The organism is Parasutterella sp., from assembly GCF_057870745.1.
In genome coordinates this window covers 1-43788 of sequence record NZ_DBMALT010000024.1, presented here as the reverse complement: position 1 = coordinate 43788, position 43788 = coordinate 1, and the positions used below count along the sequence as shown (strand labels likewise).

At 48.5% G+C, this 43788-nt stretch carries 34 protein-coding genes, 1 tRNA gene and 2 CRISPR repeat arrays; of the genes, 24 read left to right on the top strand and 11 right to left on the bottom strand.

Annotation, left to right across the window (positions count from 1 at the left end):
• The first annotated feature begins 162 nt into the window (after nt 1-162).
• From dnaG to ACZND6_RS07805, 13 genes are all read left to right on the top strand, one after another.
• Nucleotides 163-2112 (top strand): DNA primase, encoded by a 1950-nt coding sequence (gene dnaG, locus ACZND6_RS07865; protein ID WP_155165740.1) that lies wholly within the window; start codon nt 163-165, stop codon nt 2110-2112.
• Nucleotides 2113-2114: 2 nt separating this feature from the next.
• Nucleotides 2115-3428 carry a Na+/H+ antiporter NhaC family protein gene (locus ACZND6_RS07860; protein WP_008811709.1) on the top strand — a complete coding sequence of 438 codons (1314 nt, stop codon included), beginning with the start codon at nt 2115-2117 and terminating at the stop codon, nt 3426-3428.
• A 351-nt stretch (nt 3429-3779) separates the two neighbouring features.
• Complete coding sequence (rpoD, locus tag ACZND6_RS07855; protein ID WP_155165741.1) at nt 3780-6224, top strand: RNA polymerase sigma factor RpoD; 2445 nt, start codon at nt 3780-3782, stop codon at nt 6222-6224.
• Between the two features lie 320 nt (nt 6225-6544).
• A tRNA-Ile gene (locus tag ACZND6_RS07850) sits at nt 6545-6621 on the top strand.
• Nucleotides 6622-6868: 247 nt separating this feature from the next.
• Nucleotides 6869-7264: a CRISPR direct-repeat array (repeat unit 29 nt; unit sequence GAGTTCCCCGCGTAAGCGGGGATGAACCG).
• A gap of 579 nt (nt 7265-7843) precedes the next feature.
• Nucleotides 7844-10564 (top strand): CRISPR-associated helicase Cas3', encoded by a 2721-nt coding sequence (gene cas3, locus ACZND6_RS07845; protein WP_155165742.1) that lies wholly within the window; start codon nt 7844-7846, stop codon nt 10562-10564.
• Nucleotides 10565-12076, top strand: a complete 1512-nt coding sequence (casA, locus tag ACZND6_RS07840) for a type I-E CRISPR-associated protein Cse1/CasA (RefSeq protein ID WP_021868373.1) — start codon at nt 10565-10567, stop codon at nt 12074-12076.
• Nucleotides 12073-12624: a type I-E CRISPR-associated protein Cse2/CasB gene (casB, locus tag ACZND6_RS07835; RefSeq protein WP_008864957.1), complete on the top strand. Its 552-nt coding sequence runs from the start codon at nt 12073-12075 to the stop codon at nt 12622-12624. Before casA ends, casB begins: the two co-directional genes overlap by 4 nt.
• Before the next feature lie 17 nt (nt 12625-12641).
• Nucleotides 12642-13694, top strand: a complete 1053-nt coding sequence (gene cas7e / locus ACZND6_RS07830; protein WP_008864958.1) for a type I-E CRISPR-associated protein Cas7/Cse4/CasC — start codon at nt 12642-12644, stop codon at nt 13692-13694.
• 7 nt (nt 13695-13701) lie between these two features.
• On the top strand, nt 13702-14451 hold the full coding sequence (gene cas5e / locus ACZND6_RS07825; RefSeq protein WP_155165751.1) for a type I-E CRISPR-associated protein Cas5/CasD: 750 nt from the start codon (nt 13702-13704) through the stop codon (nt 14449-14451).
• Nucleotides 14433-15077, top strand: coding sequence for a type I-E CRISPR-associated protein Cas6/Cse3/CasE (gene cas6e / locus ACZND6_RS07820; protein WP_008864960.1), 645 nt, complete (start codon nt 14433-14435; stop codon nt 15075-15077). Before cas5e ends, cas6e begins: the two co-directional genes overlap by 19 nt.
• Before the next feature lie 20 nt (nt 15078-15097).
• Entirely contained in the window at nt 15098-15991 is an 894-nt protein-coding gene (gene cas1e / locus ACZND6_RS07815; RefSeq protein WP_008864961.1) for a type I-E CRISPR-associated endonuclease Cas1e, read from the top strand.
• Complete coding sequence (gene cas2e / locus ACZND6_RS07810) at nt 15991-16278, top strand: type I-E CRISPR-associated endoribonuclease Cas2e (protein ID WP_118631376.1); 288 nt, start codon at nt 15991-15993, stop codon at nt 16276-16278. Before cas1e ends, cas2e begins: the two co-directional genes overlap by 1 nt.
• A 77-nt stretch (nt 16279-16355) precedes the next feature.
• Nucleotides 16356-17362: direct repeats of the CRISPR family, unit length 29 nt; unit sequence GAGTTCCCCGCGTAAGCGGGGATGAACCG.
• 636 nt (nt 17363-17998) lie between these two features.
• On the top strand, nt 17999-19375 hold the full coding sequence (locus ACZND6_RS07805) for a DEAD/DEAH box helicase (protein WP_008811711.1): 1377 nt from the start codon (nt 17999-18001) through the stop codon (nt 19373-19375).
• Here ACZND6_RS07805 and gluQRS read toward each other — a convergent pair.
• The 4 genes from gluQRS to yjgA form a co-directional block, all read right to left on the bottom strand.
• Nucleotides 19372-20238, bottom strand: coding sequence for a tRNA glutamyl-Q(34) synthetase GluQRS (gene gluQRS, locus ACZND6_RS07800; RefSeq protein WP_008811712.1), 867 nt, complete (start codon nt 20236-20238; stop codon nt 19372-19374). The genes ACZND6_RS07805 and gluQRS overlap by 4 nt on opposite strands.
• Before the next feature lie 58 nt (nt 20239-20296).
• Entirely contained in the window at nt 20297-21397 is a 1101-nt protein-coding gene (locus ACZND6_RS07795; protein ID WP_155165745.1) for a mechanosensitive ion channel family protein, read from the bottom strand.
• 93 nt (nt 21398-21490) lie between these two features.
• On the bottom strand, nt 21491-22759 hold the full coding sequence (mog, locus tag ACZND6_RS07790; protein ID WP_008811714.1) for a molybdopterin adenylyltransferase: 1269 nt from the start codon (nt 22757-22759) through the stop codon (nt 21491-21493).
• On the bottom strand, nt 22749-23300 hold the full coding sequence (gene yjgA / locus ACZND6_RS07785; RefSeq protein ID WP_489524523.1) for a ribosome biogenesis factor YjgA: 552 nt from the start codon (nt 23298-23300) through the stop codon (nt 22749-22751). Before yjgA ends, mog begins: the two co-directional genes overlap by 11 nt.
• A 76-nt stretch (nt 23301-23376) precedes the next feature.
• Between yjgA and ACZND6_RS07780 the strand changes: the two genes are divergently transcribed.
• Both ACZND6_RS07780 and ACZND6_RS07775 read left to right on the top strand, forming a co-directional pair.
• Nucleotides 23377-24732, top strand: coding sequence for a TldD/PmbA family protein (locus ACZND6_RS07780; protein WP_008811716.1), 1356 nt, complete (start codon nt 23377-23379; stop codon nt 24730-24732).
• A 107-nt stretch (nt 24733-24839) separates the two neighbouring features.
• The gene (locus tag ACZND6_RS07775; RefSeq protein ID WP_008864967.1) at nt 24840-25868 is read left to right on the top strand and encodes a branched-chain amino acid aminotransferase; all 1029 of its coding nucleotides are present in this window, start codon (nt 24840-24842) and stop codon (nt 25866-25868) included.
• Nucleotides 25869-25961: 93 nt separating this feature from the next.
• On the opposite strand, the gene argH is transcribed toward ACZND6_RS07775, so the two are convergent.
• Complete coding sequence (gene argH / locus ACZND6_RS07770) at nt 25962-27398, bottom strand: argininosuccinate lyase (RefSeq protein WP_008811719.1); 1437 nt, start codon at nt 27396-27398, stop codon at nt 25962-25964.
• Nucleotides 27399-27596: 198 nt separating this feature from the next.
• Here argH and hemC point away from each other — a divergent pair, with 198 nt between their 5' ends.
• The 5 genes from hemC (at nt 27597) to ACZND6_RS07745 (ending at nt 32015) form a co-directional block, all read left to right on the top strand.
• Nucleotides 27597-28529 (top strand): hydroxymethylbilane synthase, encoded by a 933-nt coding sequence (gene hemC, locus ACZND6_RS07765; protein ID WP_278384301.1) that lies wholly within the window; start codon nt 27597-27599, stop codon nt 28527-28529.
• Nucleotides 28529-29278, top strand: coding sequence for a uroporphyrinogen-III synthase (locus ACZND6_RS07760; RefSeq protein ID WP_278384302.1), 750 nt, complete (start codon nt 28529-28531; stop codon nt 29276-29278). The genes hemC and ACZND6_RS07760 overlap by 1 nt, the downstream gene beginning before the upstream one ends.
• A 59-nt stretch (nt 29279-29337) precedes the next feature.
• Nucleotides 29338-29871, top strand: a complete 534-nt coding sequence (ppa, locus tag ACZND6_RS07755) for an inorganic diphosphatase (RefSeq protein WP_008811722.1) — start codon at nt 29338-29340, stop codon at nt 29869-29871.
• Nucleotides 29872-30019: 148 nt separating this feature from the next.
• Nucleotides 30020-31642: an NAD+ synthase gene (locus ACZND6_RS07750; RefSeq protein ID WP_278747239.1), complete on the top strand. Its 1623-nt coding sequence runs from the start codon at nt 30020-30022 to the stop codon at nt 31640-31642.
• A gap of 34 nt (nt 31643-31676) precedes the next feature.
• Nucleotides 31677-32015 (top strand): P-II family nitrogen regulator, encoded by a 339-nt coding sequence (locus ACZND6_RS07745; protein WP_008811724.1) that lies wholly within the window; start codon nt 31677-31679, stop codon nt 32013-32015.
• A 52-nt stretch (nt 32016-32067) separates the two neighbouring features.
• Here ACZND6_RS07745 and ACZND6_RS07740 read toward each other — a convergent pair whose 3' ends face one another.
• Nucleotides 32068-32715 carry a Smr/MutS family protein gene (locus ACZND6_RS07740; RefSeq protein ID WP_008811725.1) on the bottom strand — a complete coding sequence of 216 codons (648 nt, stop codon included), beginning with the start codon at nt 32713-32715 and terminating at the stop codon, nt 32068-32070.
• 5 nt (nt 32716-32720) lie between these two features.
• Complete coding sequence (trxB, locus tag ACZND6_RS07735; RefSeq protein ID WP_008864969.1) at nt 32721-33686, bottom strand: thioredoxin-disulfide reductase; 966 nt, start codon at nt 33684-33686, stop codon at nt 32721-32723.
• A gap of 89 nt (nt 33687-33775) precedes the next feature.
• Between trxB and ACZND6_RS07730 the strand changes: the two genes are divergently transcribed.
• A complete protein-coding gene (locus ACZND6_RS07730; RefSeq protein ID WP_489524522.1) occupies nt 33776-36325 on the top strand; it encodes a DNA translocase FtsK in 2550 nt (849 codons plus the stop codon).
• Nucleotides 36326-36386: 61 nt separating this feature from the next.
• Here ACZND6_RS07730 and ACZND6_RS07725 read toward each other — a convergent pair whose 3' ends face one another.
• Nucleotides 36387-37061, bottom strand: coding sequence for an orotate phosphoribosyltransferase (locus ACZND6_RS07725; protein WP_008864971.1), 675 nt, complete (start codon nt 37059-37061; stop codon nt 36387-36389).
• Between the two features lie 11 nt (nt 37062-37072).
• Complete coding sequence (locus ACZND6_RS07720) at nt 37073-38095, bottom strand: amidohydrolase family protein (protein WP_008864973.1); 1023 nt, start codon at nt 38093-38095, stop codon at nt 37073-37075.
• A gap of 303 nt (nt 38096-38398) precedes the next feature.
• Between ACZND6_RS07720 and lolA the strand changes: the two genes are divergently transcribed.
• Together lolA and ACZND6_RS07710 are read left to right on the top strand one after the other, a co-directional pair.
• The gene (gene lolA / locus ACZND6_RS07715; RefSeq protein WP_157645889.1) at nt 38399-39016 is read left to right on the top strand and encodes an outer membrane lipoprotein periplasmic chaperone LolA; all 618 of its coding nucleotides are present in this window, start codon (nt 38399-38401) and stop codon (nt 39014-39016) included.
• A 338-nt stretch (nt 39017-39354) separates the two neighbouring features.
• A complete protein-coding gene (locus ACZND6_RS07710; RefSeq protein WP_008811731.1) occupies nt 39355-40191 on the top strand; it encodes a metallophosphoesterase family protein in 837 nt (278 codons plus the stop codon).
• Here the strand turns inward: ACZND6_RS07710 and moeA are convergent.
• Both moeA and mobA read right to left on the bottom strand, forming a co-directional pair.
• The gene (moeA, locus tag ACZND6_RS07705) at nt 40157-41368 is read right to left on the bottom strand and encodes a molybdopterin molybdotransferase MoeA (protein ID WP_118631375.1); all 1212 of its coding nucleotides are present in this window, start codon (nt 41366-41368) and stop codon (nt 40157-40159) included. The two genes, ACZND6_RS07710 and moeA, sit on opposite strands and share 35 nt — an antisense overlap.
• The gene (gene mobA / locus ACZND6_RS07700; RefSeq protein ID WP_008811733.1) at nt 41358-41981 is read right to left on the bottom strand and encodes a molybdenum cofactor guanylyltransferase MobA; all 624 of its coding nucleotides are present in this window, start codon (nt 41979-41981) and stop codon (nt 41358-41360) included. The genes moeA and mobA overlap by 11 nt, the downstream gene beginning before the upstream one ends.
• Before the next feature lie 142 nt (nt 41982-42123).
• On the opposite strand from mobA, the gene ACZND6_RS07695 reads away from it, so the two are divergent.
• Nucleotides 42124-43518: an RloB family protein gene (locus ACZND6_RS07695; RefSeq protein ID WP_279175261.1), complete on the top strand. Its 1395-nt coding sequence runs from the start codon at nt 42124-42126 to the stop codon at nt 43516-43518.
• Nucleotides 43519-43788: the final 270 nt, after the last annotated feature.

Here is a 43788-nt window from a genome sequence, read left to right as displayed (position 1 = left end):
CAAGTAGGCGACCCGCATAGGTTAATTGGAACCGCTGGGTGCGAGACCCGCATGCCCAGTGGTGTGAGAGGGGTAGGTGAAAGCTTCCCCTACTCGATTTTATAGCGGCAGGATCTTTCAAAACAGTTTCCATCCCCGCCTTTTCTTGTGAGAGTTTGATTCTTGATCGCACAGTCTTTTATTAAAGAACTGCTTGACCGAGCAGACATTTACGAGGTCGTTAACCGCAGAGTTCCTTTGCAGCAAAAGGGCGCTTCGGCTTGGGCGTGCTGTCCCTTCCATAATGAAAAGAGTCCGAGCTTTTCAGTGAACCGCGAACGCGGTTTTTATCACTGCTTCGGCTGCGGAGAACACGGCAACGCCATCAGCTTCTTAATGAAGTATGAGAATCTTCCGTTTGTCGATGCAGTCGAAAAGCTCGCCTCTGAATTCAGCATGCAGGTTCGCTACGAAGGCGGCGCACCTAAACCCAAGAGCGGTAAACCGCGTTTGTCCGAGATTATGCAGAGGGCGATGGAGTTTTACCGCGATAAGTTCAACAGCGACAAGTTTTCCCAAGACTACCTCCATAACCGCGGACTCAAAGACGAAACCATCGAGCGTTTCGGCATCGGCTTCTCGCCGGATGCCTGGCATAACTTAGACGCCGTCTTCACACCTGACCTCAAACCCTTGCTTTTAGAGGCCGGTCTTCAGAGAACCGGTCAGAGCGGAAACGTCTACGATTTCTTCCGCAACCGCCTGATGTTCCCGATCCGCAATATTCGCGGACAAGTCATTGCATTTAGTGCGCGAACCATGATCGGGGAAGAGCCTAAATACATCAACACAGGCGACACTCCGATTTTTGCGAAAGGCTCCGAAGTCTTCGGTTTGTACGAAGCGCGCAAAAGCATTCAGGATAAAAAGCGCGTCATCGTGGTCGAAGGCCAGATGGATGTGATTCAGCTTTCTCAAGCCGGATTCGGAGAGGCCTGTGCACCACTGGGTACAGCGATTCGAGCTGAGCATATTGAACGCCTTCTTAAGATGACCGATCACGTCATTTTCTCGTTTGACGGAGATGCGGCAGGGCGTAAGGCGGCAAAGCGCGCGATGGATTTGTCGCTTCCGCTCTTGGATGATGCTCAGAAAGTCAGTTTTGTGTTCCTGCCCGAGGGCGAAGATCCCGACAGTTTGGTCAAGAAGTCCGGCGCTCCCGCCTTCGAAGAGATGCTCAAAAAGGCGCTGCCGCTTTCCAGTTACCTGATTGAAGCATTGTCTCAAGGACTGGATTTAGCCGTTCTTGAAGACCGCAACGCATTTATTGAAGAAGCATCTCCGCTCGTTCGTAAGACAAAAAGTCCGCTTCTGCGCGATGGCTTAATCGAACGTTTGAGCACGGCAGTCGGCTATAAGAATTCCGACGAACTCCGTAAATATTTCGGTTTTCCTGTGTTGCCGCCGGCGGCTCCTCAGAGACCCAGCGGCTTTGGCAATCAGCGATACAGCTTCGGAAGAGGCTACGACCGGTATAAGACGCCGCGGATTCCGACGTCGACCGGACGAAGTATTCCTCCGACGGCAGACGCCCCTTTAATGGCACTCCTAAGAAACTTTCTGCGTTTTCCTCAGCTGGCCCTGGAATTTGAAGGCATGCTCGCCGAGCAGCTGTCTGAGAGCAATTCTCCGGTTTCGGAATTGTTGTTCAAAGTGATTGAGCGAGTGACGCACGAGGATGAGAGCGGCCACACGCTTGCCCAGTTCCTGGCTGACCTTCCGGGACCTGCCGATGAAAATTTCGAAAAAGAAATGGATTCGGCCCGTTCAATGATTTCCACCTTCTTACTGGAAGAGGGCATTGATTCGGTCATTCGAAAAGGGCTGAGTCAAGGACAGATACTTCAAACACCGCTGGAAGCAGCGCGATTGGAATGCCGCCGTATCCTCCTTCAGATGGAGCTGAATCGCGTCGAGGTGCAGCGTCGGGCTTTGTCGACAAAGGGCAACTTAGATGACGCTGACAGAAAAGTTTTCAGAGACTTGATGCAGCTCGATCAGGATCTCCAGAAAGAAATCAAATCCATTGATGCGGGTATTAACGATATTCTGCTGAGAAAACGAGAGAAGTAAGAATGTTAGAAGTTCTGACAGTCGGCAGTTTTTGCGCCTCTCTTTTTTATTGTCTCTTCACAGGCACATCGATCCTCTACGCGCTGATTTTCGCGTTTTTCCTTTTCTGCGGCTATGCCCTTTATCGCGGCTTTAGCCTGCAGGAAATCGGAAAGGCTTGCCGTCAAAGCATTGCTAAGATCAGCAACATCATCATAGTGATGCTCTTAATCGGAGCGTTGACCGCGTCCTGGCGAGCCAGCGGAACGATCGCCTACCTTGTCAGCTATGCCTCCGAGATCATTTCTCCTTCTTGGAGTCTCCTGGGCACCTTTATTTTGAATGCCGCCTTGAGTTCTCTGATCGGGACTTCTTTTGGTACCGCGGCAACGATGGGTGTAGTTACCATGTCGCTGTGTGTCGCTATGGGCGTCTCTCCGTTTTGGGCCGGCGGAGCTGCTCTTGCCGGTGCATATGTAGGAGATCGCTGCTCTCCGGTATCGACCAGCGCGCAATTAGTCTGTGCTGTTACCGGTACGGAGCTCTATAAAAACATTAAAAATATGCTGAGGACTGGGTTGATCCCGTTCCTCCTTGCGTGTCTCATTTACTTTTTTGTAGGAAACGGGCAGGGCGCCCAAGCCGCGGATATTGACCTGACAAAACTTTTTAGTCAGGAATACATTCTGTCTGCTTGGACCTTGATTCCGGCCATCGTTCTGTTAACGATGGTCATGCTCAAGGCCGACATTAAGCTCACTATGATCGCGAGTATCGCATCGGCTTTCGTCACAGCGCTTTTCTTGAGAGATTTAGGTTCTATTGAACTTTGCAAGATTTTATTCAGCGGATATCAGGCAGCTTCCCCTGAAGTGGGGCGTCTCATGAACGGCGGCGGAGTTCTTTCGATGATTCAGGTTTGCTGCATCATCTCTATCTCCTGCACGTTTGCTGGGATTTTTGAGTTGACGGGGATGCTGAGACGTTTAGAAAGCGGCATTGCTTATCTCGGTGCGAAGGCAGGCGTTTTCCTGACAATTACGCTGACCGCCTTGGCGACGGCTGCTTTATCCTGCAACCAGATGCTTGCAGTTATTTTGACCGAGCAGCTTTGCAATAAGATCCAGCCGGATAAAATCAAAATGGCCGCTTCATTGGAAAACACCGCAATTGTCATTGCCCCGTTGATTCCATGGTCCATCGCCGGTGCTGTACCTGTGGCAACGATCGGCGCGCCTCAAAGCTGCGTTATTGCAGCGGTCTTCCTTTGGATGCTTCCGGTATGGGGCATTCTCGTCGAAAAAGTTCTTCGCAAAACCTACCCGACATTCTCCTAAGCTGATTATCAAAAAACTCCTCAATTTGCGACGAATTCGCAAAAATTAAGGGAAGGGCCTTGACAGGCATGGTAAAATTACCTTACCAAAATAGTCGGTAGGGCTATTTGCGCGCCCAGGAGATCGAGGATAGATCGGAGGCGCTTTAAAAACCCTGAAATTGAGTCGGGTGTTGAAGGATTTACGTATCGGTCCAACGCTATGGCCGCTGAAATTTTTTGCTTCCTTCGACCGGCCGTTTCAGGTTAATTCGTTAAAGACAGGCGGAATTTTACACGAGCAGTTTTGCGGTGCATTTTTTCCGCTTTTGTTTTTTCGATCGTTTGATGCGTAGTCATCATAAGGTGGAACATGGCAACAGCCAAAAAAACAACTAAGAAGACAACTACGAATGCAGGCGCTGATACTACAGAAAAAGTAGGAGCAGCCGAAACTACTGCAGCAACCAAGACCGCTGCAAAGAAAACAGCCGCTAAAACAACGGCAACGAAAGCTACAGCTGCAAAGAGAACTCGTACTCAGAAGGCAGCTGCTGAAGAAACGGTTGCCGAAGTGACGGCAGAACCGGTTAAAAAAACGACGAGAAAGACATCGGCGGCTAAAGCCACACCTTCTAAAGCTGCTGAAGAAACCCCCGTAAAAAAGACAACTCGAAAGACAGCAGCTAAATCTGCCGCAGCTGACGAAACTGCTGGCGAAGCCGTAGCCGCAAAAGCTCCTGCTAAGAAAACAGCTGCTAAAAAGACAACGGCAAAGGCAAAACCTGAGGCCAAACGCGGCCGTCCCGGCAGAAAAGCAAAAGTTGAGACAACTGAGGACGACTTGGTTGGTGATAGCGACGACGACTCCATCGATGAAGAAGTCGCAATCGCTGAGTCCTATGTTCCGCCGGCTTCTGTTCGCGGAAAAGGCAAGGCACGTGACAAGGCAATGAAAGAAGCCTTGAACCGTAGCTATGCTCATCATGAAGAAGACGATAAAGAAACTCGTTTGAACAAGCTTAAGGCGTTAATTCGCATGGGTAAGGAAAGAGGCTATCTGACTTACTCTGAAGTTAACGACCACATGCCGGAAAATATCGTCGATCCGGATCAGATCGACCAGATCATTTCGACATTGGCTGACTTGGGTATTCAGGTTTACGAACAGGCCCCGACCGCAGACGATTTGCTCATCGGCGATTCTGTTCCGACTGCCAGCGACGACGCAGCGGAAGAAGAAGCTGAAGCTGCTTTGGCCACCGTTGACAGCGAATTTGGCCGTACGACTGACCCTGTCAGAATGTATATGAGAGAAATGGGTTCCGTCGAGCTTCTGACTCGCGAAGGCGAAATTGAAATCGCAAAGCGAATTGAAGACGGCTTGAAGCACATGGTTCACGCTATTTCCGGCTGCCCGACAACGATCGTTGCTATTTTGGAAGACGCTGAAAAGGTCAGAAACGGCACAATGCAGATCGACCAGATCGTGGACGGCTTGGTTGACGGTTTGGATGAAGAAGCCAGCGAGCAGGTGGCTGAAGACGACGAAAGCACGGACATTGGTGCTTCCGGTATGACGGCAGGTCAGATTGACGAACTCAAGACAGTCGTTCTTGCCAAACTCGACCACTGCAAAGAGCTTTATCAAGATCTGAAGCATGCCTACGAGGCTGAAGGTTACCGTTCTCCTGCCTTTATTAAGGCCCAGGATGCAATCCAGGAAGAACTGCTTTCTCTGCGCTTTACAGCTAACACTGTTGAACGCTTGTGCACCATGCTGAAAACGCAGGTTGAAGAAGTTCGTAAGTACGAAAGCCGTATTTACGACATCGTCGTCAATCGTGCAAAGATGCCGCGTGAGCTGTTCCTCAAGGAATTCCTTGACAACGAAACGAACTTGGCATGGTCTCAGGCAATTGCAGAGAGCGATAAGCCTTACGCAATCGACGTCAAACGTAAGCTTCCTGAAATTCAGCATCTCCAGCAGCAGCTTCAGAATATTCAGAATGCTGTAACGCTGCCTCTGAAGGATCTGAAGGACGTTTACAACCAGATGGCAACCGGTGAGGCTAAGGCTAGAAAAGCTAAGCGCGAAATGACCGAAGCTAACCTTCGTCTGGTGATTTCTATTGCTAAGAAATACACCAACCGCGGTTTGCAGTTCCTCGATCTGATTCAGGAAGGCAACGTCGGCTTGATGAAAGCTGTTGATAAGTTCGAATATCGCCGCGGATATAAGTTCTCTACTTATGCCACATGGTGGATTCGTCAGGCTATTACGAGATCTATTGCTGACCAGGCCAGAACCATTCGTATTCCGGTTCACATGATTGAAACCATCAACAAGATGAACCGTATTTCTCGCCAAATCCTCCAGGAAACCGGTGTTGAGCCGGATCCAGCAGAGTTGGCTGAGAAAATGGATATGCCGGAAGATAAGATCCGTAAGATCCTGAAGATCGCTAAGGAACCGATTTCTATGGAAACCCCGATCGGTGACGACGAGGATTCGCATCTTGGAGATTTCTTGGAGGACTTCGGAACTGTTGCTCCTGCGGAAGCCGCTCAGCAGTCCAGTCTTACCGAGATCACTAAGGAAGTTCTGGATTCTCTGACTCCGAGAGAAGCCAAGGTTCTAAGAATGCGTTTCGGCATTGAAATGAGCACCGACCACACGTTGGAGGAGGTCGGCCGTCAGTTCGATGTTACTCGTGAAAGAATTCGTCAGATTGAGGCCAAAGCCCTTCGTAAGCTTCGTCATCCAAGCCGTTCGGATAAGTTGAAGAGCTTCATGGAAGGCGGAAGCAATAACTAAGATTTAAAAACACGAAGTAGGGGCCGGAATTTTCCGGCCTTTGCTTTATCTGGAGCCGGACTGATTAACAGTTTGTTGTGCTATGTAGGTTCTTTTAGAACTCGGAGATGTTTATCTATGTTCGGCTAACTACGGAATTGATATAGAAGAGTTTTTTCTCGTGTCTCACTGGTTCCTGGTTCAAGTCCAGTTGAGGCCACCACCTTCTTAATTCTATTTATGACAACGCCTCAGTCTTTTGAGAAGGAAAGGTTAAAAACGAATCATTAGAAGTTCTGATAGAATTGCACTTCTGCACAATGGTGATCTCTTCATCATTAGGCCCCATAGCTCAGTTGGTTAGAGCAGTCGACTCATAATCGATTGGTCACTGGTTCAAGTCCAGTTGGGGCCACCACCTCATCTATTAAATCCAATTAATTGAAGTCAGGATGGAACAGATTCTGAACCCCGGCCTTCTGTAAACGTTATTATCCTCTTTCAGGTCAGCAGAGCATTTGTCTTTGAAATTAAATGGCTCTGAAATTTTCTAATCCAGGGAACTGTTCTTGAAATGATTCAAAACAGTCTCAGGGTTCTTTGCATATTTTCCCGATAGGAAATCTTTGCTAGAGTTAGTAAGGTGCTCTATGCCTTGTTTAAGTGAGTTCCCCGCGTAAGCGGGGATGAACCGGTGTTTGAAGATTTTAACGAAGCCGCCAAGTGGGAGTTCCCCGCGTAAGCGGGGATGAACCGGGAACCAGCTCTGCTAACGAGCGTGTTTAAGTGAGTTCCCCGCGTAAGCGGGGATGAACCGAATTGCGGCTCCGAGTACAGCAGGGTCAATGCGAGTTCCCCGCGTAAGCGGGGATGAACCGAGTGCAAAGGAATTCTCTTAGCAAAGAGGAGTGAGTTCCCCGCGTAAGCGGGGATGAACCGCCACTTGGGAGGAAATCAAAGAGGCAGACGGTGAGTTCCCCGCGTAAGCGGGGATGAACCGGGTTTGGTGATTGGTGCTTCATCCAACGATGAGAGTTCCCCGCGTAAGCGGGGAGGAGCCTCGCTCGGCGTCGGCCTTATTCCCCTGTAAAGAGAGCTCCCGCGTGAAGGAGATGTACCGGTCTCTCAGATGTGAGCAAAAAGAGCCAAAGATTTTTCTAGTAGGTCCAGTCGTAGGCTTAATAGTGAAGATCGTGGCGGAAGTGATCAAAAAAGCAGTCTATGAAAAAATCCTCTCAAAGGACGGAGTTCCGTTAATAAATAACCGCTTTTCTTGTCTTTTATTGTCAACTTGATATTTAGAAATTGTCGGTTATCTCAACCAGTTGCGAAATCTCGAATTTCTTACCCTGCGGACAGGTTCATAACCAAATAAAAAATTAAAGAGAGGTTAACCATCTCTTTTATGTTGAAATTTTCGACTACTTAATGATCCTAATCCTATCAAAATGAAATAGTCAATTTTCTCAAGGATTTCTTCAGGTTGTGAACACCCCAAAAATTTGGAATTTTTATCTAGGTAAAAAATGATTACCCTTTAAGCCGACAACCTAACTTTCAAAATAATGAAAGTTTCTTGCATGTTTTCGATGTAATAAAGTGTAATACGATGTCGTAAGAACAATTACCCTTTTGATTTTATGCGCTACTGGGCAAAATATAGAAAAGACCACATCTCGGGAGTTGGGCGGATTCATTTACTCCCTTGCCACCTACTCGATGTGGCAGCCGTCGGTTATTTGATGGTAACCAATAATTTGTTTGGAGCTGCTGATACTCTCAAACAAGTTGGTCTGGAAGGAGAAAGCGGAGCGCAGTTTTTTGCTTGGCTTCTTAGTTCTCATGACATAGGAAAGTTTGCTTGCTCGTTTCAAAGGGAGGTTTGGGTAGGCGGTCAGGAAGATTGCCGTGAACTTGTCTGCCAGAATTTTAGGCACGATGTTTTGGGTTACGCTTTCTGGAGAGAGATTTTTGAAGAGCCTGAGAAATTAGAAAAAGTTTTGCCAAAGTCCGAGTTGGGTACAGGAAGAAAAGCTGGAATCCTAGACATTTGGATATCTGTTACAACAGGACATCATGGTGTTCCTCCTAAACTGAAAGAAAATCTAAATAATTTCACTTCTCAAAATAAGAAAGACGCATTCCAATATTTAGAAGAGGCATTGAAACTTTTTCCCTTAGCGGAAATCCCAGTTTGTTTTAAACAAAAGGAGGTTAGGCATAGGACTAAGTATTACTCCTGGGTAATCTCCGGATTGGTAGTTCTTTGCGATTGGATCGGCTCTAACGAGAAATTCTTTCAATGGGTTGATGAGGAATTTCCGCTTAAGGTGTATTGGGAAAAGGCTCTGTCAGAAGCTGAACGTGCCTTGGCTATTCTTCCACCTTCACCCAAGGTTTCAGAGTTTCAAAATATCCGATCTCTATTTCCTTATATCCACACACCCTCTCCTCTGCAAGAGGTATCAACGGAAATTCAACTCAACAAAATCGGAGCCCAATTGTTTATTTTGGAAGATTTGACAGGGTCGGGGAAAACAGAGGCTGCATTAACATTGGCTAAGAGACTGATGAGCAGTGGGAGGGCGAATGGGATTTTTTATGCTCTTCCAACCATGGCGACGGCAAATGCTATGTACTCCAGGTTGGTTGATGTTCTGAGTAAATTGTACTTACCCGGCTCAAAACCGAGCCTCATTCTCGCTCATAGCCGCAGCCGGTTAATGGAAGGCTTTACCAGCAAAATATGGGATAACCTGTTAAAAGGTTCCTCAGAGTTTAACAACGAAACTCCTGTTTACGCAGGTTGTGCGAGTTGGTTTGCCGAAAGCAGCAAAAAGGCGCTTTTGGCGGATGTAGGCGTCGGCACGATCGATCAAGCCCTGATGGGTGTCTTGCAGTTTCGGCATAACAACTTAAGGCTTTTGGGGCTGGAGAAAAAGGTATTTATTGTCGACGAGGTTCACGCCTACGACGCGTACATGGGTAAAGAGTTAGAGCAGTTAATTAGTGTCTTGGCTTATTACGGTGCCCCGATAATTCTGCTGTCGGCGACCATGTCTCAGACGCAAAGGACCCAATATTTATCTGCTTTTCAATCTGTCTTGTCAGTCGAACCGTCAAAAGATTCGGATGTTGAGACGTTAAGCTATCCCTTATTTACAAAGGCCGATTCGAACGGTATTGAATCGATACCTGTTCTCTCGAATCGCCCGAGAAATATCGATGTTTCATGGCTCTCCTCAGAGAAACAGTGCATCGAATACATTATCGAGAAGGCATCTTCAGGCAAAAGCGTGGTTTGGATTCGGAATACCATTGATGATGCTCTACGGGCGTTTCGATCATTACTTTCTTCTAAAAAAATTGATCCGGAAAAAATCCTACTTTTCCACAGTAGATTTGCATTTAGCGACAGACAGAGAATCGAAGAGCAGGCGGTGTCAGAACTAGGCAAACGCAGCTCTTCTGAACGAGCGGGGAAAATCGTCATCGCAACTCAGGTCATCGAACAGTCACTGGACATAGATGCTGATGAGTTGATTTCGGACTTGGCTCCGATAGACCTGCTGGTACAAAGGTCAGGCCGTCTGCACCGGCATAATCGAGATGCTTCTGGGAGAGTAAAGGATACTGGAGCGGATGAGAGGGGAACTCCGGTTCTTCATATTTTGGCCCCTAGATGGGCGGAATCTCCCCAACAAGATTGGTATTCGGCAATGTTTCATGCAGGTGCCTACGTTTATCCGAATCATGCGCGACTTTGGTTAACTCAGAAAGTCTTGAGAGAACAAGGAACTATCCAGCTCCCAGATAATGCACGGCTTTTGATTGAATCCGTCTACGGTAATGGCTTAGATATTCCTAGTGGATTACAAGATAGCGCACTCGAAGACCGTGGTAAAGAATACTCCGCTAGGTCAATGGCAAAAAATAATTTAATCGTTTTCTCGGCGGGCTATTCATCGGTGAGCTTCCAGGAAGATCTGAGCTCTGCTGATTGGAATTCAGGCGTTTCGGATGACATTGACGATAGCTATTTCGCGGGTGATGTTTCTACCCGACTGGCATCAGAGTCAGTTAACATATGGCTGGCAAAGAATACGAATGGAAAAATTATCCCCTATTCAGGAGGAGACGGTCCGGAGGCGTGGGAGTCGAGCAGACTATCCGTTCGGAGAGGCTGGTGGGAGAAAAACAAAAATGCCTGCATTGGTCTGTCTGAAGACTGCTTGGAGGACTGGTGCAGAGAACATAAAAAAAATAAGGACTATTCCCTTGTACTCCTCGTCGAGGAGAATTGCGATTTTTATACGGACAGAGAAGGGCTTGTCGGAAACAACAAAAAACAGGAGGAGTAATTGACGCAAATATCACTAATATCAGAGCAATGGATACCGGTCCGAGACAGGAAAGGTGTCGTCAGAAAAATCTCACCTCTTGAAATATTAGACGAAGAGATTGTGGACATTGCGGCTGAGAGGGCCGATTTTCAAACAGCACTGTGGCAGTTTTTAATTGGCCTCATCCAAACAACCCTGGCGCCGGAGGATGAAGACGCGTGGTTTGATATCTGGGAAGAAGGATTAGAAAAAGCGGATCTAGCTAAGGCATTTTCTAAGGTCGGGCCGGCGTTTATTTTTGGTCCCCAGAGCCCTTCATTCATGCAGGATTTTGACCAGCTGGAAGGAGAAGCGGTTCCTCTGGCCGCGCTTCTTCCGGAATCTCCGGGTGAGAACACCATAAAACATAATAAAGACTTTTTTATTAAGCGCGGAGAAAAAAGATTTTGTCCTCATTGTGCAGCAATGGCTCTATTTTCTTTGCAGTTAAATGCTCCCTCTGGAGGACAAGGGTATCGTACCGGCCTTCGCGGAGGCGGTCCGCTTACCACTCTAATTGAACTTCACAGTTACAAAGGCGACCGAAATGTTCCTCTTTGGCGCAAGTTATGGGCCAATGTTATGCCGGAGTTTGAGTCGAATCTGCCCGTACCTAAAGAATTTGATGCGGCGGTTTTTCCTTGGATGGGAAAAACAAGGACCAGCAAAGCTAAAGGGAGCGAGACGACTCCGGAACAAGTTAATCCTCTTCAGGCATACTGGGGAATGCCTCGCCGAGTACGGATCGATTTTGAGGATCTGGAAGAAGGGAGGTGTGATTTTTGCGGAGAGGAAAGTGATCAGCTGCTTTCAAAAATGAAAGTACAAAACTACGGGATCAACTATTCTGGTTGGGTTCATCCCCTGACACCCTACAGATGTAAGTTAAAAACTCCCGGAGAGTTAAATTCCGTAAAGCTTCAGCCGGGCGGCTTGGTTTGGAAGGATTGGCTCGGTTTAAATGAGGAAACAACCCGCAAGGATACAAAAGAAATTCCTGCGCTGGTTGTGGAAACTTTCAAACATCACATTGGTACTGAAACAAAACACGGCCTTTGGGGATTCGGGTACGACTTCGACAACATGAAAGTACGATGCTGGTATGAGCATCATCTTCCCCAATTATTGTCAAAAGAAATGCAGTCTTCCTTACAGGTTGCTCAAGACAAGGCTGCACGGACTCTTCTTGGGCTGAAAAGAGCATTCAGTAAATTAAATCGTGAGTGTTCTTATTTGGACGTTGAGTTTTGGAATCTTACTCAAAATCTGTTTTTAGGTTTGATTAGGGAACTAGACGAGAAAAACTCCGACTCAGAATCACTCAGCGCTTTTATAAAAAACATAAATCGATTTGCACTGAATTTTTTTGATGACAGAACTTTTTCCTCTCAGATGAATCCAAAAGATTACAAAGAGTGTTCGGAAGCAAGAAAAAATTTATTGGCGAGTCTTTATGCCAAATCAAAATCTACTCCTAAGGAGGCGAAATGAGCTTTATTCGAGGAACCGAGTATGCCAATAAGCTGAACAGCTGGCATAACAATTTGGAAGAAGATCGGCAGCAGAGAGCTAGTTTGCGTAGATGCTCTTCGCTGCTGGATGTTTACACATCCTCAGGATTCCGGGATTTGCTATTTAAGTTAAAACCTCTGTGGGAAGGAAAAGCCGCTTGGCGTTTTACGGCTCTGGCTATCATTGCCGGCGTTGTGTCTCATGTATCGGAAAATGATCCCACCCTCTCATTTGCCGAACGGATGGCTCAGAAGAATGGCGGAGCACCCGTAATGAGCGAGCTGCGTTTTCGCCGACTATTAGCAGTCAGAACAGAAGAGGGGTTGTTTAGAGAGTTAAGACGAGCCGTAAAGCTTGCTGATGGCAGACTAAACATAGTTTCGCTGGCAGACGATGTTTTTAGGTGGTGCGCTGATAATCAAATGTTGGCTTTCAACAAAGGTCAAGATATTCGCCCAACAGATTTAATCCAGGTTCGCTGGAGTTTAGATTATTACGGCGCGTCAGATGACAACAATCAAGAGTAATTTTTAAGGAAAGAACAATGTCCAACTTTATTCAACTTCATTTCTTAACAGCCTTTCCCGCGGCTAATCTCAATCGAGACGATACTGGAGCTCCTAAAACTGTGATGTTTGGCGGTGCTACTCGACTTAGAATTTCCTCTCAGAGTCTGAAGCGCGCCTGGCGAACCTCTGAAGTCTTCTCCGAGCAATTGAAAAAACACATCGGAATCAGAACTTGCCGAATTGCCACTGAAGCCGCAAAGATTATGATGGACGGGGGTGTTGATCAGAAAACAGCTGTCAAGTGGGCAGCTGAGATTGCCAACAAACTAGGCAAAGCAAAAAAGGATAAGGATTCCAGTTCACTTGTAAATACAGAAACAGAGCAACTCGTCCATATTAGCCCTGAGGAGATGGAAAAAGTTAGGGTTCTTGCAAAGCGTCTTTCTGAAGAAAAGAGGGAACCAACTGAAGAGGAATTAGCCATCTTCCAAAATAAGAACCATGCTGTGGATATCGCTTTGTTCGGAAGAATGCTGGCAAGCTCGCCTAAATTTAATGTAGAAGCTGCTTGCCAAGTGGCTCATGCGATTGGAGTATCCGCTTCTGTTATTGAAGACGATTTTTTTACAGCGATCGATGATTTGAAGCAAGAGGCTGATGATGCAGGGGCCGGACACTTAGGCGAAACAGCATTTGGATCTGCTGTTTTTTACAACTATATCTGTTTAGATTTCGATTTGCTCGTTAAGAATCTTGACGGAGACGAACCTCTGGCCAAAAAAGCGGTTATTGCCTTGGTAGAAGCGGCGTTAACAACTCCTCCCACCGGCAAGCAGAATAGCTTCGGCAGCAGAGGTTATGCCCTTTGGGCGCTCGCTGAAAAAGGGGAATTCCAGCCTCGTTCCTTGGCTGCTGCTGTTTGCCATCCCATCTCCGGAAATAACATGATCTCAGATGCGATCACAAGGTTGGAGACATTCCGAGAAAATTTGAACTCTGTTTATGGACAGCAAACCGCTTTCAGGAAATTTGATGTCACAAAACCGTCGGGATCTATGTCCGAATTGCTTGAATTCGTTGGTCAGTGAGCGAGTTATGGATCAATTTCTGATATTTCAACTATTCGGGCCAATGGCGTCGTGGGGAGAGTGTGCTCCGGGCGGAGTTAGGCAAACGCTGGGTATTCCCACAAAATCAGCATTGCTGGGAATTCTTGAGGGTGCTGTGGGCATTACGAGAGATCGGGAGAAAATGCATGGGGCCTTTGCAGCAAACTATGAGTTTGTAATTTGCGGAAGTGAAAACCCCGTTTGGGCTCAGGATTTTCATACTGTCCAGGTTCCTAAAGAAAATAAGAAGATTCTTTATTTAACTCGTAAAGAGGAACTCTCTAACCCTGAACAGCTCGAGACGATACTCTCTACTCGAGATTATCTAAGCGACTCTTGGTGGCTTGTAGCTGTTAAAGCCAAGCCACAGGCACCCTATTCGCTAGAGGAACTTAAAGAGTATATGGAGCGTCCGACGTTCACACCGTATTTGGGCCGGAAGAGCAATCCTTCAGGTTTGCCCTTTTGCCCTCAGATTATGAGCGGAGATCTCAAAGGTGTCTTAGGGAGCTGCTCTAAAAAATTTAAGGAGAAATTAAATTCGGTGGGCCTCAATCTTCCGGAACTCCAGGCAGATGGCTATTGGGAGGGAGAGTGTCAAGATCTCAAACCGAAATTTATTATTAGAAGAAGAGACGTACCGCTTAGCCGCACTAAATGGTTGTTTGAGGAGAGAACCATTAATTACGGAGAAGTGTTAAACAGGGAGGATTCGCAATGTACTACTCCAGAATAACCCTTGACCTTGCGAAATTACCTCCGGGACGCCTAAAGGAATTAATAACGAAAGGGAGCTACGCTCTTCACCAGTGGGTATGGCTGCTCTTCACGGATGACGAAACAAGGAAATTCCTTTTCCGAGAAGAAGAGGGGCAGGGCTTCTTAAGATTCTATGTTCTTTCTGAAAATGCTCCTACGAAGAACGATCTATTCCAGATAGAGACAAAAGAATTTAAACCAAAGCTTAGAAAAGGGGATCGCCTTATTTTTTCTTTGAGGGCCAATCCTACGGTTTGTCGAAAAGGCAGAAGATACGACCTATTTATGGACTTAAAGAAGAGGGTACCCCAGCTTGAAAGGCAGGATCTCCTAATACTTCAACAGGCAGAAGCAGCGGAATGGTTAAAAAGGCAAGGGACAGGAGCAGGCTTTTCCCTAATTTCATCAAATGTGGAGAGTTATCAAGGGAAGTGTGTGTATGGGAAAAACGGAGACCGAATCACATTCTCTATCATGGATTTTTCCGGAGTTTTAGAGATTTGTGATCCTGAGAAATTTCTAAGAAAACTCCTGATCGGCTTTGGGAAGGAGAAAGCTTTCGGGTGTGGTCTCATGCTGATTAGAAGGCAGGTGGCCTGGTGATTCCTCCTCTTGGACCGATCATGCTCAAGGACCGTATTTCGATGATTTTTTTGAGATACGGTCATCTAGATGTGATAGACGGAGCATTTGTACTGGTTGACCAGAACGGAGTCCGAACGCATATTCCAGTTGGATCTGTGGCTTGCATCATGCTGGAGCCGGGTACGCGCGTTTCCCATGCTGCGGTCAAGTTAGCCTCTGTAGTTGGAACTCTTCTCGTTTGGGTCGGGGAAGCTGGTGTTCGTCTGTATTCATCCGGTCAACCGGGAGGTGCCAGATCTGATAAATTGCTGTATCAAGCGCGCCTGGCTTTGGATAAGGAACTTAGGCTCAGGGTTGTTCAAAGAATGTACGAGTTACGCTTTAAGGAACGGCCTGATAAAAATCTATCCGTCCAACAATTGATGGGCATAGAAGGCTTCAGAGTTAAAGAAACCTATAGGCTCCTGGCACAGAAGTATAGGGTGACTTGGCATGGCCGTCGTTATGATCCTAAAGATTGGGAAAAAGGTGATATCGCGAATCGCTGTATCAGTGCTGCAACCTCCTGTTTGTACGGCATAACAGAAGCTGCAGTTTTGGCGGCAGGCTATGCGCCGGCAATCGGTTTTATTCACAGCGGTAAACCTCTATCGTTTGTGTATGACATCGCAGATATCATCAAGTTTGACGCCATAGTTCCAAAAGCATTTGAGATAGCGGCGCAGAAGCCTCCCGAACCGGACAGAGTTGTTCGACTGGCCTGCAGAGATATCTTTAGAAGGACCAAACTGACTGAACGAATCATTCCCATGATCGAAAATGTTTTGGCTGCGGGAGGAATCGAGCCTCCTAAACCTGATAAAGATATGTGGGCACCGGCGATTCCTGAACCTGATACGCTCGGAGACCCAGGTCATAGAGGAAAAGGCTAATGACAATGGTGGTCGTAGTTACAGAGAACGTTCCTCCAAGGTTAAGAGGCAGATTAGCGATCTGGCTGTTGGAAGTTCGAGCTGGTGTATACGTGGGAGATGTTTCTAGGAGAGTGAGAGAAATGATTTGGAATCAAATGACGCTCCTCTGTGAGGATGGGAACGTCGTCATGGCATGGGCGACGAACAATGAAACTGGATTTGATTTTCTAACCTTTGGTAAAAATAGACGAATCCCGGTTGAGATGGACGGTCTTCGCTTGGTTTCGTTTATACCGTCGTCTTAATTCGTTAGTTAATGCTCTTTAAAAATTTCGATTAAATGCCTAAAGTATGAATAGACGGATTTATACCGTCTTTAAGTGAGTTCCCCGCGTAAGCGGGGATGAACCGACCGTTTCACTGTCATTGATGTGCAGCAGGAAGAGTTCCCCGCGTAAGCGGGGATGAACCGCCGCATTTTGGAAACCCCGGGCGTTCAGCAAAGAGTTCCCCGCGTAAGCGGGGATGAACCGGCGTTGAATATCGTCGGTCAGCTCGTTCGCGAGAGTTCCCCGCGTAAGCGGGGATGAACCGGTGAAGTACCTTCAACAGTAGCTGAAATCAAGGAGTTCCCCGCGTAAGCGGGGATGAACCGTCGGTACTATCTCCGGGATTCTTCTGCTCACCGAGTTCCCCGCGTAAGCGGGGATGAACCGGTATGTTTAAAACTTATGTAGGAGATAACGATGAGTTCCCCGCGTAAGCGGGGATGAACCGGTATCGCTCCGACCTTGCCAGGTGCAGCTTGGGAGTTCCCCGCGTAAGCGGGGATGAACCGGTATCGCTCCGACCTTGCCAGGTGCAGCTTGGGAGTTCCCCGCGTAAGCGGGGATGAACCGCAGCTTGATTAGGACTGGCGGCGTAATTGAATGAGTTCCCCGCGTAAGCGGGGATGAACCGGCTTAGGCGAATGGGGTCTATCGACTGGCACGAGAGTTCCCCGCGTAAGCGGGGATGAACCGCCTGTAACTCTCGGACATCCGCCAGTCGATAGGAGTTCCCCGCGTAAGCGGGGATGAACCGCAGTAATCGGGTGGTAACAAGTCATAAAAAAAGAGTTCCCCGCGTAAGCGGGGATGAACCGTGTTCGTTCTAGGAATGAATTGCTCTATCCGAGGAGTTCCCCGCGTAAGCGGGGATGAACCGTCGATTTGGCTCCACTTGGCCTCTCTTGCCGTGAGTTCCCCGCGTAAGCGGGGATGAACCGCTGAGACGGTTGACGGGTCAAAATCAACTCTAGAGTTCCCCGCGTAAGCGGGGATGAACCGGAAAGGTACAACGAGATCTGCACATATCGAGAGAGTTCCCCGCGTAAGCTGGGATGAACCGGTCAGCAACGTAACCTAGACGATCTAAATCCTGAGTTCCCTGCGCAAGCGAGGGCGGACCGATGGATTGGGTCATCGATCATCTCGATGTCAAAGAGTTCCCCACAAGCGGGGATGGACCGTGGATTCAGCAATAATTCAAGAAGACCTCCGCTTCTTTCCTCATTATGTTATTGGAGGGGTTGATCGAAAAAACAATTTCTTCTTTCCCTTTACTGCTGAGTTGTACACGTACATGGAAGTGAACCGTAATGATGGATTTTTCAACGGTTTAATTTCAAGTACTAGATGAACCGTAGTCACTTACTGTCTTAGATATTGTTGTTGGAAATCCTTCTGCGAAAAGAGTCGGAATTGATAGAAACTATCTTTCTATTCGTATTAATTCACTATCATCTCCAAAGCCTTTTAGGCTTCTCTTTCTAATTCGAAAAAGAAGGTTTTGCTCAAGAATTTAGTGCGCTAAAAGTATTAATAAAATCACAATATTGATTAAAGAACATACCTTCTATCAGCCAGATGGCTTTGAAGGATGAAAGCTCATCACCCATTGTGCCTATTCATGGTCGAGCACAATAAGCGCAAGTTCTAGAGTTGTAGAATGTTTCTTTTGGGATTTTTTTGAAAAAATAGATAAATGGCAGAATGTCAAAATTTTGAACAGTTTGGATTAGCCCCGAATTTACTTTCCGCAATTAAACGAATGGGATATACAAAGCCGACCGCGATCCAATGTAAGGCAATCCCAGTCGTTCTTCAAGGACGCGACGTTATGGGAGCGGCCCAGACCGGAACTGGCAAAACCGCTAGTTTTGGACTTCCTGTCCTTCAAAAACTTTTGCCATTAGCAAATACAAGCACATCTCCGGCGCGTCATCCTGTACGAGTTTTGATTCTATCTCCGACAAGAGAGTTGGCAGATCAAACAGCAGAGGCACTTTCAAATTACGCAGCTGATACACCCATCCGAATTGGCGTTGTTTATGGCGGGGTGGATATCAAACCTCAAGCTGAGGCATTAAGGAAGGGCGTGGAGATTTTGATCGCGACACCCGGACGCTTATTGGATCATCTCGAGCAGAGAAACACTAATCTTAATCAGAGCGGCATTGTCATTTTGGATGAAGCCGACCGTATGTTGGATATGGGCTTTCTGCCGGACATCTCCAGGATCCTGAATGCGCTTCCCAAAAAGCGCCAGAATCTGATGTTCTCAGCTACGTTCTCTCCGGAAATTAAGAAGTTAGCCGGAAATTTCTTGACTGATCCTGTTGTTATCGAGGTGGCTCGCCAAAACGCGACCGCAGCTACCATTAAACAGGAGGTCTTCTCTGTTAACGAGCTTCAAAAAACGGATGCTTTAGTGGAACTTCTGAAAACCCGCGGAGAAGACCCCGATGGCAAACCGCTCCAGACAATCGTATTCGTCAATGCAAAATTGACGGCGCGTAGACTTGCACGTGAATTAGAAAAATGTGGATTCAATGCTGATGCAATTCATGGAGACAAAACCCAAGAAGAGCGCTTGAAGCTGTTGAAAGATTTCAAGGATGGAACCTTAAATATCATGGTGGCGACGGATGTCGCAGCCCGCGGTTTGGACATTGCCGAGCTGCCGCTCGTGATTAATTACGACGTTCCATTTGTTCCTGAGGACTATGTTCATCGAATTGGCAGAACAGGTCGCGCAGGAAGTTCGGGCCTGGCATTGATGCTGGTTACAGACAAAGATAAGAAGAGTTTTGATGCGATTCGCAAGCTGACGAGGGTAAATTTAATCCCGCAGGAGCTTGATCCTGAACCTCGCAAGAGAGCAAGATTTCCACGAAAGTTTTCCTCAAGTACAGATGCTTGGAAAGCTCCTCGCAAGCCGGAGGATCCATTTTTCTCACGGCCCTATGTACCAGGTCGTTCTTCTGGAAAGAAACCCGCCCCACAAAATTTCTCAAGATCTGTCTCTGGGGAGAAGAGAGAAGTTGCAGTTCTGTTAGGTGGAACAGGCCGCAGAAACTAGGCTTTAATTTGGAATCTCGTTCTCCAACGCTTAACTGCCTCTGAATAAAACTCGTCGAGAGTATCGAAAGCAAAAGGTTTGAATCCTAGGTGAGTCCAGGCACGTGCGGCTTCTTCTTCGGGCTTGCTTCGATCAATCGCTGGGGCCAATGTCTGTTTAGAGAGCTTGTTCCCCTTCTTGTCTAGTACAAGCGGGATGTGCATGTACCCTGGTGTAGTTAAACCTAATGCTATCTGAAGCAAAATTTGTCGCGGCGTGTTGTCTATCAAGTCAGCACCGCGGACAACGTGTGTCACGCCCTGGAATCCGTCATCGACGACAACGGCGAGTTGATAGGCCCAGAGTCCGTCGGCTCTCCGAATAACAAAATCGCCGATTTCTCTCAAAACGTTCTGTTTAAACGTACCTTGCCATCTGTCATTGAAAGAGATGAAACCGTCGTCTACAAGAAAGCGCCACGCACGAATCGGTGCACCGCCTGTTCCATGGCGACAAGTTCCGGGATAGGCGCCCTGTGGCAAGCCGGCAGCTAAGCAGGCGGCTTCGATTCTTTTGCGAGTGCAAGCACACCCATAGGCCAGACCTTTACCGATTAAAAAGTTGAGGGCCTGTTGATAGGCCTCAATTCGAGTTGACTGTCTGAGAATTGGACGATCTGAGTGTAGCTTGAACGCTTCGATGGTTTCGAGCTGATCCTCTGCTGCCCACGCAGGTTCACGAGGCGGATCAATGTCCTCGACGCGAATAATCCACGTTCCTCTATGAGCTTTAGCATCGAGATAACTTGCTAAAAGGCATGCCAAACTTCCGGCGTGTAGATGGCCGGTTGGGGATGGTGCAAAGCGTCCGATGTAATGACTCAAAAAAAATCTCCTCAAACTGATAACGAAATTTTAGTCTGAGGAGAAATTACGAGGTCAACTATTCCTCTTTTTCTTTCTTTGGAGAAGGATTTTCAGTCATAGACTGCGGGACTCCTATGATGGCTGCAGCTTGTGCCGGCGGAACTTGTCCGATGGCTTTCGCACTCTCCGAAGGATCTGCCGAGGGAACAAGATTTGTAGGAGCAGGTGCCCGGAGATTAGAAGGCACAGGAGAAGAGGTGCCTGAAACCTGAGCATTGAACGCAACAGGTGTCGGTGTCGGGGAGACAGTGACCCCATAGGAGGGTCCCGGCATCACAATGCCGTTGGCTACACACGCATCATTGATAGCGTTCAAAAAGGCCGCTTCTAGGCGGTACGGCTCCATCAATTCAATCGGATCAACCCAAACAACCAGTTCTACATTAATGCCAAAATTCCCGAATCCGGTGATACCGCACTCTATCTCATGGAGTGCATCGGGCTTAATACAGAACGGAACTGAGACGGCAGCCTTTTCAATAATTTCTTTAACCTTGCGAAAGTCAATGCCGTAAGGGATCGAGAACGGATAGATCTTTCGAACGCCTCGGCGATCCATGGTGTAATTGGTAAAAGAGCCGTTAATCAGGGAAGCATTAGGGATGATGATTGCTTGACCAGTCGGGGTTACAATACGCGTGGCACGAATCGTGATCATGGTCACCCGGCCCACCTGGCCGCTCGGAGTGGCAATAATATCGCCTAAGCTGACCGCACGTTCCGATATCAAAATCAAACCGGCAACGGAGTTATTGACAATCGTCTGTAGTCCGAAGCCGATGCCTACTGATAAGGCAGAAACTAAGATCGCCAAGTGTGTGATCGGGAGACCGATCATCGATAAGCCCATCAGAATGCCGACGGCCAATATGCCCCAGTGGATGAAGCGGGCAAACATTGAAAGGGATTCCGGACGGACGGAGTTGTGACGGGAGCCGAACTTCCTGATGCTTTCTTCTCCTAACTTGCCAAGCCAATAAGCAATGAGAAAGACCAAGCAGAACTCGAGAATATCGAACGTGTCGATCTGACTGCCGCCGGCCGTAAACAGCGGTACGTGCAAGGGCTCAAGGATCGCCTCCGACCCGCTTAACAGTTTGTCCCAAAAAGATTCCATGATCTTAGTTTTTATATATTTTTCCTAAGGATTCCAGCATAAAAAAGAGCGCCTTAAAAAAGCGCACTTTTGCCTCAAATCGGATACAAAGCTTTATTGGGAAGCTACTAAAGATTTTTCTAAAAAGTCAGACAGATCTGTGACTTCCTCGATGCTTAAATCATGACCGGCTCCGTCATATCCCTTGGACCAAAGATCGGTTGCTCCGAGCTTACGAAGTTCTCTAACACTGATCTCAGGGTACACGGGCGGTACGTCGCTGTCTTCTTTTCCATAGGCGAGGAAAATCGGAGAGAGGATGCCTTGACCGACATGCTCAATATCGTCAGCAGACTCAATGGGCAGATAGCCGCTCAGGCAGAAGATGCCGCCGATCGGACGGTCGAGTTTCAGAGCCGTGTAAAGCGCAACGCAGCCGCCCTGTGAGAAACCTCCTAAGAAGATTCGATCCCGTCTAATGCCTTTCGTCTCTTCCAGGGCAATTAAACGTTCTGCGATACGGGCGCTCTCAATAAGTGCCGGCTCGTCGCTGGCACCGATTCCGTCGGTGTCGAGAAGATCGAACCAGCCGCGCATCAGGAAGCCTTTATTTGCTGCAATCGCACGTTCAGGTGCGGTCGGAAGAATCAAACGAGCCTGTTCGACAGGTGCGCCGCATGCTGCAAGTTCCTCTCGGAAATGTTCGAAATCCGATCCGTCGCTGCCCAAGCCGTGCAGCATGATGATCGTGGAGTCCGCTTTGCCTTCTTTTGGTTCAATGATTTTTGCATCAATGACGTGAGGCTGCGGCGCGGATTTCGGGCGGAAAGCCTTAACGACATTAGGACGGGTTTCAATGGCCGGACCGCCGATCAAATCAATACAGTAGGGTACTGCCGCAAAAATACCGTGAATGCCTTTGGAAGGAATGCCTTCCAAAGTTTCAGCGATAGCCTTGGGCTGCCCCGGAAGGTTAATGATCAAAGCGGCATGATCTTTGATTTCGCGAAGCACGCCGACCTGGCGGGACAAAATCGCGGTCGGAACAAAGGCAAGAGAAACCGCACGCATTTGTTCTCCGAATCCCGGAAGGGTACGAGTGGCGACAGCCAGCGTGGCTTCAGGCGTCACGTCACGACGAGACGGACCGGTGCCTCCGGTTGTCAGAATCAAATCGCAGTTTTCCTGATCACACAATTCTTTCAGAGTCGCTTCGATAAGCTGCTGTTCATCAGGAATGAGTTTTTCCACAACTTCATAGTCAGAAAGCAAAGCCTTAGCGAGCCATTCTTTTAAAGAGGGAATGCCTTTGTCCTGATAAGTTCCGGAAGAGGCACGATCGGAAATGGAAACCAGACCGATTTTTGCTTTGCTATTCTTCATCGTCTTCCTCCTCAGTCGCTTCCAACACGATCGGAGGAAGAACCATTGCGTAGATTAGTTTGTAGAGTGCACGGGCGGATTTCGGAGGCTTATTGCCTTCGGCTTCTTTACGAGCATTACGGATAAGCTGACGAATTTCCTGAACATTGACGTCAGGGAACTGAGCAATAAATTTTGTCAGAGCGGCATCATCTGCAATCAACGCATCTCTCAGACGTTCACTCTTATGCAGTGCGGCCACCGCCGCTTTATCGTTGCCTGTTGCACGGTCAATGGCCTGACGAACGGCGTCTCCGTCTAATGCTCTCATGTATTTGCCGATAAGCTGGAGCTGGCGTCGTTTGGCACCGAAGGAGGGAACACGGTGATAATCCTCAATGGCTTTAAGAATGACTTCGGGAAGTTCGATTTTTGCCAGCGTTTCGGCACCCAGGATGGTCAGTTCTTTACCGAGATCCTGCAGATGCTCGGCCCTTCTTTTCAGTTCACTTTTGCTCGGACCGCTGTACTCTTCTTCAAGGTTTTCGTTTGTATTCTTCATATTAGCGTGACCTTCTTTAGTAATATTTGCATCAAGCGCTATCATAATCTCCAATCTTTAGTTTCCGCTTCAAAATATGAGTCAAACTCCCACAATAAGTAGCTCAGAAGAGCTCGGTTCCTTGGTTTCGCATGCTTTAGACACAGCGCTTTCTCTAGGTGCAACTTCCGCTTCGGTAGAAGTCAGTGAAGAGAAGGGGACATGTGTTACGGTAAGAAATCGGGAAACGGAATCCATCGAACATACCCATGACCGAGATTTCGGAATTACCGTCTATCTCGGTAAATCTAAGGCTGTGGCTTCCAGCGGAGACTTTCGCAAAGAATCGATCTTAAGAACGGTCAAAGCGGCGCTTGATATGGCGCGCTACACCACACCGGATGAATGCAACGGCCTGCCGGATAAAGAACGACTCTGCACGAACCCACGTCAGCTTGATCTCTTCCATCCGTGGAACATCTCGATTGAAGAACAGGTTCAAAAGGCGGTCGAAGCAGAAAAAGCGGCATTGAGTGTCGATAAACGCGTGGTGAATTCCGACGGCGCAATGGTCACGACAACGATCGGCTCTTTTATCTTGGGAAATACCGAAGGCTTTTTGCACGGCTATCCCTTTAGCGACCATTCGATTGACACCTCAGTGATCGCTGAGGACCAAAACGGAATGCAGGTCGGCTCCTGGCACACTTCCGGCGTTTCGTCGATGGATTTGCTCTCGCCGCAGCAGGTCGGCATGATCGCCGGCCAAAGAGCTGTAGATCATCTGTCGGCACGCGGTTTATCGACCCGCAAGTGCCCGGTCGTTTTTGAAGCACCGGTTGCCAAGAGCTTATTCAGAACCTTTGTTCATGCGGCAAGCGGTTCAGCGTTGTACCGCAAGACCTCCTTCCTCGAAGGAATGCTGAATAAACCGATTTTCCCAGATCATCTTTCCATTTTGGAGAATCCGTTCATCCCGCGCTATTGGGGCTCGGCGCCTTTTGATGATGAAGGCGTCCGTCCTTCTGAACGCTTAGTCGTCGATCACGGTGTGCTGAGCGGACTTTTTCTGAGCAGCTATTCGGCTCGCAAGTTGGGAATGACGACAACAGGAAATGCCGGCGGACCCTACAACCTCATCTTCTCCGAAGCACCGGAAGCCTCCGAAAAAACGCTTTCCGCATTGCTCTCCCGTATGGGAACCGGCCTCTTAGTAACTGAGCTCATCGGGCAGGGCGTCAACTACACGACAGGAGATTTCTCTAAGGGCGCATCCGGTTTCTGGGTGGAGAACGGAAGGATCGCTTACCCGGTGGAAGGCATTACCGTTGCTGGCAATCTCAGAGACATCTTCATGTCTATCGAAGCGATGTCAGACGACGTGGACTTGAACGGCTGCTACCTCAGCGGATCGGTACTGATTAAAGAAATGACCGTTGCCGGAAATTCTTAAGTCTGAAAAAAGCCGCTCCTGCTAATTTCTCCTCAGAAGTCCGAATAATTTCTTTCAAATTATTACAATTAGGGACCTATAACAAAACGAATCTCGTAGGAGAAAAAATGCAGAAAAAAGATATTGACTGGAGCAAATTAGGCTTCGGCTACACACCGACCGACTACCGTTTCGAAGCTCATTGGAAAGACGGTAAATGGGATGAAGGTAAGATGATCACTGATTCCAATATCGAACTGTCCGAAGCCGCTTGCGTATTCCACTATGCCCAGTGCTGTTTTGAAGGGTTGAAAGCTTACACCACCGTCAACGGCGATATCGTTACTTTCCGTCCGGATTTGAACGCAGAACGTATGATGGGCAGTGCCGAACGCCTTGAAATGCCGGCTTTCCCGAAAGAAAAATTCATTCAGGCCGTCAAAGACGTTGTCGCAGCCAACGCTGCTTGGGTTCCTCCTTACGGCACCGGCGCAACGCTGTACATCCGCCCCGTCATGATCGGTTCCGGTCCTCAGATCGGTGTGGCGCCGGCCCATGAGTTTATTTTCAGAATTTTCGTGATGCCGGTCGGCGCATATTTCAAAGGCGCTATCAAGCCGCTTAAGCTGACGGTTCCTGAGTTCGACCGTGCCGCTCCCCGCGGAACCGGTCATATCAAAGCCGGTCTGAACTACGCTATGAGTCTACATCCGACAATGGAAGCTCATCGCCACGGCTACGCCGAAAACATCTACCTTGATCCGGCTACACGCACCTATATCGAAGAAACCGGCGGTGCCAACCTGATTTTCGTTGACAAGGAAGGCACAATCATTGTTCCGAAGTCCGATTCCATTCTTCCTTCCGTCACACGCCGCTCTTTAATCGACGTTGCCAAGAGATTGGGCTATAAGGTTGTTGAGCGTCCCGTTAAGCTGAACGAACTCAAAGACATGGCTGAAGGCGCTCTTTGCGGTACGGCTGCCGTCTTGGCTCCGATCGGTATGGTCAATACACCTGACGGCGATATCTACTTCCCATCCGGCATGGAAAAGATGGGTCCTATCTGCACCAAGCTCAGAGAAACACTGACCGGTATCCAGATGGGCGAAATCGAAGGTCCTGAAGGCTGGGTCGTCAAGATTGACGCTGAATAATTTTTGCTGAATAGCAAAAGCGAAACGCCCGGAGAGATCCGGGCGTTTCGCGTGGGAGCAAGGGAACTTTTAAGGTTCCCGTGCGTTCCTGAATTATTTATGAGCGCGGTTCTTGAGACGCTCTTTCCAAATGCCGACTTGTTTGGCGACCTGAGAAGGTGCCGTGCCGCCGGTGTGGTTGCGGGAAGCAATGGAGCCTTCAAGCGTCAGACTGTCGTAAACATCTTCACCGACTTTATCGCTGAATTCTCTTAATTCCTCAAGCGTGAGGTCATGCAGACCGCAGCCTTTCTCAGAAGCAAGACGCACGGCGCAGCCGACAGCTTCGTGAGCGTCACGGAAGGGCAGGCCTTTGCGGACGAGGTAGTCGGCGAAGTCTGTAGCGGTTGGATAACCGAGCATGACGGCTTCACGCATACGGGCCTTGTTGACCTGGATTCCGGGGATCATTTCGATGAAAGCGCGCAGAGTGTCTTTGACGGTATCAATCGTGTCAAAGAGCGGCTCTTTGTCTTCCTGATTGTCTTTGTTGTAAGCAAGGGGCTGTCCCTTCATCAGCATCAGAAGGCCCATCAGGTGACCGACCACGCGTCCGGACTTGCCGCGGGCAGCTTCCGGAACGTCCGGATTCTTTTTCTGCGGCATGATGGAGGAACCCGTCGTGAATCTGTCCGGCAGCATGATGTATGCGAAGTTGGTGTTCATCCAGTAGATGAGCTCTTCGGACATACGGGAAATGTGGATCATGATGAGCGAAGCGCAGGAGCAGAATTCAATTGCAAAATCGCGGTCGCTGACGGAGTCCAGAGAGTTCTGAGTCACACCTTCAAATCCGAGCAGTTCTGCCGTGTATTCGCGGTCAATCGGATAGGTGGTGCCGGCAAGAGCAGCGGCACCGAGCGGAGAACGATTGACGCGTTTGCGGCAGTCAGCCAAGCGTTCGCGGTCGCGCTCGAACATTTCGGCATAAGCCAGGCAGTGATGGCCGAGAGTGACGGGCTGAGCAACCTGCATGTGGGTGTAGCCCGGCATGATGGTGTCGATGTTCTTTTCGGCAACCGTCAGCAGGGATTTCTGCAGATGAGAGAGAAGATCCATGATCTGGTCGATCTCATTGCGCAGGTACAGACGAATATCTAATGCAACTTGGTCATTACGGCTGCGGCCGGTGTGAAGGCGCTTTCCGGCGTCTCCGACAAGTTCCGTTAAGCGGGCTTCAATGTTGAGATGAACGTCTTCGAGTTCGAGTTTCCATTCGAAGCGGTTTTCTTTGATTTCCTGAAGAATCTGACGCATTCCGCGTTCGATGTCATTCAAATCTTCTTTGGAAATAATGCCGCATTTGGCAAGCATCTTGGCATGGGCCACGGAGCCTGCGATATCGGCTTCAGCCATACGCTTGTCAAAGTTCACGCTGGCGGTGTAACGAAGGACAAATTCGGCCATAGGCTCAGAAAAGCGTCCGCTCCAAGCTTCTTTTTTGGAGGCAAGCGGATCGGCATGAACTGAGAGAGGATTGTGTTGGGCCATAACTTTTGCAGTCAGTAATGAAAAAGGCCAATTATAGCCAGTAATGACTGAATTGTCGGGTAACGGATTGTCTACAAAAGGTTTTCTTTGTTGTTAGAGGTGGTTTTCGAAAGCGATTGTTAAGACCGGTGTAACGCGCTTCCCGCCCATCTTGATAAACTCCCATTCATTCTTTGTATTTCTCTAAAAAGTTAAAAAATGACTCAGCAAGATCATCTGGTTATTGCCACTCGCGAAAGCCCGCTGGCGCTTTGGCAGGCAAAGTACGTTCAGAGCTGCCTGAAAGAAAAATTCCCCGAGCTTGATGTTCAGCTTTTAGGTTTAACTACCAAAGGCGACAAAATTTTGGATGTCACGCTCTCCAAGATCGGAGGAAAAGGTTTGTTCGTTAAAGAACTTGAAGCCGCTATGCTTGAAGGCAAAGCTCAAATCGCCGTCCACAGTCTGAAAGATGTCCCGATGGATCTTCTTGAGCCGTTCACACTGGCTGCCGTGATGGTCCGTGAAGATCCGCGCGATGCTGTGGTTTCTCATAAATATGCCTCTTTAGAAGAGATGCCGGCCGGAAGCGTTGTCGGCACCTCCAGCCTTCGTCGTGAACTGATGGTTCGTTCCCGTTTCTCGCACCTCAAGGTCGAGATGATTCGCGGTAACGTGGGCACTCGTCTTTCTAAGCTCGACAACGGACAGTACGACACCCTCGTGATGGCGGCAGCCGGTCTGAAGCGCCTCGGTTTGTCCGATCGCATTCGTTCCATTATTCCGCCTGAAGTTTCCCTTCCAGCGCCGGGTCAAGGTGCTATCGGCATTGAAGCGGTTGGAAACGACGAAATGACACAGAAATACGTCGAAGCGCTCAACGACGAAGACACTCGTCTGTGCACTCAGGCGGAAAGAGCGGTTTCCAGAGCACTCGGCGGTTCCTGCCAGGTTCCTTTGGCTGCCTACGCCACGATTGACGACGGTCAGATGTTCCTCCGCGCACTTGTCGGCAACCACATGACCGGTGAATATGTGACGGCTGAATACACGGGCCTGGCAAATGAGCCTGAAGAAAATGCCCGCAAGGTGCTGGATCAGCTGATCGAAAAAGGCGCTAAGCGTCTTCTGAAAGAAGTGCTCGGAAAGTAATGCGCACGATCTTAAACATGAAGCCGGGGCCCGGCGGGCAGCGGCTTCAGGAAGAACTGGAAGCAAAAACGGCCGGTTCGGTTTACTGGCCGGCGTTTACGTTTGATCGTTCGGAAGATTACGAGGAAAGCGTCAAAGAAATTCTCGAAGGAGCTGAAAGAGGCGCGTTGCTGATTCTCGTGAGTCCGACGACGGTCAGCTTCATGAAGGACATTTTTCCTCAGCTTCCTGAATCTGCTCGCTTTGCCTGTGTCGGCGAACCGACCGCTAAAGCTTTGACCGCGGCTTTTCCTGCAGCACACGAAATTCTTTTTCCGCACGGAAGCTCTCTGGAGAGCGGTTCCGAACTGCTTTTTGAACTCCTTTTGGAAGAAGGTCTTCCTCCGGAAGTTGTCCTCATTCGAGGCGACACGGGCCGTCAGTTCCTGATTGACGTGCTGCGGGATAAAGGTGTTCCTGTGACCGTGGCACCTATCTATAAGAGAATCCCGCTGAAGGCTTCAGGCGATCAAAAGAGGTGGATCGGACGCGGAGAAGCGCCGGTGGTTTATCTGACGAGCACGGACGCCATACGAACCCTCGAAGAAAACGTCGGAGGAGACAATGCCGGATGGCTGAAGTCGGCTTTAGTTCTGACGATCCATCCCCGCATTCAAGAGCATCTCTTTGAGGAGGGTTTCAAGAACGTCGAATTAGTGGAGTCCCACTGCAGCGGACTTGCTGATAAATTGATCTCCTTGGCAGAGTAAGGAACTAACGATTAAAATTAATAGATTATTTCCTAATTAATGAAGGTTGGAAAAATATTATGGATATGAGCAAAATCAGCGCAGGAAAAGACCTGCCGCACGATTTCAATGTTGTGATTGAAATCCCCGCACAGAGCGACCCCGTCAAGTATGAAGTTGACAAAGAAAGCGGCGCTCTTCTGGTCGACCGTTTCATCGGCACTTCCATGCGTTATCCTGCAAACTACGGTTTCATCCCTCAGACCCTCGGCGATGACGGTGACCCCGTTGACGTTTGCGTGATTACTCCGTTCCCTCTGCTGGCCGGATCCGTGATCCGCTGCCGTCCGCTCGGCATGCTCCTGATGGAAGACGAAAGCGGCGGCGACATGAAGATGCTTGCAGTTCCGGTTCAGAAGCTGACTCCGCGCTACAACAAGATTCAGACCATCGATGATGTTCCTGAAGATTATCTTGCTCAGATCCGCCATTTCTTTGAACACTACAAAGATCTGGAAAAAGGCAAATGGGCTAAGGTTTCCGGCTGGACCGGTCCTGAAGAAGCCTGCAAGGTGATCATGAAAGGCGTTGAAGCTTACAACAACGCTAAATAATCTTTCGATCCCTGTTTTTTAGGATGAGACCCGGGCAATTCGCTCGGGTTTTCTATTTTTGGCCTCCGCTGAGCACTCGGACGGCACTTTGTTTTGTATGATCTAGAACATCGGGTTTGGAGTCCGCAATCGATTAGGAGGTTCACGGATGATTGAAAAAGTAGTGGTCTCAATGGCGCAGCTGAATCAGACTGCCGGTGACTTGAAAGGAAACTTTAAGCGGATAGCCGAAGCCGCAGAAAAAGCGAAGCATTCCGACATCTTAGTGACCCCTGAACTTTCTTTGTGCGGATATCCTCCAGAAGATTTATTGTTTTTGGACAGTTTTTTAGAAGACTGTGCAAAGAAACTCAATGAACTGGTTGAATATTCAACCCGTTTCCCGAAACTGCATATTCTTGCAGGCTATCCCTTAAAAGAAGCCGGCCGTTTATATAACGTGGTCTCCGTCATCCTCAACGGCAAAATTCTCCTTACTTATCGAAAGAAGAATCTTCCCAACTACGGTGTTTTTGATGAAGAACGCTACTTCACGCCGGGCGGAGAAGACGTCTGCACGTTTGATGTCGGAGATACGCGCTTCGGCGTCAATATTTGTGAAGATATTTGGTTCCCGGAAGCACCTTCGCAAGCCAAAGAGCAGGGCGCACAGGTTCTCTTAATCGCCAATGCTTCTCCGTTTGAAGAAGGAAAGGAAGAACAGCGGTTAAATATGGTGCGCCGCCATGTGAACGCCATCGGAATGGACGCCTGCTACGTTAATATGTGCGGAGCGCAGGATGAAATCGTTTTTGACGGAGAAACTTTTGCCTGCTCGGCCGACGAGGTTCTGGCCCGTGCGCCTCATATGAAAGAGTCGCTTCTTTCTGTGGAAGTCAGAAAAGGCAGAATCTGCCGCGGAGAGGATTCCCAGCCGCTGTCTGAGTGGGCCGTGCTTTACGAAGCCCTGGTTGTCAGCATGCGGGACTACATCAATAAGAACGGATTTAAGGGTGTCGTGCTGGGCCTTTCCGGAGGCGTGGACTCTGCACTGGTCCTTAAGATCGCGGTGGACGCCGTGGGCAACGACAAAGTGCTCGCCGTGATGATGCCGTCCGTTTATACATCTTCATTAAGCCGTGGTGACGCGGCCAAATTGGCTTCTCGTTTGGGCGTACGCCTTGAGACGATTTCAATTCAGGACGGCTACACGGCATTTGAATTCATGCTGGCCAAGCAGTTCAACGGCATGCCGCACGATGTCACTGAAGAAAACCTTCAGGCACGTATCCGCGGTGTCATTCTGATGGCTATTTCCAATAAGTTCGGCTCGATGGTTGCTACGACCGGGAATAAGAGCGAAATGGCGGTCGGTTATTCAACCCTGTACGGCGACCTGGCAGGCGGTTTCGCCGTGATTAAAGACGTCTACAAGACTCAGGTCTACGCTTTGTGCCGCTGGATTAACGAATGCAGTAAAGAGAATCCGGTTTTCCCGGAAACGATACTGACTCGTGCTCCGAGCGCGGAGCTTCGTGAGAATCAAAAGGATCAGGATTCTCTGCCGGATTACAGCGTGCTCGACGAGATTCTTCGCCGCTTCATCGAAGATCGTGAAGGGCCGGAAGAGATTGTTGCAGCAGGCTTTGACCGTGCCGTCGTCGACAAAGTTTTAAGAATGGTCAGCCGTGCGGAATACAAGCGCCGCCAGTCTCCGATCGGACCTAAGGTGACAAAAGTCGCTTTCGGGCGGGATTGGCGCTTCCCGGTCACTAATAAATACAGACTTTAAGAGTAAAATTTCTGAAAAAATTTCGGGAGAAAAAATGAAACAAGTCGTCGCTATTATCAAGCCCTTCAAACTTGACGAAGTGAGAGAGGCACTCGCAGAAATTGGTGTTCAGGGTATGACCGTGACCGAGGTCAAAGGTTTCGGCCGTCAGAAAGGACATACCGAACTTTACCGTGGTGCGGAGTACGTCGTGGACTTTCTGCCCAAGATGAAGATTGAGTGCGTGGTCGACGACTCGCTGGTCAACATGGCGGTCGAAGCGATTATGAAAACCGCCCGTACCAACAAGATCGGCGACGGAAAGATTTTCGTGATGCCGGTCGAAGAGGTGATTCGAATCAGAACTGGTGAAACCGGAAACGCTGCCGTCTAACAAAACGAAAGACCGATGCCGCAAAGCATCGGTCGAATTTTTTTTCTGCCGGTTAAGGCGCTAAAAGAACATAAACGGCGCCGGCTCCTCCGTCATAAGGCGGCGCCTGTACAAAGGCGAGCACCTCTTTTCGCTGAGCCAGCCAAACCGGAACCTTTTCCTTTAAAACAGGCTTCCGTCCAGCAGAGCCGAATCCTTGTCCGTGGATGATTCGCACGGCACGGTGTCCGGCTTTTCTCTCCTCGTTTAAGAATTCCACCAGAAGCAGTCTGGCTTCCTCCGACGTGTACCCGTGAAGATCCAAGGTACCTTTAACGGACCATGCGCCCTGGTGCAGTTTCTTGGGAACATCGGGCGCCATAGAAGGTGCCCGATAAGACAGCCGTTCATCGGAATCCAGAAGGTGATCGATACTGATGTTGTCGGACAAAGAGTCTTCGAGCACCGCTTTTTCGTCGGCGTAGCGCTGACGAGGAATGGGTGCCGGCTTCGGCATGGCGTGGAAGACTTTATCTTCCCTGCCTATTTTTTTTTTGACTCCGAGTTCTTTCATTGCATTCTCGAACTCGTGAGCTTTAGCCTCAGCCTCTTTACGCTTTTGTTCCTTTTCGGCAGCGATTCGTGCTTCTTCTTCCTGTTTGACTTTCAGTTGTTCCTTCAAGCCCATCAGAGAAGCGAAAGACTCTTTATCGACATTCATTTCTGTTAATCAACCAAACCGTTTGTTTCTAAATAGTTTAAGGCGTCCAGAGCAGCCATACAGCCGGAAGCAGCGCTGGTAATGGCTTGACGGTAAACCTGGTCCTGGCAGTCGCCGGCGGCAAAGACACCCGGGAGGTTGGTGGCCTGAGCAGCGCCGGAGGCAATACCTTTAGTGACGATGTAACCGTGGTTCATCTCCAGCTGGTCTTCGAACATCTTGGTGTTTGGGGAGTGGCCGATGGCAATGAAAACGCCCATAACCGGAATGTCTTCCTTTTCACCCGTCTTGAGGTTGTTCAAACGGACGCCGGTTACACCGGTCTTGTCGCCCAGGATTTCGTCCAGCGTGCAGAACTCGTGGAGAACGATCTTGCCTTCGGCTGCGACGGCTTTAAGACGATCTACCATGATTTTTTCAGCGCGATACTGGTCGCGGCGGTGGATCATGTGAACCTTGGAGGCGATACCGGCAAGATAGATGGCCTCTTTAATTGCGGAGTCGCCGCCGCCGACGATGGCAACTTCCTGGTTGCGGTAGAAGAAACCGTCGCAGGTTGCGCAGGCGGAAACGCCTTTGCCCTTGAATTCTTCTTCACTGGGAAGACCGAGATACTTAGCGCTGGCGCCGGTAGCAATAATCAGAGCGTCGCAAGTGTAGTTGCCGTTGTTGCCGACCAAACGGATCGGTTTTTCGTTCAGATGAGCTTCGGAAATTTCATCGAAAACGATTCTTGTTTCAAAACGCTCAGCATGTTCGAGCATGCGCTGCATAAGTTCCGGACCCATCACGCCTTTGGGGTCGCCGGGCCAGTTGTCGACTTCAGTCGTTGTTGTCAGCTGACCGCCTTGCTCCATACCTGTAATGAGAGTAGGTTTTAAGTTAGCGCGGGCGGCATAAACGGCGGCGGTATAGCCGGCGGGGCCCGAACCGATGATCAAAACTTTACTGTGTTCGGTATTGGTAGTCATGTTCTACTTCCTTTAATATTCACAAATTGTCCAACGATTATAGAGCGTTGGTTTACAACTAGAATTACGGAAACACCATTTAACACATAATGAGCAACTCGATAGAAACCTCCTTCTTATATAGAAATTTCCCCCGGTTTCGGAATAATTCCGAAGACGAGGTCGGCGCCGGAGGAAAACTCTGGGGTCTGGTTCTCTTTTGCGTTTGCGCGGCGGCTTGTATCGCTCTTTCTCTTGTTCTGGGAAGTTATGACTACTCGGATCCGGGATTTTCACGCTTCAATACCAAGCTCCAAGTCAGCAACCTCTTCGGAGTGCAGGGTGCTTGGACGGCCGATCTGTTCTATCTTTTATTCGGCTGGGGCGCCTGGGTCTTTGTTATCGGACTCTTTTATTTTCTGGTTCGCGGCTTAAAACGCCTGCGAGGAAAAAAAGTTTCCGTTTCTCCGATCCCGATGGGTTTCCGTATTTTGGCTTTCTGTGTGTTGGTCCTTAGTTGCTGTGCGCTGTTCTTCCTTCGGTTCCATACTCATTCCGAAGGGCTTCCCGGCACGACAGGCGGAGCGCTTGGAAGCGCGATCGGATCCGAGCTCCTCTATTGGATGAGCCTAGAAGCAGCCACGGTTTTCGTTCTTGTTTTAGTTCTGTTTTGTTCTTCCGTGTTTTTCGGTTTTTCTTGGATGTCGGTCGCGGAACAAATCGGAAGAACTTTTGAGCGTTTATTCCGCAGAGTGGCTTCAATTAAGCAAAGCAAAGAAGATGACGCTTTTGCGAAAGCCTCTATGGAGGAAAGAGAGAAGTCGCTTCAGGACCGACAAGGGCCTTCTCCCGAACTGCCTGCGCTTCCTGCTGCTTCCGCTCCGGATGTTCAGCCGCGGGCTGAAGAGATTAAAACTGAGGAACTTTTATTCGCTGATGATAAGGAAGACGAGGTGAAAGGTCCGGATCAATTTAAACCGATTGATTATGAGCGCGATCCGGAAGACTTGGCACCGGCCTCACTCCGCCCTACGCCCGAAAATACCGTTGCGCCGATGGAAAAAGAACCCTTCGATATTGAAGATATCCGCGATGAAGAGGAAAGTGTCAAAGATCTGCCGATCGAAGATCATGTCGTTGAACAGCCAGCCCGGCTGATCGAAGAAGTTCCGGAAGAACCGAAGGAGTTTGTCCTGCCTCCGGTGTCGTTGCTGAACGATCCTCCGTTTGAAGCGGTTCAGGTCAGCAGGGAAGAATTGAACCTGACCTCTCAGCGTATCGAACACATACTTCAAAATTATAAAATTAACGCTAAGGTTCTTTCTGCTCTGCCGGGGCCGATTATTACCCGATTCAAACTGCAGCCGGCTCCGGGCGTCCGCTCTCGTAAGTTCGTGGAAGTGGCAAAAGACTTGGCTCGCGGCTTAGGACAGCCCAATGTTCGTATTGTAGAGAATATGCAGGAAGCTGACTGTATTGGTCTTGAAGTGCCGAATTCTTCTCAGTCGGTACAGACGATTTATCTGAAAGAAATTATCAACAGTCACCCCTTCCAGTCGAGTACTTCTCCGCTGACCTTGGCACTTGGTAAAGGCGTTGCGGGCGACCCCGTCGTTATTGACTTGGCTAAAGCTCCTCATCTATTGGTCGCCGGAACTACGGGTTCCGGTAAGTCCGTCGGTATCAACGCCATGATTCTGTCGATGCTGTATAAGAATCCGCCTGATAAGCTCAAGCTGATTCTGGTTGATCCGAAGGAAGTGGAATTCAGTCCCTACGAAGATATTCCCCATCTTTTGACCCCGGTGATTACGGATATGGCCAAGGCGGCTCATTGTCTGGCCTGGGCCGTCCGCGAAATGGATCGACGCTACAAACTGCTGAAGATGGCCGGACAGAAAAACTTTGACGGTTACAACCAGCGAATTCGCGAAGCGAAGGAAGCCGGTACTCCGATTATGAATCCGCATGCCCAGCCGCCGATTCCTTTGGAAGAGATCCCGTACATCATTATCATCATCGACGAGTTGGCTGACTTGCTGATGGTTTACGGCAAGGAAGTAGAGACTCAGATCATGCGCCTGACCCAAAAAGCCCGAGCGGCCGGCATGCACATGATTATCGCCACACAGCGTCCGAGTGCTGATATTGTCACGCCGGTGATTAAAGCTAACTGCCCGTCGCGTATCAGCTTCCAGGTCTCCAACCGCTATGACTCGACGACGATTCTGAATACTCCGGGTGCGGAAGAATTGCTTGGTCGCGGCGACATGTTCTATATGAAGCCCAGTGCTCAGTTGCAGCGCATTCACGGTGCATTTGTTCCGGACGAAGAAATTTACCGTGTGACCGAGTTCCTCAAGGAACAAGGCAAGCCGGAATATGTCGATGGTGTGACTGACGCACCTGAGGAAGAAGAGGAAGAGGTTGAAGAAACTTCTTCCGCCCGCAATGAAGGTAACGAACTTTATGACAAGGCAGTTCAGCTGGTTACGACGGAAAATCGCCCGTCTATCTCCTACCTGCAGCGCCGTTTAAACATCGGCTATAACCGTGCCGCCAACTTGATCGAAAAAATGGAACAGGAAGGCGTGGTGTCTAAACCGAACAGTATGGGCAAACGCCGAGTTTTAGTTGGTTCCGGTCCCTCAATGGATTAAACGTTCACACATGAAAAACGGAAGGTTTCGAGGCCTTCCGTTTTCTGTTAATGGGAACTGATTAGTTTTCAGAAGCTTGAGCAAACAGACCGCGCTCAGCTGCCCATGTCCAGGGCGTATCCAGCCAAGCATCGATTTGTTCTTTCTCGTTTGCGTCGATAAGGCCTAATTTTTCGGCTTTTTCAACAATGAACGCAAAAGGAAGAAGCTGATAAGCGGTGATGTGATGCTTTTCAAAGTTTCTCATCGTCTCCGGCATATCAAAGTTAGTGATTGCAAAGCAGGCTTCTACGATGGCGCCGGCTTCACGAAGTACTTTGGCTGCATCCAATAAAGAAAGACCGGTAGAAAGATGGTCCTCAATGATGAGAACTTTTTTGCCTTTGACGTCGATACCGTCGATTCGACTGAGGTTGCCGTAACTCTTGGTAGCGCGGCGAACCGTGACGAACGGAACGCCGAGGCGGTAAGCCAGGGCGGCGCCGTGAGAAGTTCCGGCGCCTTCAACGCCGGCGATGACGTCAAAGTCCAGCTTAAGTTCAACGATGCGGGATGCCATCGTTTCAACAATATCTCTCCAGGCTTCCGGATAAGAAGGAAGGATACGGTTATCAACGTAAATCGGAGTGACCAGACCCGAGCGAAGACGCATAGGCTTGTCTTTGAGAAATACGATGGCGTTATGACTGAGGAGGTGTTCAGCCATGATATCTTGAGCGATAAAAGAAGTAGGCATTGCTGACACTCCTAGATTTGGATAGAGAAGTCGGTGTTTTCCAGCGGCGGCAGACCGAGGACTCGGCGTCCGTTGACCGTTGCAATCTTTGCCAGGGCTTCCATTTCGTCATAACGGCAGCCGGTCGCAAGCGTCATCAGTTCGTGCCACATATCGCCGCCATTCCAAGGCACCATGGCGTCGCAGACGTTATCCGTACCTAAGGCAACCGTGATGCCGGCAGGATCGAGCTCATCGACAGGAGTCATCGAGTTATGGACAGGGCCGATACTTTCCGAACGCGGTGTGTCAATCCAAGCAGTAGGGCAGGCGATCATCATGACGTCGGCTTTTTTCATCAGATCGTACAAGCGGCGGCGATACATTCTGGAGTGAGCTGCGATGGAAATACCGTGAATGGCCACAACTTTGCCCTGCATACCGTGTTCAATGGTTTTAGCGCACAGCTCTTCGGTTTCATATTCAAGCGATTCATTGAATTGATCGACGTGAACGTGAACCATCTTATTGAGGCGTTTTGCAGTGCTCAAAATAATGTCAAAAGCTTCGGAGCCTTTTCCGTAGTCCTTTTCATCGCGTTTAGGAAGGGCACCTATGATGTCGACCATTTCGGAGCCGATATCGAACCATTGTCTGGCCTCAGGATCGATAACACCCTTGAGCGTCTGGTTAGCGAATTTAACAGCCAGCTGGTCTGCGTAATGCTCTCTTGCTCGAACGCCGGCTTTGATAGCGCGGTCTCTGCTCTGCGGGTCGATGTCCACGAAGGTACCGACGGCAGTGACGCCTTGAGAAATCATGAGCTCGAAGAATTGACAAAACCTTCTGTAGAAGTCCTCTTCAGTGGATTCTGACTTTAGCTTATCCAGCGCATCCCATTTCTGCTGCAGCGTGCAAGTCTTTCTCATATGCAGTACATCCGGACTCAGCGTAAAGGAACGGTCGGCATGAGCATGGGTATTAACCCATCCGCCGTTCCTTTTGATGACCGGTTCAATCATCGAGCGAATAGTAAGAGGAGTTTCCAAGTTCATTTCAATTCCTGTAAAAAAACGGCCTCCCGAAATTGGGAAGGCCGTTGAAGAAAACAGTTATTCTTGGGCTTGCGCAAAGCCCTCCAAAAAGACAGAAGTTTTTCTTCTTGAATTTGGATTGTTCCTGTTTTCATGAGCTAGGAGCATAGCAAAAATAAGATGAGATTTTTTGATTAAAAGCCTGAGGGAACAAACAAATCGCAAACAATGTTTGCAAGAAAACGCTAGTCTTAGTAAAACTACTAATCATCATTTATGATTAGTTCATCGCTAACTTTTGTTAGATTGAGGAAGAAGCGTTTCATGAAAAAAACAGCACTTTTGACCATTACCGGTTTATTTCCGTTCGTTGTTTTTTCCCAGCCGTTGGATCTGTTAAATAATTTTTTGAATGAGACAAAACAGGCTTCCGGTGCTTTTGAGCAACAAACCTTTCAAAAAGACGGAAAACCTGCAGAAGAATTACAGAAAGGAACGTTCTCGTTTTCTCGGCCCGGAAAATTTGTTTGGACTTATACCAGCCCGTATCCTCAGAAGATGGTTTGCGACGGCAGCCGAATCTATATTTGGGATGAGGATTTAAACCAAGTGACTGTTCGGTCGGCTAAAGGAGCTATTCCTAAGAGTCCTGCCTCTATCCTATTCGGAACTCAGTCCTACAAAAAAGATTGGAATGCGACACAACCCAAGCAAGAAGACGGATATACCTGGATCACGCTAACGCCTAAAGCCAAGGACGCTTCGGTGAACTCAGTTTCTTTCGGATTTAAGTCTGAAAAACTTGAGAAACTCATTTTTGTCGGATCGATGGGTGAGAAGACAAATCTAACGATTTCCGATCTTAAGACTGATGTTCAGTTAAGCCCCGAGACTTTTAAATTCACGGCTCCTAAAGGTGCGGACGTGATCGAAGTCAAGTGAAGAATCTTTGTTCCGGCCTGGCGCAGGAATCTGAATTTTTAGCCAGGTACTCTGCGGCTGATAACGCGCAGTGCTTCTCTTTTTAGAAAAAATTGTGCGATTTGTGTTTCTTTTGTCAGTTTTTATGCCCAAATTTGTGGGGAGAGTCGGTTTAATTTTTAGACGGCGCTAAATAGTGTTATTCTCCGAGTAGCAGAACACACGGGGAGCCAGGTCTTCTAATCCAGTCCCTTATAAGTAAAAAGAAGGCCGGCTTGTATTGATGGACACAAAGAACGAAGTTTTTCGTCCGGCGAGAAGTCGGGTGAACTCTGCCTTCGTTAGCAACGGAGGCATGAATGAGTAAGGTTTTTCTATGCGGCGATCCGCACGGAGAGTTTGACCACATCCTGAGCGCCATAGACCAATGGCACCCGGATGCGGTTCTGATTCTCGGCGACCTGACGCCGTCTCATTCCTTGGATGAGATTTTTAAAGGTGTTAAAGGAACCAAGATTTACTGGATTCCGGGTAATCACGACACTGACTCAGACCTTATTTATGACCGTCTTTGGAGGTCTTCTTTCGCTAAACATAATCTCCACGGCAGAGTTCAGGACGTTTGCGGCGTTAAAGTAGCCGGTTTAGGCGGTGTATTCCGCGGCCAAATTTGGATGCCTCCGGCAATGCCGCTTTATGCTTCTCCAAGCCTTTTCATCCGAAAGATCGGCAAGAGCGGAATGTGGCGCGGCGGTCTTCCCCGCAGACACCGTTCGACGATTTTCCAGAGTGTCTATGAAAAACTCAAGGAATGCAAGGCTGACATCCTGATTACGCATGAAGCCCCCTCGATGCATCCGAAAGGCTTCAAAGCCTTAGACGATCTTGCTGTGAAAATGGGTTGCAAAATTATCTTTCACGCCCACCAGCATGAAAGCAAGCGCTATTGCCCGTGCAACGGACTCTGCGCACGCGGAATCGGACTTCGCGGAATCATTGATTTAGAAGGAAACGTTATCGTTCCCGCACAGGTCGATCCGCGTGAGCTCGAAGCAAAAGTCCGGTCTGCACCTTCTCCGGTGAAAACTCAGTTAAGAAGAACGCCGGCTTCTAAGTTCCGGCGTCTCAATCGATTCAATCGGTTTTCAAGAAAGGGATGGTCTAACAGGCTCCCCAAAAAGGAACGACAGGGATAAGTTCTCCGTCAGCGGGTGCAGCCTGATTATCAGCCAAGTAAATGAAACAGTTGGCTTTTATCATGGACTTTAAGGCGCCCGTTTTTTGTGAACCTGCAGGCGTCACCGTTACTCGGCCGTCTTCCATTGTCAACAGACCTCTTTGGAAATCTGTGTAACCTACATTCTTCTTGAACTTGCCTTTTGCCGCCGCTAAGGCATAGACCAATTTAGGATCCTTCTGACCGGAGAGTAATGCCAAGGCAATGGAGACAATGGCATAGAAAGTGACTTGTGCAGCAGTGGGATTTCCCGGGAGACCGAAGAAATATGCCTTTCCGATTTTTCCGACAGCTAAAGGTTTGCCCGGCTTAATTAGACAGTGCCAGGAAATGAGTTCCCCGATCTCTAAGACAACTTTTCTTGTGAAATCGGCTTCTCCCACGGAGACACCGCCGGAGGTAATCACGGCATCGCACTCTTGAGAAGCTCTTAAAAGACATTCTTTCAAGGTTTCAGGATTATCTTTGATAACACCGTAATCGATGATGTCAAAGCCTTTTTCTCTTAACATCGCTCCGATGCAGTAACGGTTCGAATCGTAAATTTTTCCCGGAGCAAGTGGCTGATCGATGCTTTGAAGTTCGTCGCCCGTGGAGAAAAAGCCGACCTTCACCTTTTTAAAAACAGTTACCTTGTGAATGCCGAGCGCTGCAAGGAAATTTATTTCGGGCGCATGGAGCAGCGTACCCTTCGTCATGCAAACGTCACCGCTCCTGATCTCTTCTCCTTTTCGGCGGACATTGTCATCGGCCCTTACTTCCGACGGGAAAGTAATTTCTTTATCGTCGGCCTTCACAATTTCCTGTTTGACGACGGTGTCCGCTCCTTCTGGTACTTCTCCGCCGGTCATAATACGAACACATTCACCTGACTGCAGCTTTTTCGGGTAAGGATGACCGGCAAAAGAAGATCCGACCTCTTTTAACGTAAAACCTTCAGGCTTGATGTCTTCCGAACCAAAAGCCCAGCCGTCCATCGCTGAGTTATTAAAAAGCGGAAGGTCGATGGGTGAGTGAAGATCTTCAGCTAATACAAAACCAAGCGCTTCGGAAATCGTCTTTTCTGCTGTTGAAGCCACAGGCTCGATATAGGAACGCAGAAATTCGAGTGTCTGCGTGTAGGTTTTAACTTCCATCGGAAAGCTCCTGTTCTAACGTTTTGTTTAATAGTTCCAGCTCTTCAAGCGTGTTGAGATTCATGAAATCGCCTTCATCGATTTCACATTCCAATTCGAGTGCACCAAGATGCTCTAGGAATCCCAGAACGCTCCGTTTATTTGAATCCAAGAATGAGGTTAGCGAGGGCAGGACGTCTTTATGAAGCAGGCAGTGCAGAGGTTCCTTTTTACCTTTGTGAGTTGGAAAAACACAGAGTGCCTGTTTCTCTTTCGCTGTCTTATGCAAAAGTCCGGCCAGATTTCTCGGTAGAAACGGGGTATCCGTCGGTGAGACGAAATACCAAGGACCGCCTAAGTCTTGTTTTAAGATAGTTTCGATTCCGGCTAAAGGCCCCGGATAATCCTGACGAACATCCTTGAACACAGGATAACCGTAAGAATCAAATTCGGCGGCAAACTCATTAGAGCTAATGAATATGGACTTGACTTGAGGTTTCATGCGTTCGATGACCAAGCCTGCGAGTGTTCGGCCTCCAAGAAGCTGAGCTCCTTTATTTACGCCTCCCATTCTTCGGGCTTTTCCGCCTGCCAAGAGAATTCCGCTGATTTCGTTTTTTGTTTCGTTACTCATTCGCAATAAATCTACAAAGTGTGTTCGGCCAATGCCGAACATCTGAGTTATCACTTGATTGTATTACTCCTGGATTTTGAATCGAACAAAAGGACAGTGTATCCCGAACATATCGTTTGACTGAAGCCTACAAAAGTCTGATTTGTCATTTGCTGTTTTAGGACGTAAGACATCACCTGACGCACTAAGGAGGACGATGAAACAAATAAACTATTGTCGGTGTTTCATCATGAGCGAACTGAAATACATAGCTTCTAAAAACGGCTTGAAGTACAAAATCGTGCGTTTCGAAGCAGGTTCTGAGGGCAAGCGAGCGAAAATCAATCAAAAGGCAGCTACCGTAGATTTCACCGTCTATCCAGCTAAGTTCGAGCCTAATCTGAAATTGACAAATGAAGAAATTGAAGAGATCAGTGTTTTCACAAAAACAATGGAGACCGAGCTTGAAGCAGCAGAAGTCAAAGAATTTATTCTTCGGTACAGGGAAGGGTTGAGGGTTGAAATCATTAGCAAAGCTACGGGGGGCTGCCCCGAAATCATCGCAGACCTAGTTGACTCATTGAAGCGCGCCCTGGTTCCTAAAGAAACATTGGAAGCTTCGCCCGATCACCTTTGTTTCTTGGTCGAAGGCGAGACGGAAGGAAACTACATTTCTGCCTATGCGAGAAGACTTGGTGTGCTGAATAAGATCTCCATTATCAAGCCATCAGGCAATTCACCGGCTGAAATGGTAAAGGAAGCAGCCAGAATTCTGGCGCTGGATGAATTAAAAGGAACGACATTAAGAGATGTTTGGTGTGTTTTCGATCGGGATAGACATCCTTCCTACCGGGAAGCTTTCGAACTAGCTTCTCGCAATAGAAGAATTCGTCTTTGCTGGTCCAATCCCTGCATAGAGCTTTGGTTCTTGATGCACTTTTTAAAACTTCCATGCGGATTAACAGCATCAGTCCGTTTTCCTGGCCCGACACAAACTCAACTGCTCAAAGTTTCTGAAAGCATGGAAAAGGAAATTATTGAGCAGGTTTACTACAAATTATTCGATCCTGAAGAGAGCTTGGAAGCCCTTATGAAACAGTGGCCTAGCTACAAGAAGAATGGATTGGGTTATGTAGAAGAACTCCACTCGAAATTGTCATTTGCAATGGTGCAGTACCAGAATTCTGATAAAGACCCCGATCAAATAGGATCGTGTTTTCCTGAGTTGCTGAAAGCTCTTGCGGATATAGCCGGTAAAACTTTAGAGGACGCTTCAGAAGTATCAGCAGTTCTAAACATCGACAATACTGAGCTTTTGGCAATCGAAGAAAAAATAGCCGCGGCTCAGAATAAAGTAGAACAAGCGAGGGCAGGCTATTTGCTGGCTAAGAGCAAGCGTGCTTCACAAAATAACAACAAGAACAGAGTGTACGAAGAAAACCAAGCCAAATTTTTAAAGAATGCGGAAGGCCGGTTGAGTTACCTCCTGGAACTCAAGGAAAAGCTCTCCTCAAAGACAACGCAAGAAGAGCCTCCGAGTAGGGACAATAATGACTAATACGTAAGCGTGACATTGAAGCCTTTATTGAGATAAAAAAATCTGTTGAAAGAAAGTTGAATTTTGTTGACTTGACAAGCCCAAAATAAGCATTCATAATTCGCCTCCGTTTTTCGACGCAGTAGTGCAGCGGAAAATACAGAAACGAAGTTTTACATTTGAAATTCTCCAGTCGCTTGACAGAAAATTTTAAACGAGTAAAATTTCAATTCTTCGCTCACGAAACTGAGCGGCGGCGAAAGCCGAAATGATCTTTAAAAATTTATCGAC

Bases quoted from the DNA above. Each gene is read 5' to 3' on its own strand.
- ACZND6_RS07860 (WP_008811709.1), top strand. From the start codon at position 2,115: ATGTTAGAAGTTCTGACAGTCGGCAGTTTTTGCGCCTCTCTTTTTTAT.
- rpoD (WP_155165741.1), top strand. From the start codon at position 3,780: ATGGCAACAGCCAAAAAAACAACTAAGAAGACAACTACGAATGCAGGC.
- cas3 (WP_155165742.1), top strand. From the start codon at position 7,844: ATGCGCTACTGGGCAAAATATAGAAAAGACCACATCTCGGGAGTTGGG.
- casB (WP_008864957.1), top strand. From the start codon at position 12,073: ATGAGCTTTATTCGAGGAACCGAGTATGCCAATAAGCTGAACAGCTGG.
- cas7e (WP_008864958.1), top strand. From the start codon at position 12,642: ATGTCCAACTTTATTCAACTTCATTTCTTAACAGCCTTTCCCGCGGCT.
- cas5e (WP_155165751.1), top strand. From the start codon at position 13,702: ATGGATCAATTTCTGATATTTCAACTATTCGGGCCAATGGCGTCGTGG.
- cas6e (WP_008864960.1), top strand. From the start codon at position 14,433: ATGTACTACTCCAGAATAACCCTTGACCTTGCGAAATTACCTCCGGGA.
- cas1e (WP_008864961.1), top strand. From the start codon at position 15,098: ATGCTCAAGGACCGTATTTCGATGATTTTTTTGAGATACGGTCATCTA.
- cas2e (WP_118631376.1), top strand. From the start codon at position 15,991: ATGACAATGGTGGTCGTAGTTACAGAGAACGTTCCTCCAAGGTTAAGA.
- ACZND6_RS07805 (WP_008811711.1), top strand. From the start codon at position 17,999: ATGGCAGAATGTCAAAATTTTGAACAGTTTGGATTAGCCCCGAATTTA.
- ACZND6_RS07795 (WP_155165745.1), bottom strand. From the start codon at position 21,397: ATGGAATCTTTTTGGGACAAACTGTTAAGCGGGTCGGAGGCGATCCTT.
- mog (WP_008811714.1), bottom strand. From the start codon at position 22,759: ATGAAGAATAGCAAAGCAAAAATCGGTCTGGTTTCCATTTCCGATCGT.
- yjgA (WP_489524523.1), bottom strand. From the start codon at position 23,300: ATGAAGAATACAAACGAAAACCTTGAAGAAGAGTACAGCGGTCCGAGC.
- ACZND6_RS07780 (WP_008811716.1), top strand. From the start codon at position 23,377: ATGAGTCAAACTCCCACAATAAGTAGCTCAGAAGAGCTCGGTTCCTTG.
- ACZND6_RS07775 (WP_008864967.1), top strand. From the start codon at position 24,840: ATGCAGAAAAAAGATATTGACTGGAGCAAATTAGGCTTCGGCTACACA.
- argH (WP_008811719.1), bottom strand. From the start codon at position 27,398: ATGGCCCAACACAATCCTCTCTCAGTTCATGCCGATCCGCTTGCCTCC.
- hemC (WP_278384301.1), top strand. From the start codon at position 27,597: ATGACTCAGCAAGATCATCTGGTTATTGCCACTCGCGAAAGCCCGCTG.
- ACZND6_RS07760 (WP_278384302.1), top strand. From the start codon at position 28,529: ATGCGCACGATCTTAAACATGAAGCCGGGGCCCGGCGGGCAGCGGCTT.
- ppa (WP_008811722.1), top strand. From the start codon at position 29,338: ATGGATATGAGCAAAATCAGCGCAGGAAAAGACCTGCCGCACGATTTC.
- ACZND6_RS07750 (WP_278747239.1), top strand. From the start codon at position 30,020: ATGATTGAAAAAGTAGTGGTCTCAATGGCGCAGCTGAATCAGACTGCC.
- ACZND6_RS07745 (WP_008811724.1), top strand. From the start codon at position 31,677: ATGAAACAAGTCGTCGCTATTATCAAGCCCTTCAAACTTGACGAAGTG.
- ACZND6_RS07740 (WP_008811725.1), bottom strand. From the start codon at position 32,715: ATGAATGTCGATAAAGAGTCTTTCGCTTCTCTGATGGGCTTGAAGGAA.
- trxB (WP_008864969.1), bottom strand. From the start codon at position 33,686: ATGACTACCAATACCGAACACAGTAAAGTTTTGATCATCGGTTCGGGC.
- ACZND6_RS07730 (WP_489524522.1), top strand. From the start codon at position 33,776: ATGAGCAACTCGATAGAAACCTCCTTCTTATATAGAAATTTCCCCCGG.
- ACZND6_RS07725 (WP_008864971.1), bottom strand. From the start codon at position 37,061: ATGCCTACTTCTTTTATCGCTCAAGATATCATGGCTGAACACCTCCTC.
- ACZND6_RS07720 (WP_008864973.1), bottom strand. From the start codon at position 38,095: ATGAACTTGGAAACTCCTCTTACTATTCGCTCGATGATTGAACCGGTC.
- lolA (WP_157645889.1), top strand. From the start codon at position 38,399: ATGAAAAAAACAGCACTTTTGACCATTACCGGTTTATTTCCGTTCGTT.
- ACZND6_RS07710 (WP_008811731.1), top strand. From the start codon at position 39,355: ATGAGTAAGGTTTTTCTATGCGGCGATCCGCACGGAGAGTTTGACCAC.
- moeA (WP_118631375.1), bottom strand. From the start codon at position 41,368: ATGGAAGTTAAAACCTACACGCAGACACTCGAATTTCTGCGTTCCTAT.
- mobA (WP_008811733.1), bottom strand. From the start codon at position 41,981: ATGAGTAACGAAACAAAAAACGAAATCAGCGGAATTCTCTTGGCAGGC.